44 protein-coding genes, 2 tRNA genes and 2 pseudogenes are annotated in these 57671 nt (G+C 70.0%); 12 read left to right on the plus strand and 36 right to left on the minus strand.

Annotated elements, in window-relative coordinates; all coding sequences use genetic code 11:
* Window positions 1-222: 222 nt before the first annotated feature.
* Both ACZ4UU_RS13435 and ACZ4UU_RS13440 read left to right on the plus strand, forming a co-directional pair.
* Window positions 223-723 carry a hypothetical protein gene (locus tag ACZ4UU_RS13435; RefSeq protein WP_468039466.1) on the plus strand — a complete coding sequence of 167 codons (501 nt, stop codon included), beginning with the start codon at window positions 223-225 and terminating at the stop codon, window positions 721-723.
* 48 nt (window positions 724-771) lie between these two features.
* On the plus strand, window positions 772-2985 hold the full coding sequence (locus ACZ4UU_RS13440) for a trypsin-like serine protease (RefSeq protein ID WP_468039467.1): 2214 nt from the start codon (window positions 772-774) through the stop codon (window positions 2983-2985).
* A gap of 87 nt (window positions 2986-3072) precedes the next feature.
* On the opposite strand, the gene obgE is transcribed toward ACZ4UU_RS13440, so the two are convergent.
* The 9 genes and pseudogenes from obgE to ACZ4UU_RS13485 form a co-directional block, all read right to left on the minus strand.
* Window positions 3073-4509, minus strand: a complete 1437-nt coding sequence (gene obgE / locus ACZ4UU_RS13445) for a GTPase ObgE (RefSeq protein ID WP_468039469.1) — start codon at window positions 4507-4509, stop codon at window positions 3073-3075.
* Window positions 4510-4619: 110 nt separating this feature from the next.
* Window positions 4620-4874, minus strand: a complete 255-nt coding sequence (gene rpmA, locus ACZ4UU_RS13450; protein WP_073938528.1) for a 50S ribosomal protein L27 — start codon at window positions 4872-4874, stop codon at window positions 4620-4622.
* 14 nt (window positions 4875-4888) lie between these two features.
* Window positions 4889-5209: a 50S ribosomal protein L21 gene (gene rplU / locus ACZ4UU_RS13455; protein ID WP_004931419.1), complete on the minus strand. Its 321-nt coding sequence runs from the start codon at window positions 5207-5209 to the stop codon at window positions 4889-4891.
* Between the two features lie 205 nt (window positions 5210-5414).
* Window positions 5415-6485, minus strand: coding sequence for an iron-containing alcohol dehydrogenase family protein (locus tag ACZ4UU_RS13460; RefSeq protein WP_468039471.1), 1071 nt, complete (start codon window positions 6483-6485; stop codon window positions 5415-5417).
* Window positions 6473-7225, minus strand: a complete 753-nt coding sequence (locus ACZ4UU_RS13465) for a phosphocholine cytidylyltransferase family protein (RefSeq protein WP_468039473.1) — start codon at window positions 7223-7225, stop codon at window positions 6473-6475. The genes ACZ4UU_RS13460 and ACZ4UU_RS13465 overlap by 13 nt, the downstream gene beginning before the upstream one ends.
* A gap of 132 nt (window positions 7226-7357) precedes the next feature.
* Window positions 7358-11431 carry an Rne/Rng family ribonuclease gene (locus ACZ4UU_RS13470; RefSeq protein WP_468039475.1) on the minus strand — a complete coding sequence of 1358 codons (4074 nt, stop codon included), beginning with the start codon at window positions 11429-11431 and terminating at the stop codon, window positions 7358-7360.
* Window positions 11432-11693: 262 nt separating this feature from the next.
* Window positions 11694-12476: a TIGR03936 family radical SAM-associated protein gene (locus tag ACZ4UU_RS13475; protein WP_468039476.1), complete on the minus strand. Its 783-nt coding sequence runs from the start codon at window positions 12474-12476 to the stop codon at window positions 11694-11696.
* A gap of 48 nt (window positions 12477-12524) precedes the next feature.
* Entirely contained in the window at window positions 12525-13649 is a 1125-nt protein-coding gene (locus ACZ4UU_RS13480) for a hypothetical protein (RefSeq protein WP_468039478.1), read from the minus strand.
* Window positions 13650-13741: 92 nt separating this feature from the next.
* Window positions 13742-14377 (minus strand): annotated as a pseudogene (locus tag ACZ4UU_RS13485) (AbgT family transporter); the annotation flags it as partial.
* Window positions 14378-14493: 116 nt separating this feature from the next.
* On the opposite strand from ACZ4UU_RS13485, the gene ACZ4UU_RS13490 reads away from it, so the two are divergent.
* On the plus strand, window positions 14494-14823 hold the full coding sequence (locus ACZ4UU_RS13490; protein ID WP_468039479.1) for an Lrp/AsnC family transcriptional regulator: 330 nt from the start codon (window positions 14494-14496) through the stop codon (window positions 14821-14823).
* A 9-nt stretch (window positions 14824-14832) separates the two neighbouring features.
* Here ACZ4UU_RS13490 and ACZ4UU_RS13495 read toward each other — a convergent pair whose 3' ends face one another.
* The 4 genes and pseudogenes from ACZ4UU_RS13495 to ACZ4UU_RS13510 all read right to left on the minus strand — a co-directional run bounded on the left by ACZ4UU_RS13495 (window position 14833) and on the right by ACZ4UU_RS13510 (window position 17833).
* Window positions 14833-15372, minus strand: coding sequence for a gluconokinase (locus tag ACZ4UU_RS13495; RefSeq protein WP_468039481.1), 540 nt, complete (start codon window positions 15370-15372; stop codon window positions 14833-14835).
* Between the two features lie 11 nt (window positions 15373-15383).
* Complete coding sequence (locus tag ACZ4UU_RS13500; RefSeq protein WP_468039482.1) at window positions 15384-16817, minus strand: glucose-6-phosphate dehydrogenase; 1434 nt, start codon at window positions 16815-16817, stop codon at window positions 15384-15386.
* Entirely contained in the window at window positions 16814-16975 is a 162-nt protein-coding gene (locus ACZ4UU_RS13505) for a glycoside hydrolase family 15 protein (RefSeq protein WP_468039484.1), read from the minus strand. The genes ACZ4UU_RS13500 and ACZ4UU_RS13505 overlap by 4 nt, the downstream gene beginning before the upstream one ends.
* Before the next feature lie 353 nt (window positions 16976-17328).
* A pseudogene (locus tag ACZ4UU_RS13510) lies at window positions 17329-17833 on the minus strand (universal stress protein).
* 34 nt (window positions 17834-17867) lie between these two features.
* On the opposite strand from ACZ4UU_RS13510, the gene ACZ4UU_RS13515 reads away from it, so the two are divergent.
* The 4 genes from ACZ4UU_RS13515 (at window position 17868) to ACZ4UU_RS13530 (ending at window position 22005) form a co-directional block, all read left to right on the plus strand.
* Window positions 17868-18020 (plus strand): hypothetical protein, encoded by a 153-nt coding sequence (locus ACZ4UU_RS13515; RefSeq protein WP_468039486.1) that lies wholly within the window; start codon window positions 17868-17870, stop codon window positions 18018-18020.
* A 173-nt stretch (window positions 18021-18193) separates the two neighbouring features.
* Entirely contained in the window at window positions 18194-19294 is a 1101-nt protein-coding gene (locus ACZ4UU_RS13520) for a trypsin-like peptidase domain-containing protein (RefSeq protein WP_468039488.1), read from the plus strand.
* Window positions 19272-19925 (plus strand): DUF2225 domain-containing protein, encoded by a 654-nt coding sequence (locus ACZ4UU_RS13525; protein WP_468039490.1) that lies wholly within the window; start codon window positions 19272-19274, stop codon window positions 19923-19925. The genes ACZ4UU_RS13520 and ACZ4UU_RS13525 overlap by 23 nt, the downstream gene beginning before the upstream one ends.
* 1 nt (window position 19926) lies before the next feature.
* Window positions 19927-22005, plus strand: a complete 2079-nt coding sequence (locus tag ACZ4UU_RS13530; protein WP_468039492.1) for an nSTAND3 domain-containing NTPase — start codon at window positions 19927-19929, stop codon at window positions 22003-22005.
* A 183-nt stretch (window positions 22006-22188) separates the two neighbouring features.
* Here ACZ4UU_RS13530 and ACZ4UU_RS13535 read toward each other — a convergent pair whose 3' ends face one another.
* The 11 genes from ACZ4UU_RS13535 to ACZ4UU_RS13585 all read right to left on the minus strand — a co-directional run bounded on the left by ACZ4UU_RS13535 (window position 22189) and on the right by ACZ4UU_RS13585 (window position 38197).
* The gene (locus tag ACZ4UU_RS13535) at window positions 22189-24162 is read right to left on the minus strand and encodes a TIGR03960 family B12-binding radical SAM protein (RefSeq protein ID WP_468039494.1); all 1974 of its coding nucleotides are present in this window, start codon (window positions 24160-24162) and stop codon (window positions 22189-22191) included.
* An 80-nt stretch (window positions 24163-24242) separates the two neighbouring features.
* On the minus strand, window positions 24243-25754 hold the full coding sequence (locus ACZ4UU_RS13540; RefSeq protein ID WP_468039496.1) for a CYTH and CHAD domain-containing protein: 1512 nt from the start codon (window positions 25752-25754) through the stop codon (window positions 24243-24245).
* Window positions 25755-26204: 450 nt separating this feature from the next.
* Window positions 26205-27404 (minus strand): rod shape-determining protein RodA, encoded by a 1200-nt coding sequence (rodA, locus tag ACZ4UU_RS13545; RefSeq protein WP_468039498.1) that lies wholly within the window; start codon window positions 27402-27404, stop codon window positions 26205-26207.
* Complete coding sequence (mrdA, locus tag ACZ4UU_RS13550; RefSeq protein ID WP_468039500.1) at window positions 27401-29662, minus strand: penicillin-binding protein 2; 2262 nt, start codon at window positions 29660-29662, stop codon at window positions 27401-27403. Before mrdA ends, rodA begins: the two co-directional genes overlap by 4 nt.
* A gap of 152 nt (window positions 29663-29814) precedes the next feature.
* Window positions 29815-30498 carry a rod shape-determining protein MreD gene (gene mreD, locus ACZ4UU_RS13555; protein ID WP_468039501.1) on the minus strand — a complete coding sequence of 228 codons (684 nt, stop codon included), beginning with the start codon at window positions 30496-30498 and terminating at the stop codon, window positions 29815-29817.
* Window positions 30499-30511: 13 nt separating this feature from the next.
* Window positions 30512-31561 (minus strand): rod shape-determining protein MreC, encoded by a 1050-nt coding sequence (gene mreC, locus ACZ4UU_RS13560; protein WP_468039502.1) that lies wholly within the window; start codon window positions 31559-31561, stop codon window positions 30512-30514.
* Window positions 31562-31759: 198 nt separating this feature from the next.
* On the minus strand, window positions 31760-32779 hold the full coding sequence (locus ACZ4UU_RS13565) for a rod shape-determining protein (protein ID WP_004931372.1): 1020 nt from the start codon (window positions 32777-32779) through the stop codon (window positions 31760-31762).
* 267 nt (window positions 32780-33046) lie between these two features.
* Window positions 33047-33460, minus strand: coding sequence for a nucleoside-diphosphate kinase (gene ndk, locus ACZ4UU_RS13570; protein ID WP_062720617.1), 414 nt, complete (start codon window positions 33458-33460; stop codon window positions 33047-33049).
* A 70-nt stretch (window positions 33461-33530) separates the two neighbouring features.
* Window positions 33531-33887 (minus strand): DUF4233 domain-containing protein, encoded by a 357-nt coding sequence (locus ACZ4UU_RS13575; protein ID WP_468039504.1) that lies wholly within the window; start codon window positions 33885-33887, stop codon window positions 33531-33533.
* Window positions 33888-33895: 8 nt separating this feature from the next.
* A complete protein-coding gene (gene folC, locus ACZ4UU_RS13580) occupies window positions 33896-35353 on the minus strand; it encodes a bifunctional tetrahydrofolate synthase/dihydrofolate synthase (RefSeq protein WP_468040189.1) in 1458 nt (485 codons plus the stop codon).
* A gap of 219 nt (window positions 35354-35572) precedes the next feature.
* Window positions 35573-38197 carry a valine--tRNA ligase gene (locus tag ACZ4UU_RS13585; protein WP_468039506.1) on the minus strand — a complete coding sequence of 875 codons (2625 nt, stop codon included), beginning with the start codon at window positions 38195-38197 and terminating at the stop codon, window positions 35573-35575.
* Between the two features lie 136 nt (window positions 38198-38333).
* Between ACZ4UU_RS13585 and ACZ4UU_RS13590 the strand changes: the two genes are divergently transcribed.
* Window positions 38334-39311, plus strand: a complete 978-nt coding sequence (locus ACZ4UU_RS13590; RefSeq protein ID WP_468039508.1) for a hypothetical protein — start codon at window positions 38334-38336, stop codon at window positions 39309-39311.
* Window positions 39312-39382: 71 nt separating this feature from the next.
* Here ACZ4UU_RS13590 and clpX read toward each other — a convergent pair whose 3' ends face one another.
* The 5 genes from clpX to ACZ4UU_RS13615 form a co-directional block, all read right to left on the minus strand.
* Complete coding sequence (clpX, locus tag ACZ4UU_RS13595) at window positions 39383-40669, minus strand: ATP-dependent Clp protease ATP-binding subunit ClpX (RefSeq protein ID WP_030052243.1); 1287 nt, start codon at window positions 40667-40669, stop codon at window positions 39383-39385.
* 180 nt (window positions 40670-40849) lie between these two features.
* Window positions 40850-41530, minus strand: coding sequence for an ATP-dependent Clp protease proteolytic subunit (locus tag ACZ4UU_RS13600; protein WP_308402482.1), 681 nt, complete (start codon window positions 41528-41530; stop codon window positions 40850-40852).
* Between the two features lie 52 nt (window positions 41531-41582).
* A complete protein-coding gene (locus ACZ4UU_RS13605; RefSeq protein ID WP_217206386.1) occupies window positions 41583-42191 on the minus strand; it encodes an ATP-dependent Clp protease proteolytic subunit in 609 nt (202 codons plus the stop codon).
* A gap of 319 nt (window positions 42192-42510) precedes the next feature.
* Window positions 42511-43905: a trigger factor gene (gene tig / locus ACZ4UU_RS13610; RefSeq protein WP_468039511.1), complete on the minus strand. Its 1395-nt coding sequence runs from the start codon at window positions 43903-43905 to the stop codon at window positions 42511-42513.
* A gap of 233 nt (window positions 43906-44138) precedes the next feature.
* Window positions 44139-44215, minus strand: a tRNA-Pro gene (locus ACZ4UU_RS13615).
* A 131-nt stretch (window positions 44216-44346) separates the two neighbouring features.
* On the opposite strand from ACZ4UU_RS13615, the gene ACZ4UU_RS13620 reads away from it, so the two are divergent.
* A tRNA-Gly gene (locus tag ACZ4UU_RS13620) sits at window positions 44347-44417 on the plus strand.
* 69 nt (window positions 44418-44486) lie between these two features.
* Here ACZ4UU_RS13620 and ACZ4UU_RS13625 read toward each other — a convergent pair.
* Window positions 44487-46646 carry a protein kinase domain-containing protein gene (locus tag ACZ4UU_RS13625; protein ID WP_468039513.1) on the minus strand — a complete coding sequence of 720 codons (2160 nt, stop codon included), beginning with the start codon at window positions 46644-46646 and terminating at the stop codon, window positions 44487-44489.
* A 90-nt stretch (window positions 46647-46736) separates the two neighbouring features.
* Window positions 46737-46931 (minus strand): hypothetical protein, encoded by a 195-nt coding sequence (locus ACZ4UU_RS13630; RefSeq protein WP_004001285.1) that lies wholly within the window; start codon window positions 46929-46931, stop codon window positions 46737-46739.
* Between the two features lie 542 nt (window positions 46932-47473).
* On the opposite strand from ACZ4UU_RS13630, the gene ACZ4UU_RS13635 reads away from it, so the two are divergent.
* The gene (locus tag ACZ4UU_RS13635; protein ID WP_468039515.1) at window positions 47474-48685 is read left to right on the plus strand and encodes an acyltransferase family protein; all 1212 of its coding nucleotides are present in this window, start codon (window positions 47474-47476) and stop codon (window positions 48683-48685) included.
* A 39-nt stretch (window positions 48686-48724) separates the two neighbouring features.
* Here the strand turns inward: ACZ4UU_RS13635 and ACZ4UU_RS13640 are convergent, their stop codons facing one another.
* Together ACZ4UU_RS13640 and ACZ4UU_RS13645 are read right to left on the minus strand one after the other, a co-directional pair.
* Entirely contained in the window at window positions 48725-49192 is a 468-nt protein-coding gene (locus tag ACZ4UU_RS13640; RefSeq protein ID WP_468039516.1) for an HD domain-containing protein, read from the minus strand.
* A 48-nt stretch (window positions 49193-49240) separates the two neighbouring features.
* On the minus strand, window positions 49241-50437 hold the full coding sequence (locus tag ACZ4UU_RS13645) for a SpoIIE family protein phosphatase (protein WP_468039518.1): 1197 nt from the start codon (window positions 50435-50437) through the stop codon (window positions 49241-49243).
* 162 nt (window positions 50438-50599) lie between these two features.
* Between ACZ4UU_RS13645 and ACZ4UU_RS13650 the strand changes: the two genes are divergently transcribed.
* A complete protein-coding gene (locus tag ACZ4UU_RS13650; RefSeq protein ID WP_468039520.1) occupies window positions 50600-51874 on the plus strand; it encodes a GNAT family N-acetyltransferase in 1275 nt (424 codons plus the stop codon).
* A gap of 31 nt (window positions 51875-51905) precedes the next feature.
* On the opposite strand, the gene ACZ4UU_RS13655 is transcribed toward ACZ4UU_RS13650, so the two are convergent.
* Window positions 51906-52715, minus strand: a complete 810-nt coding sequence (locus tag ACZ4UU_RS13655; protein WP_468039522.1) for an Fpg/Nei family DNA glycosylase — start codon at window positions 52713-52715, stop codon at window positions 51906-51908.
* A 197-nt stretch (window positions 52716-52912) separates the two neighbouring features.
* Entirely contained in the window at window positions 52913-53398 is a 486-nt protein-coding gene (locus tag ACZ4UU_RS13660) for a ribose-5-phosphate isomerase (protein WP_468039524.1), read from the minus strand.
* A 217-nt stretch (window positions 53399-53615) separates the two neighbouring features.
* Between ACZ4UU_RS13660 and ACZ4UU_RS13665 the strand changes: the two genes are divergently transcribed.
* Window positions 53616-55088 (plus strand): amino acid permease, encoded by a 1473-nt coding sequence (locus ACZ4UU_RS13665; RefSeq protein WP_468039526.1) that lies wholly within the window; start codon window positions 53616-53618, stop codon window positions 55086-55088.
* A gap of 99 nt (window positions 55089-55187) precedes the next feature.
* Here the strand turns inward: ACZ4UU_RS13665 and ACZ4UU_RS13670 are convergent, their stop codons facing one another.
* Complete coding sequence (locus ACZ4UU_RS13670) at window positions 55188-57668, minus strand: serine/threonine-protein kinase (protein WP_468039528.1); 2481 nt, start codon at window positions 57666-57668, stop codon at window positions 55188-55190.
* Window positions 57669-57671 lie beyond the last annotated feature (3 nt).

Here is a 57671-nt window from a genome sequence, read left to right on the forward strand (position 1 = left end):
ATCTCGGATGAGAGCGCTATCCCGCTGCGACACGGGGAAATCGGGGGGTGATTTCGTAACCATGCGCATTTCTGTTCGCGTGCATTGTCTGAGAAAATGGTGGACCTTGGCGCCGCAGCCTTCACGCCCGTTTTGAATCTGTTCCGGACCGTCGATCGGAACCGAACCGCTAGGACTGTGATGAAGGCACGTAGTACAACCGCGTCAAGAACCAAGCGCCTGATGGGGCGCACTCTGGGGGCCGCAGTCGCCGCGGGCGCCCTGGCGTGGCTCGCGATGGCGGCAGGCCCGGCGGGAGCACCCTCGGGGCACGGCGCCACCTCCGTCGAGGCGGTCGCCGACGAGGCCCCGGGCTACGCGGTCGAGGACTTCAACTATCCGCAGGCGGACAAGATCCTCGAGGAGCGGGGCATCGTCCTCAAACGCGGTGACGGTCACATCACCGTCGCCGACTGTGTCAGCGGTACCGGCCAGCTGGAGATCTACTCCCGCACGAACTCGAAGGTGTGCTTCCGAGTCACCGGTGACACCGGCTGGCTCACGCTGGAGATCGACAGGGTCTACGGCGTCCAGACCCCCGCCTACGACACCCAGCTCAACCTGACTGTCGGCACGGAGGAAACATCGGTCGACGTTCCCGCCAACACCTGGGAGGGAGTGGGCGAGATCGACGACCCGCAGGCGCGTCCGCACACGCTCGTGGAGATCAGGACCTCCAAGTAGCGCCCAGCCACGATCCCCTGCCCGACCTGCCACCAAGGAACTGAACCCATGCGACACACCAGACCCGTGCGCCGCGCCGCACTGGCCGCCGCCCTGACCGCGGGATCGGTCGTGCTGACCGCCGTACCCGCCGTCGCCGTCACCGGCCCCGCCTCGCCCTCCTCCGACACCACCCACGCCTACACCGCCCAGCTCGTCATCGGCGACCACGACCGCGGCTGCTCCGGCGTCCTCGTCGACCGAGAGTGGCTGCTGACCGCCGCCAGCTGCTTCGCCGACAACCCCGCCGCCAGCCTTGCCGTGCCCACGGGCAAGCCCCGGCTGAAGACCACCGCGACCATAGGCCGCTCCGACCTCACCAGCAGCGCCGGCGCGGTCCGCGAGGTCGTGGAGCTCGTGCCCCGCACCGACCGTGACGTGGTGCTGGCCCGGCTGAACCGCCCGGTCACCAACGTCACCCCCATCCCCCTGGCCTCCGCCGCTCCTGCCGCCGGCGAAGAGCTGAGGCTCGCCGGATACGGCCGCAGCGCGGACGAGTGGGCGCCGCTGAACCTGCACACCGGCGCGTTCTCCGTCGGCGCCTCCGCGGCCACCACCGCCACGGTCACCGGCAAGGACGGGGCAGCCGCGTGCATGGGCGACACCGGCGGCCCCATGGTCCGCGTCACGGGCGGCACGCACCAGCTTGTCGCCTTGGCCAGCCAGTCGTACCAGGGCGGTTGCTACGGCATCGCCGAGTCCGTGACCAGCACGGACGGCATCGTCGCCCGCGTCGATGACCTGGCCTCCTGGGTGAACACCAAGATCGGCGCGCCCGGCGTCTCCGACTTCAACTGTGACGGCGTCGAGGACATCGCCGTCGCCGACCCCGCGGCGAGTGTCGGCGGCACGTCCGGCGCGGGTCTCATCCGGATCGTGTACGGCGGCGGCAAGGGCACCGCCGAGATCAGCCAGGCCCTCGACTGGGTGCCCGGCGCCCCCGAGACCAACGACTGGTTCGGCGAGACCATCGACACCGTCGACTACGACCAGGACGGCTGCACCGACCTCGTCGTCGGCACCCCGTCGGAGGACCTCGACAGCACGGCGGACGCCGGCGTGGTCGACATCCTGCACGGCGCCGTCGGCGGCCTGGGCACGGGCACGGTGAAGAGGACCCACTTCCAACAGGGTTCCGGCAACGGGTCGATGGCCAACTCGGGAGCCGAGGCCGGCGACCGCACGGGCCAGACCGTCGCCGCCGGCGTCAGTGCGGCCGGAGAGCCGTTCGTCGTCATGGGCGCGCCCGGTGAGGCCATCGGCAGCGTCGCCAAGGCCGGCATGATCTTCTACGCGTACGGCTCCACCAACATCGCCGTCTCCCAGGACAGCACGGGTGTACCGGGCGCCGTGGAGGCCAACGACGCCTTCGGCACCGCGCTGGCCGCCGACGCCAACCACATCGCCGTCGGCGCCCCCGGCGACGCCATCGGCTCCGACGCGAACGCCGGCAACGTGCAGGTGTTCTCCCACACCCTGAACTCCGAAGGCCGTCCTGCCGCGATGTTCGGCCTCGACCAGGACCTGGACACCGTCTCCGGTGGCGCCGAGGCGGGAGACGACTTCGGCAGGTCCCTGGCCATCGTCACGCACCGCCCGTCGGGCGCCGCGACCGCCAACGAGTCGATCCTCGCAGTCGGCTCGCCCGGCGAGGACCTGACTGTCGACGGGGTCGCCAAGGCTGACGTCGGCTCGGTCCTCACCTTCCGCATCACCGCCGCGGGCACGTACAGCCAGCTCTACGGGGTCTCCTCGGGTACCGCCACGGACGACGTCTCCGGTACCTCCGAGGCCGGTGACCGCTTCGGCACGACGGTGACCGCGGTCAACACCGCCCCGCGCGCGGTGAGCACCACCGCCACGATGAAGCTGGCCGTCGGCGTCCCGAACGAGGCCATCGGCTCGGCGGCGAACGCCGGCGCGATCCAGACCTTCTCCCTGCTGGGCACGCCCGGTGCCAACGACAGGTGGCTGGAAGTCGGCGACGGCGACGGTATCCCCGGCACGCCGGGCGCCAACCAGACCCTGGGCCGCAGCATCCACTACACCGGCACCCACCTGTACGTCGGTATGCCCTACGGGCCCAGCACCTACGGCACCCTGTACGCCCTGCCGCTGTCCAACGTGACCGCCGACGGCGCGGTCGCCCCGGTCACCACCTACAAGCCTGGCCAGAGCGGCCTGCCCTCGGCCGGCGCCCGCTTCGGCTACGCGGCACGGTAGAAGGCCCTTACGGTCCCACGAAGACGGGGGCGCCCGGTGAACTCCGGGCGCCCCCGCGCGTGCGAATCCGGACCACCCGCGCTTCGCCTAGAACGGCTCGAAACCGTCGAACTCCTGCTCCGCCTCGTCCCGTTCAGCCTGCCGGTCCCGACGGCGCTGCGCGGCAGGGCGGGTGCCCTCGAACCGGTGGTCCTCGCCACGCCGGCCGAGCATCTCCGCCCCGGCCGTCATCGACGGCTCCCAGTCGAAGACGACCGCGTTCTCCTCGGGGCCGATGGCCACACCGTCGCCGCCGCGGGCACCCGCCTTCAGCAACTCCTCCTCGACACCGAGGCGGTTGAGCCGGTCGGCGAGGTAGCCGACGGCCTCGTCGTTGTTGAAGTCGGTCTGCCGCACCCAGCGTTCGGGCTTCTCACCGCGCACCCGGAACAGTCCCTCGTCCTCGCGCGTGACGGTGAAGCCCGCGTCGTCCACGGCCCTGGGCCGGATGACGATGCGCGTGGCCTCCTCCTTGGGCTTGGCGGCGCGGGCCTTGGCCACCAAATCGGCCAGCGCGTACGACAGCTCCTTCAGCCCGGTGTGGGCCACCGCGGACACCTCGAAGACGCGGTAGCCGCGCGACTCCAGGTCGGGCCGGACCATCTCGGCCAGGTCCTTGCCGTCAGGTACGTCGATCTTGTTGAGAACGACGATGCGCGGACGCTTGTCCAGACCGCCGTACTGCCGCAGCTCCTCCTCGATGACGTCGAGGTCGGAGACCGGGTCGCGGTCGGACTCCAGGGTGGCGGTGTCCAGGACATGCACGAGTACGCTGCACCGCTCGACGTGACGCAGGAACTCCAGGCCGAGACCCCTGCCCTGGCTGGCACCGGGAATGAGGCCGGGCACGTCGGCGATGGTGTAGACGGTCGAACCGGCCGTCACCACGCCCAGGTTGGGAATCAGTGTCGTGAAGGGATAGTCGGCGATCTTCGGCTTGGCGGCCGACAGGACCGAGATCAGCGACGACTTGCCCGCGCTCGGGTAGCCGACCAGCGCCACGTCGGCGACCGTCTTCAGCTCCAGCACGACGTCCTGCAGGTCGCCCGGCTCCCCGAGCAGCGCGAACCCGGGCGCCTTGCGCCGCGCGGAGGCCAACGCCGCATTGCCGAGCCCGCCCCGGCCTCCCTGCGCGGCCACGTACGACGTGCCGTGCCCCACCAGGTCAGCGAGGACGTTGCCCGCCTTGTCGAGGACCACTGTGCCGTCGGGCACGGGCAGGACGAGGTCCTGCCCGTCCTTGCCGGAGCGGTTGCCGCCCTCGCCGGGCTTGCCGTTGGTGGCCTTGCGGTGCGGGGAGTGGTGGTAGTCCAGCAGCGTTGTCACCGACTGGTCGACCGTGAGGATCACGTCGCCGCCCCGGCCGCCGTTGCCGCCGTCCGGGCCGCCCAGCGGCTTGAACTTCTCTCGGTGGACGGAGGCACAGCCGTGGCCTCCGCTACCCGCGGCGACATGCAGCTCGACGCGGTCCACGAAGGTGGTCATGGTGGGTGCCTCCAGAGACGTAAAAGGATGGTTCCTGCTTAACACGCGAAAGGCGGACCCACCTTCCCGGCCGGGAAGTGAGGTCCGCCTCGCGAAACGAAACGTCCGGGTCAGGCGACCGGAACGATGTTCACGACCTTGCGGCCACGGCTGGTGCCGAACTGCACCGCACCGGCCTGCAGCGCGAACAGAGTGTCGTCGCCGCCCCGGCCGACGCCCGCACCGGGGTGGAAGTGGGTGCCACGCTGGCGGACCAGGATCTCACCCGCGTTCACGACCTGACCGCCGAAACGCTTCACGCCGAGCCGCTGAGCGTTGGAGTCGCGACCGTTCCGGGTGGACGATGCGCCCTTCTTGTGTGCCATCTGTTCTCAGTCCCTTACTTCGCAGCCGCGGGGATCTCAGTGACCTTGATCGCCGTGTACTGCTGGCGGTGGCCCTGACGACGGCGGTAGCCGGTCTTGTTCTTGTAGCGCAGAATGTCGATCTTCTGGCCCTTGTGGTGGTCCACGACCTCGGCCTGGACCTTGATGCCGGCCAGCACCCACGGGTCACTGGTCACAGCGTCGCCGTCGACAACGAGCAGGGTCGAGAGCTCGACCGTGTCGCCGACCTTGGCGGTGGAAATCTTGTCAACCTCGACGATGTCGCCGACAGCAACCTTGTGCTGACGACCACCGCTGCGCACGATCGCGTACACGCGGAACTCACTCTCTACGCTCGAAGAAACGGCACCCCCGCAGGCCAGCCGCCCGCACCGCGGACAGCCTCTCCCGGCCAGCTCTGGGCCCGGGAGGAAAAGGTTTACGGGGATGTGGCGGGTCAGTGGACACGCCGACGACCAAGGTTACGGGGGCCCGCCCCGCAGGGTCAAACCGGACCCTCTCGGGCCGACCGGCTCCCACTCAGCCCGTGAGGTACGCCACGGAGGCGACGTACTCGGCGTACGTCTGTCCGATCCGCTCCGGCGACAGACCGAGATGCTCCAGGATCGTGTACCGGCCGGGCCGGGTCTGAGGCGCGAACTCCACGGCGCGGATGAACTCGTCGTCGTCGAACCCGATCTCCCGCGCCACGACCGGCAGCCCGTGCCGGTGCAGGGTCTCGGCCATCATCCGGGAGGCCTCCTCGTCACCGCGCAGGTACATCGCGAAGGCCGCGCCGATGCCCACCTGCTCGCCGTGGCTCGCCCGGCGCCCGGGATAGAGCAGGTCGATCGCGTGACTTATCTCATGACAGGCCCCGGACGAGGGGCGGGTGTGCCCTGCGATCGACATGGCGATGCCCGACAGCACCAAGCCCTCGGAGAGCACGGTCAGGAACCCGTCGTCGCCGCAGCCGCCGGGGTGGCGCATGACCGCCTCACCGGCCTGGCGGGCCATCGCGGCGGCGAGGCCGTCGATCCTCTCTCCGTTGACCCGGTTGGCCAGCTCCCAGTCCGCGACCGCGGAGATGTTGGAGAGCGCGTCGCCGATCCCGGAACGGACGAACCGGATCGGCGCTTCGCGGATCACGGACAGGTCGACGACGATCGCGATGGGCGTCGGCACACCGTACGACCCGCGACCCGCGTCGTTGTCGAGGATCGACACCGGCGAGCAGATGCCGTCGTGGGAGAGGTTGGTGGCCACCGCGACCATGGGCAGGCCGATGCGGGCGGCAGAATACTTGCCGCAGTCGATGACCTTGCCACCGCCGAGCGCCACGACCGCGTCGTAGCTCCCGCCCTTCATCTCGTCGGCGAGCCGCACGGCGTCGTCGATCGTGCCCCCGCCGACCTCGAACCAGGTGGCACCGGGCAGCGCCGGGGCCAGCCGCTCGCGCAACCGAGCCCCCGAGCCGCCGCTGACCGCGACGGCGAGCTGGCCCGACTGGGATATGCGTTGGTCCGCCAGGAGACCGCCCAGGTCGTCAAGGGCGCCCGACCGGATGTCGACGACGACGGGCGAGGGGATGAGCCTCGTCAGTACCGGCACGCGATCTCCCGGCCCTTGGCGAGGTCGTCATGGTTGTCGATCTCCACCCAGCTGACGTCACCGATCGGTGCCACGTCGATCTGGAAGCCACGGTGGACCAGCTCCTGGTAGCCGTCCTCGTAGTACAGCTGCGGATCGCGCTCGAAGGTGGTCTTGAGGGCGTCGGCCAGCTCGGCGGCGGCCTCACCCTCGATAAGGGTCACGCCGATGTACTCGCCGGTCGCTTCGGCCGGGTCCATCAGCTTGGTGATGCGCTGTACGCCCTTCTCGGGGTCGGCGACGACCTTCATCTCCTCGTCGGCGAGCTGCTTGACCGTGTCCAGCGCGAGGATGATCCTCTTGCCGTCACCACGGGCGGCGAGCAGCGTCTTCTCGACGGAGACCGGGTGCACGGTGTCGCCGTTGGCGAGGATCACACCGTCCTTGAGGGCGTCACGGCCGCACCACAGGGAGTAGGCGTTGTTCCACTCCTCGGCCTTGTCGTTGTCGATGAGGGTGAGCTTCAGGCCGTACTTCGCCTCCAGCTCCTCCTTGCGCGCGTACACGGCTTCCTTGCGGTAGCCCACGATGATCGCGACCTCGGTCAGGCCGACCTCGGCGAAGTTCCCCAGAGTGAGGTCCAGGACACTCACCGCGTCCGGCGAACCCTCGTTCGCCACGGGCACCAGGGCCTTGGGAAGCGTGTCGGTGTACGGCCGCAGGCGGCGGCCGGCGCCGGCAGCGAGTACGAGGCCTATCATCGCGGTTCTCTCCTTACGACGGGGGTGCGGGCGCGAAGCATACGACGCCCGGGCGGGACCTGGCGGCCCCCGGGGAAGCGTGTGGTCCTGTCCGCGCGGGACAGGACCACACAACGTGACAACGCGCCTGGCTCAGCCTTCTTCGGTCGTGGCACTGACCGCCGAGGGGCTGGACTGCTGCGCTGCGGCGGTCTTCTTGGCCGCGGCCGTCTTGACGGTCTTCGCCGCCTTCTTGGCCGTCGCCTTCTTCGCCGTCGCCTTCTTCGCGACCGTCTTCTTGGCCGCGGTCTTCTTGGTGGCGGCCTTCTTCGCCGTCGCCTTCTTGGCCGTCTTACGGGCCGTCTTCTTGGCCGGAGCCGTCTCCTCGACGACCTCCTCGGCGGCCGGGGCCTCAGCGGTGGCCTCGGTCTCCGCGGCCGGGACGACCACGACGGCCGTGTCCTCGGCGGCGGTCGGCGCGGTGGCCTTGCGCACGGCACGGCGCCGCGGGCGGGCCGGGGCGGCGCTCTCGGCGGGCGCCTCCGCCTGCTCCGCCGGAGCCTGCGCCACCTGCTCGGACGCCTGCGACGCGGTCTCGGCGACGGTCACCACGGTGGCCTCGGCTCCCGCGGGCGACCCGGCGGGCGCGGACACCTTACGGGTGGCGCGACGCCGCGTACGCCCCTTGGGCGCGGCCTCCTCGACGGCCGGGGCCTCGGTGGCCGGGGTCTCGACGACCGCGTCCTCCACGGCAACCGGCTCGGCCTTCGCCTCGGCGGCCGACTCCGGCTGCACCGGACGCTCGACCTCGTCGGCGACGGTCACGTCCTGGGCCGTGGGAACGGCCTCGGACTTCCTGGGCGCACCCGCGGGGGCCGACGCCCGTCGACCGCCGCGGCGGCGCGAACGACCACCACGGCCGGCCGCGGCCTCCGCCTCGGCGACGCTGCTGTACAGCTCCTCGTCCGGTGCGAAGGCGGGCTCCGGGAGCGCGGCGGGCTGGGCCGCCTCGGCGGCGACCTCGGCCTCGGTCTCCGCCTCCTCCTCGGCCGTCTCGACCGGCTCGACGGCGACGGCGGCCTCGTGGACGTGCTCAGGCCCGGCACCGGCCCGCGCACGCTTCTTGCGCTTGCCGCCACCGCCGGTGGACGTCGGCTGCTCCATGTGCACGATGACACCGCGGCCGTTGCAGTGGACGCAGGTCTCGGAGAAGGACTCCAGCAGGCCCTGGCCGACCCGCTTGCGGGTCATCTGGACCAGGCCCAGCGAGGTCACCTCGGCGACCTGGTGCTTCGTACGGTCCCGGCCCAGGCACTCCAGCAGTCGCCGCAGCACCAGGTCCCGGTTGGACTCCAGCACCATGTCGATGAAGTCGATGACGATGATGCCGCCGAGGTCACGCAGCCGCAGCTGGCGCACGATCTCCTCGGCCGCCTCCAGGTTGTTCCTGGTGACGGTCTCCTCCAGGTTGCCGCCCTGGCCGGTGAACTTGCCGGTGTTGACGTCGACGACGACCATCGCCTCGGTCCGGTCGATCACCAGCGAACCGCCGCTGGGCAGCCAGACCTTGCGGTCCAGCGCCTTGGCGAGCTGCTCGTCGATCCGGTACGTGGCGAAGACGTCGACCTCGCTGGTCCACTTCTGGAGCCGCTCGGCCAGGTCCGGCGCCACGTGCGAGACGTACCCGTGGACGGTCTCCCAGGCGTCGTCTCCGCTGACGACGACCTTGGAGAAGTCCTCGTTGAAGATGTCGCGGACGACCCGGACGGTCATGTCCGGCTCGCCGTACAGCAGCGTCGGGGCGTTGCCGTTCTTGGCCTTCTTCTGGATCTCTTCCCACTGCGCCTGGAGCCGCTCGACGTCACGGCGCAGCTCGTCCTCGCTCGCGCCCTCGGCGGCGGTGCGCACGATGACGCCCGCGTCCTCGGGGACGATCTTCTTGAGGATGGTCTTCAGCCGCGCGCGCTCGGTGTCGGGCAGCTTGCGGCTGATGCCGGTCATCGAGCCCTCGGGGACGTACACGAGGTAGCGGCCCGGGAGGGAGACCTGGCTGGTCAGACGCGCGCCCTTGTGCCCGATCGGGTCCTTGGTGACCTGGACGAGCACGGACTGGCCGGACTTCAGAGCGGACTCGATGCGCCGCGGGCCGTTGGCCATGCCGAGCGCCTCGAAGTTGACCTCACCGGCGTACAGGACGGCGTTGCGGCCCTTGCCGATGTCGATGAACGCGGCCTCCATCGACGGCAGCACGTTCTGGACCTTGCCCAGGTAGACGTTGCCGACGTACGAGGTCGCCTGCTCCTTGTTGACGTAGTGCTCGACGAGCACGTTGTCCTCTAGGACGCCGATCTGCGTACGGTCGCCGTGCTGGCGGACGACCATCACCCGCTCGACGGCCTCACGGCGGGCCAGGAACTCGGCCTCGGTGATGATCGGGACGCGGCGGCGGCCCTGCTCACGGCCCTCGCGGCGGCGCTGCTTCTTGGCCTCCAGACGCGTGGAGCCCTTGATGGACTGCACCTCGTCGGACGGCTCGGCCTTCGGGCGGGGCTCGCGGACCTTGACGACGGTGCGCTCGGGGTCGCCCTCGCCGGGCTCGGTGTCGGTACCGGAATCACCGGCGCGACGCCGGCGGCGACGGCGGCGACGGCTGCTGGAACTGGAGCCACCGCCCTCCTCGCGGGCGTCCTCGGCGTCCTCTTCCTCCTGCTCGGCGGTGTCCTCGGCGTCCTGCTCGGCCTGCTCGGCCGCGGCCTCGTCACCCTCGGTGTCACCGCCCTCGGACTCTGCGTCCGAGGCCTCACCGCGACGACGACGGCGGCCACCGCGACGGCGGCGCCGACGCGAGCCGGTCTCCTCGGTCTCGTCGGAGTCCTCGCCCTCGACGACGTCCTCGGCGACCCCCTCGGCTTCCTCGGTCTCGTCCTCGGCAACGGTCTCGACGGGGGTCTCGACGGCCTGGGCCTCGGTCTCCTCGCCGTACCCGGCGCCCCGGCGCCGACGACGACGCGGTGCGGCCGCGGGCTGCTCCTGAGCCTGCGCCTGCGTCTCCGCCACGTCCTCGGTCTCCGACTCGGCGGCAGCCTCGGCAGCAGCCCGCTGGGGCGTCTGGAACTGCGGCTCGGTGAACACGGGCGCCTGGAACACGGCCACGGCGGGGCGCGCCGGACGCGGAGCCTCGGGGGCCTCGGAGGCGGGGCCCTGAGCGGGCGCGGCGAATCCGGCGGCGGCCCGGCGGACGGCCCGGCGGCGACGGCGGGGGCCGGCCTCCTCGTCGGCCTCGGCCGCGGGCGGCTCGGCGGACGTGCCGACACCGGCGACCGCGGCGGCCTCGGTCTCGATTCCGGGGGCCACGGGCGTCTCGGCCGTCACCGAGGTCTCGGCGGGAGCCTCGTCGCCTGTGGCCTCGGCGGGCGCGGAGACACGGCGGGTGGCACGCCGGCGCGTACGACGCGGGGCGGCCTCCTCGGCCTCGGTGGTCTCCTTCGCCTCCGCGGGGGCTTCGGCACTCACGGGCGTCTCGGCGCTCTCATCGGCCGGAGCGCCCTCGGGTGCGGACACCCGGCGCGTGGCACGGCGACGCGCACGACGGGGGGCGGCCTCCTCGGCGGCCTCGGCGCTCTCCTCCGCCTCGGCAGGGGCGGCGGGCACCTCGGCGGGGGCGGCGCTCTCGGCGGCCTCGGCCGCGGCGGGGGCGCCGGCAGGGGCGGACGCGCGGCGCACCGCACGACGACGCGTACGAGGCGGGGCCGCCTCGTCGCTCGCCTCGGTGCTCTCGGCCGCGGCCGGAGGCTCCTCGGCGACCGGCGCGGCGGCGGCCACGGGCACCACGGTCTCGGCGTCCTCGGCGGCGGCCGGGGCCCCGGCGGGCGCGGACGCGCGGCGCACCGCACGACGACGCGTACGGGCGGGAGGCGCGGCTTGCGCCGCCTCTTGCGGAGCTTCGGTCCTCGCGCTCTCCTCGGCTTCGGCGGCCTCAGGAGTCACCTCGGCCTCGACGGCCTCGACGCTCTCGTCCGGCTTCTCGGCCTCGTCGCTCAGCGCCGCCACATCGGCGGTCTCGGCGACCGGTATGGCCGGCTCGACCACCTCTGCGGGCTGGGTCTCGGCGCCAGCCGTCGGCGGGCCCGCCGGGCGGGACGCGGCACGACGCCGACGACGCGGCGGCAGGGTGTCGCTGGGAGTGTTCAGTTCGGAACCCTCGTTGGGTTCGGTCGGTTCGAGCATGCGGGCGTTTCTCCCGTCAGGCTCCCGGGCGCCGCACCTGGTCCGGCGGTATGCCGGTGACGTCCGCGGCTCGCGCGTCAGCGCGACTGCCGCCGTCCGGGGCGCGGGCGCCGCACGGGAGCTCTCTGTGTCCTGTCTCGCCGGTTCCGTACGCCGAATGCGTACGGCCTGGCGAAAGTCTTCTGGTCGGTGCGCTGCCCGACCCAGGTGGCTCCCGAGTACGAGGGCGGCGCTTCGACGTCCGTCCCTACCGGAACCTTCCTTACGCCGGCGCCGTCGCGGCGGCAGCGTTCTCGGCCTCGGTTGGGGCCGTCGCTGCCTCGCGGTCGGGCGCGAGCGGGTCGGTCACCGTGCCGGTCTCTTCATCGAACAGCCCCTGCGCCAGCCTGGTCACCGCTGCGGGGACCGGCGGCGCCAGGTCGGCCACGGCGCGGAGACCGGACAGGACGTCGTCGGGTCGTACGGCAGGCGTCACGTGCCGAACAACCAGCCGCAGTATCGCACAGGGCTGGTCGGTCGGCCTATCAGCCTCCGAACTGTGTGTTTCTGTTCCGTTGGTGCTTTCCAGGTGGACGACCGCCGGACGGGCGTCGAAGGTGCGTACGCCGTTCTTGGTCATGCGCTGGACCTCGACGGCCTTTGCGGCGTTGAAGACGGCGACCGCGCGGTCGGCCTCGGCCGGGTCCACGCCGTCGAGCCGCAGCTCCCAGACGGACGCCGTGAGCCGGTCGGCGAGCCCGGAGGTGCGGGCCTCGACCGACTCGACGACATCGAGCCCGGCGGGCATCGACTCGTCGAGGAGCAGCCTCAGCTGCTCCGGATCGCGCGCCTCGGTGAGCGCGATCTCCAGGTACTCCGCCTCACTGCCCGTGCCGGTGGGTGCGGCATTGGCGTACGACACCTTCGGATGCGGCGTGAACCCCGCCGAGTACGCCATCGGCACCTCGGCACGGCGCAGCGCACGCTCGAAGGCGCGCTGGAAGTCACGGTGGCTGGTGAACCGGAGGCGGCCGCGCTTGGTGTAACGCAGTCGGATGCGCTGCACCGCGGGTGCGGGCGGCGGGCCTACGGGCTGTCGCTTGCCCAGTGTCGTTCAGTCCTTCGTGAGAGCGGTCGTACTGCTACCAAGAGTACGTGTCTCGCGGCCCCGAGGTTCCCGCCGGGCGACTGCTTCCGGCTGCTTCGGCTCGCCGAAGAGCATCCGGCGGAAGTCGGCCCGCGCCTGCCGTACTGACTCGCGGGCGGCGGTGAGGGCCTGCCGGGTGGCCCGGCCCATGCTGCGCGCGGCCTCCGCGACGGGACGCAGCACCGCGTCCCGGACGACGTGCCCGACCGGTGTGAGCACCGTCCGGTACACCCAGCGCACCGGCTCCACGAAGGTCCACCGCAAGAGGCTCGCGAGGAACCGTCCGACGGCGAGCGAGATCCGTCCGGCGACCCGCCAGGCGTGCCCGAGCGCGTCCCGGATCTCCTTGCCGACGACCGCGAGCACCCGGCCGACGGGCGCGAGGACCCAGCGGTACAGGGCCACCGCGGGCAACACGAACAGCACACGCGCGGTCCAGTACAGGGCGATCCCGATGCCGGTGACGATCGTGCTCAGGAGCCACACCAGGCCCCTCGCGCACCAGGCGACGGCGTGCCCGACCGGTGTGAGGATCCACTCGTACACCCACAAGACGGGGACGACGAGGAGATACCGCGCCAGCCAGGCCACCGCGGTGAAGATGCCGAGCCCGATCGCGGCGAGTACGGCGCCGAGGCCGCGCAGCACCCACATCACCGCGTGCCCGATCGGAGTGAGCACGCGCGCGTACAGCCATCCCAGACCGGCCCCGATCCCCCGCGCCACCCACGCGCACGCGTGCCCGACGGGGGTCAGGACATACCGGTACAGCCACACGAGCGGTACGACGAAGAGGACGTTCCCCAGCCAGGCGAGCCCCTGCGCAACCGGTACCACGACGTACCGCCACAGCGCCACGAACGGCCACACGAACAGTGCCCGCCCGAGCCACAGCAGCGCCCGCCCCACCGGCCGGAGCACCGTGTCGTTCAGGAAGCGTCCGGCGACGACGAGCGCGTCCCACGCCATCCGTACCGGCACGACCAGCACGAGGACGACGATCCGCACCGGGACACGGATCGCGACCACCAGGCACCCCTGGGGTTCCTGGGGTGCCGGGCGCTGTGGCGGGGGTGGCTTTTCGAGATCCATACCGTCGTAGACGCACCTGACCGGCTGGTCGGATGCAGGTCAGGGACACGATCCGGCAACTACTGCGCGGACGCGTGAGCTGCTGCTCCGCGCTACTTCGCGTACGCCGTGAGCAGTCCGGCCAGCAGTGCGGTCCGTGCGGGGACGTGGTCGAGCAGGACGTGCTCGTGGCGGGCGTGGGCGCCGCCGCCGACCGCGCCGAGGCCGTCCAGGACGGGCCGGCCGAGGGCGGCGACGAAATTGCCGTCGCCGGCACCGCCCACGGAGGTCTCCCCCAGGAACTGGGAGATCGCGAAGGAACAGCACCAGGACCGGCGCCATCTCACGCAGCCCCTTCGCCATGTGGTCGGGGATGTCCCGGCCGGTGCGCACGGTGCGACGGCCCGGCCGTACACGGCGCCCGCGATCAGGAATGCCACCGCGAGCACGACCGCGATCCCCGTCAGCACCGGCGGCGACTGCACGATGCTGCCGCCCTCGCCCCGCAGCGGTGAGGCGCCCGGGACCATCGCCGCGACGACCACCGCGACGTACGCCAGCAGCGCCCACCCGGCGTTGCGCAGCCCGCGCCGCTCGCCGGCACCGAGGGTCAGGGGCGTCGGCGCCCTCTCGCCGCCGTCGGTGTCCTGGTCCGCCGGCTCGGGCTCGTCCGGCATGGCCGCCACACGGCGGGCGATGACCTTCTCGGTGACGACGGTGATGACGGCGGCGAGCACCACCGCGCCTGCTCGCCGCGGACGGCCGAACCACCGCCGCCCAGGTCTCCCGCCGGCTGGACATCGGCCGGTCCACGGCCTACCGCCTCACCCAGTCCCTGCTCCAACGCGGCCTGGTCCGCCCCCGGGTGGAGATCGAACCGTCCCTGCTGGGCTACGCCCTGGAGGCCGTCGTGGCCCTCACGGTCTCCCCCGGCGCGATCACGGACGTGGCCACGTCCCTCTCCACCCACCCCTCGGCACGCTACGTCTCCACCACCGCGGGCCACTCCTGCGTGGTCCACCAGGGCGTCTTCCGCGACGAACGCGGCCTCGCCGCCTTCCTCACCCACGACCTCGCCCGGCTGCCCGGCGTGACCTCCTTCGACGTCTCGATCGTCCTGGAGGCCCTGCGCCGCCACTGGCTGGACCGCGAGGACGGCCGCCTGGCGGACGCCACGGACGGCGGGCAGCGCTGAACGCCCTCGTCACCGCGGCAGCAGCGCCAGGGCCGTCTCGGCGATCGCCTCGGGAGCCGGTCCCACGTCGAGCACGGCGCCCCGTTCGTCCGGTTGCAGCGGTTCGAGCGCGGCGAGCTGCGAGTCGAGCAGCGTCTTCGGCATGAAGTGGCCGGTACGGTCGCCGATCCGCTGTTCGAGCACCTTCCGCTCGGCGGTCAGCTGCAGGAAGAAGGCGCCCGGACAGGCCGCGCGCAGGGTGTCCCGGTAGCGTCGCTTCAGCGCCGAGCAGGCGACCACGCAGCCGGTGCCGGCCGCTTCGCCCTCCCGCAGTCTGCGTCCGATGGACTCCAGCCAGGGGCGCCGGTCCGCGTCGTCGAGCGGGATGCCCGCCGACATCTTGGCGATGTTGGCCGGCGGATGCAGGTCGTCGGCCTCCGCGAAGGGAAGGTCCAGCCTCTCCGCGAGAAGGCGCGCCATGGTCGTCTTGCCCGTCCCGGAGACTCCTATGACCACGAGACACAAGGGGCGACGGCCGGAACCGGGGGGCACCCCGGCGTGTTCGCGCATCGACGGAGCCCTCAGACCTCGTCCGGCGGGGCCGCCGGCTCGTGCAGCAGGTCCTCCCGCCGCTGGAGGCCGTCCTCGTACGGCGAGGGTGGCGGTGGCCCGTCCGAGCCTGCCGGGTACTCCTCCAGCGGGACGAGGTCCTTCTCCCAGGCGTCCAGTACGGGTTCGAGGACCCGCCACGCCTCCTCGGCCTCGTCGCCGCGGATGGACAGCGCGGGGTCTCCCCGGAGGACGTCGAGCAGGAGCCGGCCGTAGGCGGGCAGGTCCGGGGGTTCCATGCCCGCGGTCAGCGAGAGCGGGGTGAGTTCGTGCGCCTGGGAGCCGATGCCGGTCAGGTCGAGGGTCAGGCCCTCCGGTTCGAGCTGGAAGCGCAGCACATTGGGCAGGGCCTCGCCGCCGTGGCCGAACGGCAGATGGGGCACGGCGCGGAAGCGCACCGCCACCTCCTTGCGGTCCTCCTTGAGGGCCTTGCCGCTGCGGAGCCGGAAGGTGGTGCCGGCCCAGCGCCAGCTGTCCAGTTCCAGCTCCACCTCGGCGAAGGTCTCGGTACGGCGCTCGCTGCTGACGCCCTCCTCGTCGACGTAGGCCGGAATGTCGTGGTCGCCGATCCTGCCGGCCAGATAGCGGGCGCGGCGGGTGCGGTGCACGACGTCGTACTCGGTGAGCAGCCGCACCGACCGCAGTACGTCGACCTTCCGGTCGCGCAGGTCGCGTTCGCCGAGGGTGATCGGCGGTTCCATGGCCACCAGGCAGAGCAGTTGGAGGAGGTGGTTCTGGATCATGTCCTTGAGCGCGCCTACGTGGTCGTAGTAGCCGGCCCTGCCCTCCAGGGCGAGCGTCTCGTCCCAGGTGATCTCCACCTCGGCGATATGGGTGCTGTTCCAGATGGGCTCCAGTACCCGGTTGGCCAGGCGGCTGCCGAGCACGTTCTGGACGGTCGTCATGGCCAGGAAGTGGTCGACGCGGAACACCGCCTGCTCCGGCACCAGGTCGGCGAGCAGCCCGTTCAACTCCCGCGCGCTCGCCAGGTCTTCGCCGAACGGCTTCTCCAGCACGATCCGGCTGCCCTTCGGCAGGCCCACCTCGTGCAGTGCGGTGACCACACGGGGGAAGAGGGCCGGCGGCAGAGCGAGATAGACGGCGACCGGGCCGCTTCCGGCGACCGCCGCGGCGATGTCGGCGGAGCTGGTGACGTCGGCCCGCACATAACGGGCCCCGTCCACGATCGCCTCCCTCGCCCCGGCCGGATACGTTCCGCCGTGCCGGTCCAGCTGGGCGGCCATCCACTCCCGGAACCGGGCGCTGCTCCAGTCCTCCCTGCTCGCGCCGGTCAGCTGGAGCCGCTCGCCCAGATGTCCCGCCTCCTGGAGGGCGGCCAGCGCCGGCAGCAGGTAGCGGGCCGTGAGGTCCCCTGTCGCGCCGAGGACGGCGAGCCGGTCGATCATGCCGGTGCCCCCGCCCTCGCCCGGGCGAGGTTCACGCCGCCGGCGATGATCCCGATGTGGCTGAACGCCTGGGGGAAGTTGCCCATGAACTCTCCTGTGGACGGGTTGATCTGCTCCGACAGCAGTCCCAGCGGGCTCGCCCGGGCGCGTCCGCGCACCGCCACGGGGCTCCAGGTCCGCTCCCAGCCGACGTGCCCGTCCAGGCCGACCAGCGCAGCGGTCGTGCCGTCCCCGACGAGGCCGAGGTCCGCCAGCGGCAGGTAGCCATCCCGCCGGCGATCGGCCGGAACGGTGGATCGGGATCGTGCATGCCGCCTCGTTTCGGCTGTCGCGGGAGGTCGGTGTCCTGGAGGCGATGGTGAAGGTGCTCTTGGGGGTCACCGCTGCCCCACCACGGTCCCGGGGATCGCGGGGGATCGCGATCCGGGAGCCGGGTCGGTAGTGCGTTCCGGTGACATCGGGGACCCGCTCACCGCGGGGAGAGCGGCACAGCGGGACCACCGCCCCGAACTCACCGTCCACCGCCACCTCCGCCGCCGTCGTCCCCCTCCCCACCGCCGCCGGCCCCCTCCCGGAACACGACGACCGGACAGGCCGCATGCTGCGCACAGTGCTGGGCGACGGATCCCAACAGCAGCCCCGCGAACCCGCCGAGCCCCCCGGCTCCCGACCACCAGCAGGGACGCGTCCCGGGCCATACGCAGGAGCACGCTGGCAGGCGTGCCGTAGTGCACCTCGGTACGCACCTCCACCCCTGGCCGTGCCCCCACGGTCTCCTCGACAGCCCGCTCGAGGTCGTCACGTGCCCGGCCTTCCAGCGCCCCCTCGTCACTGCTCGACGGCGGCAGCCAGCCGAGCGCGCCATGAAACTGCGGCATGTCCCAGGCGGTCACCGCCAGCACCTCACCCCGAGTGAACCCCGCCTGCCGCACCGCCCACCGAAGGGCCTGCTTCGACGAGTCCGAACCGTCCACCCCGACCACGATGCGGTCCGCCCCGTCGCGCCGGTCAGCCATGGTTTCTCCTCGACAGATCCGAAGGGGCCGGGCCTTGTCCCATCGTCGGGTCCGGATACGCCGCTCGCGACCGGGAACTGCCGCCCAGGCGACGAACGGCGGTTCGGGCATCGTCGAGACCACGCGCATCAGCGCCTTCGGCCCCAAGCCGAACTACGCGCAGATCTGGTACGACGACGGCCTCTGACCAGGGATCCGGTCAGGAGCCGTCGTACGTGTGCGGCACGTCGGTGAACCTCCGTCGGTGCGAGGCAGGCCCAAGAGGCGGCGCGTGGCGGCCGGACACGGATACCGTGGAGGCCGAGCCGCTGTGACGATGGTTTGGCCGGTGGTGCGAACGGCCCGAAGGGGGACTGTCGGATGGTCGAACTGTCGCCGGACGACAGGTCGGCGCTCATCGCCGTACTCAAGGAACTACCGGAATTCGCCCGCGAGGTCGATCGGGGCGAGTTCGTGCGGAACGCAGGGCTGGCGCGGTTGGCCCCCCACGTCGACCTGAGCGGATCGCCGTACGTGGCGGCGAGCAGACTGGTGACCCACGCCCTCGCGTACGGGCGGGTCTCCCCGGAACACGAAGCCCTTGGGCGGCTCGTCAACGAGATGACGCTGCTCGTGGGAGTCGAGCAGCGCGCGCTCCTCACCGGGCTCCTCGATCGCTACGGCCTCATGGTTCCGGTGGCCGCCCAGCCCGAGCCGAGCGGGGCTCTGAGCGACCGGGACGTCGCCCAGTTCCAGGAGAAGATCATCGGCGAGAACACGCTGCGGCCCATCTCCTTCCTGGCCGAAGGACTGCGCGCGGCGGCTGCCGTCGCCTACGTCGAGACGACGACAGGGCGCCGCAGGTGGTCGGGCACGGGATTCCTCATCGCCCCCGGAATGTTCCTGACGAACCATCACGTCATCGGCGACGAGGAGCAGTTACGCGGATCGGTCTTCCGTTTCGGCTTTGAGGACGACGCCGGAGGCCGCGCCCGACCGGTCAGCGAGTACCGAGCGGCCGACGCCGGACTCCTGCACACGAGCCCGGCCGACGAACTGGACTACTCGCTCATCGCGATCGACGGGGAACCCGGGCGGCAGTGGGGATGGCTGAGCCCTTCGAAGACGCCCCCGCGGACCGGGGACCGAGTCAACATCGTGCAGCATCCGGCCGGCCAGCCCAAGCAGGTCGCCCTGCAACACAACCGGATCGCTTATCAAGGAGGGGACGTCATCCAGTATCTGACGTCCACGCTCCCCGGCTCCTCGGGCTCCCCGGTTCTGAACGACGATTGGCAGGTGGTGGCGATCCACCACAGCGGGGGCAGGATCCCCGAGCCGACAACCGGCCGGCTCTTCTACCGCAACGAGGGCATTCTGCTCTCCAGCGTGCTCGCCCACCTTCCCGACGGACTGCGTGAACAGACCAGCGTTCCGATCTGCACCTCAGGGGGATCCGATGACAACCATCTTCCCGCGTGACTTCGATTGCCCCAACTGCCGTACGACCTTCCAGTCCTACGTCACCGGCAGCACCAACAATCTGGGCGGCGTCACCACCGACTTCCGCGAAATCGCGAGCGGATCCCAGCCGGACGGGGGATTCATCCACACCTGCGACAACTGCGGTTTCACCGGCAGCACTGACGCCTTCGAGGGCCTCGTGGACGAGAAGGTGTCCCGGCTGATCGCCGAGCGCATCACACCCTTGGTGCGCGACGAACGTTCCTCGACCTCACGCCGGTTCGAATACGCCGCGTGGATCGCCAAGTGGAGAGGCCATGACGCCGAGAAGATCGGAAGCCTCTACCTACGGGCGGCTTGGGCCTGGGGTGACGAACCAGAGGTGGAGAGCACCGAAGGCCAGGAATACCTGCGTCGGCAAGCGATCGAGCACTTCGAGAGGGCAGTCGAGGACAACTGCGTCACCGGCGAACATGCCCAGACCATCAAGTATTTGATCGGCGAGCAGTACCGCAGAGTCGGTGAGTCCGAGGCGGCCGCACGCTGGTACGACCGCGTTGTCGAGGAAGCCGGGAACGACCCGGAGCAGCGCCCGCTCGCCGACCTCGCCCGGCAGCAGAAGTCCGACCCTCAGGAATTCCTGCGCTGAGATGACCGACCCGCACCACCGAGCCTTACCGGGCCGAATACGCCGACAGGCACAGCGTCTGCTGCGCCGCGTCCCGGGAATCGACAGATCCGGTCTGCGCCAGGCGCTGCTCCAGGAAGCCGCGTTCGACGCAGACCTTCTGGACAGCATCCCCGTGGACGGCTCGACGATCGAGTTCTGTGCTGTGGTCGTGGACCGTTGCGCCCGCCACCACCAGGCAACCGGCACGGAACCCCCACTGGTATCGCTCCTGCGCGCCGCAGTAGAACTCGTCGGCTCCCCTCTCGACGCCGAACTACTCGCGCTGGCACAGGAGATCACAGCCATCGCCGCAGCCGACGTGCCCGAGAGCAGGACGCTGGACGACTTCCTCGACGAACTCGGCCTGGACCGCCATGCCGAGGCCAGCCCGTACACACAGCTCACCTCGGTGTTCGTGCCTCCCCAGCGGTACGACGACATGGTCGCCACCCTGGAGCGGCATCACGTCGTGTTCATCGTCGGCGATCCCCACGTCGGAAAGACGTTCACCGCCGTCGAACTGCTGTGGAAGCTCTACTCGCGGTCCGGATTCTCTCCCAGCTGGGTGAACTCCCAGCAACTCAGTCTGACGCTCAGCACATCGCAGGGCAGGTTCGAGGACCGGATCGCGAAGCTCTTCCCGAACGACCAGGCCATCTATCTGGAGGATCCTTTCGGGGCGACGGTGCCTGTGGACATGCCCGAGTTCGTCACGAACCTACGGCGGTTCCTGGACCTGGTGGCCGCCAGGAGATGCCGGGTCGTCGTCACATCACGCTCCGCTGTCTTCGACAAAGTGATCATCGACTCGTTCGCCGAGTACACGATCACGCTGAGCCAGCGGCTGACCGTGGAGACCGCCTACACCAGCGCTCAGCTGAACGAGATCGCGGAGCGGTATGTCGCCTGCTACCGCCCGAGATGGGCTCCCGTGCCGTCGTACGTCATCACACGCATCACCGACGCCCTGCCCGTACCGCACAACGTCGAACTGTTCATCCGCAACACCAGGGACGTACCCGACGCCGAAGAGGCACTGACCCGACTGCCCGGATACCGGGACGTCTCCTCGGAGTTCGGCCGCCAGGTCCGGCTTCTGCCGCTCGTGGAACAGGCGTTCCTGTATCTCGTCGCGACACTGTCTTCGGAGCACGTCGATCGGGACACGGTCCGTCGGCTCTTCGAGAGCGCGGCCCGGGACGGTGACTTCGGACATGTGGGAATCACGTCCTTCCACATGGCCCTGGACTCGTTGCGCGACTACGTCCTGTGGCACGGCACCCTCACCGGCGGCTACCACGCACTGCGACATCCGAGCATTGAGGAGGGGCTGGACCGCTGTGTCCGCGCCGATGCGCAGCTCACCGAGGTGGTACGCCGACTGGCGCGGCGGATGGCGGACAGCAGCGTGGTCGGGGTACGCAGTGCCGCCCTCCAGGGTTTCCTCCGGCACGCCGACATCATGTGGACCGCTCCCTGGGGCCAGCGCGTCTTCCGTGAATTCCTGGACGCCCCCGACGTGGCGATCCGCCAGGCCGCACGCAACCGACTGATCTCCGGCTTCGGCAAGGTGCCCACATCGGCGCAAGTCCCCCTGCTCGACTACGTCGAGGAAACCTGGAACGAACGCTATCTGCTGCGGCTGATACTGATCGCCCCCGTGCCCGCACCATGGCGGGGACGCATTCTCGACCGCCTGCTGGACACCTGGGACGACTGGGTCCGATTCCGGGTCGCCCGCAACCTGGCCCACCTCTTCAAGGACCCGGCGAGCGACCCGGCGGTTCACCGGCTTCTGGCCGACCCGACGCGGCAGATCGCCAGGGCCGCGGCACTGGGACTCCTGGACGAACTAGCCCGGAACTCCGACACCCCGAACTGGCAGGCGATCAGACTGCTGCACGACACCGGCCTGGCCGCAACCTTCCCCGAGATCGCCGACCAACTCGGCACGCTGCTCACCGCCGCCCGCAGCACCTGCTCCGAGATACCCGAGGACCTCCCCTCCACCACGGCCCGCCCTCCGGACCCCGACCGATCCACCTCAGAGGCCCCCTAGGCGCGTGCTCACCAGCGTCCACCATGTGGGGGCCGGTGCGGCTCAGCAGCGCTACTCCACTTCGATTCCGTATCCCCCGACGAGTTGTTCAAGGCCGAACCGCATAACGCTGGGCATCACGACGCCTAGGACAGCTTTGAGCCCCCTCCCGATCGAGAGGGGGCAGGCTCAGCCTCGCCCACCTCAGTGCGAGTGACCGCCAGGCGCCGGCGCCGCGTTCTTGACCGTCAGCGGCAGCAGCTTCTTGCCGGTCGGGCCGATCTGGATGTGGGTGTCCATCTGCGGACACACCCCGCAGTCAAAGCACGGCGTCCACCGGCAGTCCTCGACCTCGGTCTCGTCGAGGGCGTCCTGCCAGTCCTCCCAGAGCCAGTCCTTGTCGAGGCCTGAGTCCAGGTGGTCCCAGGGGAGGACTTCCTCGTAGGTCCGCTCGCGGGTGGTGTACCAGTCGACGTCGACGCCGAAGGGGGCCAGCGCCTTGTCGGCGCAGCTCATCCAGCGGTCGTAGGAGAAGTGCTCGCGCCAGCCGTCGAAGCGGCCGCCGTCCTCGTAGACCGCGCGGATGACGGCGCCGATGCGGCGGTCGCCGCGGGAGAGGAGGCCCTCGACGATGCCCGGCTTGCCGTCGTGGTAGCGGAAGCCGATCGAGCGGCCGTACTTCTTGTCGCCGCGGATCTTGTCGCGGAGCTTCTCCAGGCGGGCGTCCGTCTCCTCGGCGGAGAGCTGCGGGGCCCACTGGAAGGGGGTGTGGGGCTTGGGGACGAAGCCGCCGATGGAGACCGTGCAGCGGATGTCGTTGGAGCGCGAGACCTCGCGGCCCTTGGCGATCACGTTCATCGCCATGTCGGCGATCTGCAGGACGTCGTCGTCGGTCTCGGTCGGCAGGCCGCACATGAAGTACAGCTTCACCTGCCGCCAGCCGTTGCCGTAGGCGGTGGCGACGGTCCTGATCAGGTCCTCTTCGCTGACCATCTTGTTGATGACCTTGCGCATGCGCTCGCTGCCGCCCTCGGGGGCGAAGGTCAGACCGGAGCGGCGGCCGTTGCGGGTCAGCTCGTTCGCCAGGTCGACGTTGAAGGCGTCCACGCGGGTCGACGGGAGGGACAGACCGATCTTGTCCTCCTCGTAGCGGTCCGCGAGGCCCTTGGCGATGTCGCCGATCTCGCTGTGGTCGGCCGAGGAGAGGGACAGGAGGCCGACTTCCTCGAAGCCCGTCGCCTTCAGGCCCTTCTCGACCATCTCGCCGATGCCGGTGATCGAGCGCTCGCGCACCGGGCGGGTGATCATGCCGGCCTGGCAGAAGCGGCAGCCGCGGGTGCAGCCGCGGAAGATCTCGACCGACATCCGCTCGTGGACCGTCTCGGCGAGCGGGACCAGGGGCTGCTTGGGGTACGGCCACTCGTCCAGGTCCATGACGGTGTGCTTGGACACGCGCCACGGGACACCGCTCTTGTTCGGTACGACCCGGGCGATACGGCCGTCCGCGAGGTACTCGACGTCGTAGAACGCGGGGATGTACACCGAGCCCGTCTTCGCGAGGCGGAAGAGGACCTCCTCGCGGCCGCCCGGCCGGCCCTCCGCCTTCCAGTCGCGGATGATCTTCGTCATGTCCAGCACGGCCTGCTCGCCGTCGCCGATGATCGCCGCGTCGATGAAGTCGGCGATCGGCTCGGGGTTGAAGGCCGCGTGGCCGCCGGCCAGGACGATCGGGTCGTCGACGGTGCGGTCCTTGGACTCCAGCGGGATCCCGGCCAGGTCCAGGGCCGTGAGCATGTTGGTGTAGCCGAGCTCGGTGGAGAAGGACAGGCCGAACACGTCGAACGCCTTCACCGGCCGGTGGCTGTCCACCGTGAACTGCGGGACGCGGTGCTCCCGCATCAGGGCCTCCAGGTCCGGCCACACGCTGTACGTGCGCTCGGCGAGGACGCCCTCCTGCTCGTTCAGGACCTCGTAGAGGATCATGACGCCCTGGTTGGGCAGCCCGACCTCGTACGCGTCGGGGTACATGAGCGCCCAGCGGACGTCACAGGACTCCCACGGCTTGACCGTGGAGTTGAGCTCTCCGCCGACGTACTGGATCGGCTTCTGCACATGCGGGAGCAGAGCTTCGAGCTGCGGGAACACAGACTCGGCGGCCGCAGCGACTTCGGCAGACATCTCGCGAACCTTCGTGAGCTGGACTGAACTGACAGGGGTGACCATCTAGCCTAACGCGACCGCGACGGCCCGCCGCACGCTCAGATGCTCGTCCCGCCCTTGATCTCCTTCCACAGCCCGGGCAGGCCGGCCTCGTCCTCGGCCGCCCGGCGCTCCTCACGCCCGTACAGCAGCCCGTACGTGAACGACGGCTCCCCCGCGCCGTGCGCCTGCCGGGCCAGCTCCCGCAGCGCCTCCCGGGTCATCACGCTGTCCTGGTGGTCGCCGAGCAGGTTCTGCAGGCTCTTCATCGACTTCACCAGGGCGGTGGCCGGGTCACCCAGCGCCGGAACCGCCGACTCCGCCGAGTACCGCGTCCGCTTGGCCTTCTTCCGCGCCTCGTGCAGCGCGAGATCCCGCTCCTGCCCGGGCTCCAGCTCGAACGCCCGCTCGACCAGCCGGGACACCTTCGCCAGATCCTTCCGTACGGCCTTCCCGATCACCTTCTCCGGCTTCTTGCCGGCCGCCTTCAGCAGCGGCGGATCGGCCACCAGGGCGTCGAGGGACTCCAGCAGCCGCAGATACCGTGTGCCGTCGAGCACAGTGGTCAGACGCCGCCGCGTTCCCCCGCTGCGGGCTCGCGCCCAGGTACGCAGCCGGGTACGGACGGGCCCGACCATCAGCGCGCGCGGCAGCTCGTCGACGGCCGCCGTCAGCCGCTCGGTCAGCACCTCCTGGTCCCGGTCGACGCCCAGCTCCCCGGCCAGCCACTTCAGCTCCTCGCCGATCTGGTCGGTCACCTCGCGGTCGAGGACCTTGCCGTACGACTTCAGGGCGCTGCGCATTCGCCGGGTGGCGACCCGCATCTTGTGCACGGAGTCGTACACGTCCCGCCGCACGGCCGGATCGAGCTCGACGATCGCGTTCAGCTGTGCGCGGAGGTAGGCGAGGGCATGATCCCCGGCGGTGACCAGCTCCGCCTGGGTCTTGCCTGCCTTCTTGCCCGGCTTCTTCTTCGGCGCCGTCTCCGCCAGGGCCCGCTTCAGCTTCGAGGTCGAGGCGGAGGGCCGTACGCCCGCCTTCCTCAGCTTCTTCTCGACCTTGTCGAGGAACGCCGGGTCGGTGCCGTCGGCCAGTTCCACCTCGATCTCGGTCCACTGAGCGGTACCGCCGCCTCCGGTGAGGCGCTCCGCCTGTACGGCGTCCACGCCGACCTCGGCGAGCAGCCGCCCCTCGGCGTCCACGAGGTCGCGCACATCACGGTCGGAGCGCAGCCGGACCACGGGCACCAGCTCGGCGTCCCGGACCCGGGAGCGGACGAGTCCGGCGAGGGTGCGGGGCAGTATGTCGGACAACGGGGCCTGAATCTCGTCCCGTACGCCCGGCGCCACGGGGAACTTCAGATGCCAGCCGGCGTCCGAGCCGCCCGTTCTGCGGCGCAGCGTGATCGACGAGGCGTCGAGGCGTTGGTCCTCGGTGTCGTAGTAGGTGGCGTCCAGATGCGCGACACCCTTGTCGATGACGGCCGCGACCCCTGCGACGCCGGTCAGGTCGGGCAAGCCACTGTCGTCGGATTCAAACTTCCGCTCGATTTCGCGCTTCGTGTCCGCCATGACCTGAATCTAGTGGCAGTCCCGACCGGAAGACAGGGCTTACCAGCCATGGACCGCAGGCGAACAGGCGGATACCGGGGCGAAAACCGACCGACGCGGCCGGGCCCCGCCGAGGCATCGGCACCGGTGGGTGAAGCGCACGGGAGACGGCTCCGCTGGGCGGCGCAGACCGATCGCCCGCGCCCCCCTCCACCGGGTCCTCTGCGCACCGAAGCCCGGCCGGAACGCCACGTCCCGGCAGACGCCCAGCCCTCGCGGCGCCGCGGCCCCCATCCGGTACGGACACCGACACCGGCGCATCAGCCCGGCACTCCAAGCAGCCCTGACCGGCACCCGGCCCTCGGCCAGCCCCTTCCCAGCCCGGGCCGGTGCCCACCCCAGGCCGACACCGCAACCCCGGCCAGTGGCCCAGCCCCGGCCAGCGCCCCCTGCTCAAGCCCAGCGCAGCGGCTACGCCGACATGGGCCGCTGCACCCGAATCGACTGCAGCAACCCCACCGCCACCCACACCGCGAACATCGACGAGCCTCCGTACGACACGAACGGCAGCGGCAGGCCGGTCACCGGCATGATGCCCAGGGTCATCCCGATGTTCTCGAAGGACTGGAAGGCGAACCACGCCACGATGCCCGCGGCGACGATCGTCCCGTACAGCTCGGTCGTCTCGCGGGCGATGCGGCAGGCACGCCAGAGGATCACGCCGAGGAGCAGGATGATCAGCCCGCCGCCGACGAAGCCCAGTTCCTCCCCCGCCACGGTGAAGACGAAGTCGGTCTGCTGTTCCGGCACGAACTGGCCGGTGGTCTGCGAGCCGTGGAACAGCCCCGAGCCGGTGAGACCGCCCGAGCCGATCGCGATACGCGCCTGGTTGGTGTTGTAGCCGACGCCCGCCGGGTCGAGTCCGGGGTTGGCGAAGGCCGCGAAACGGGCGATCTGATAGTCGTCCAGGACGCCCAGCTGCCAGACCGTGACCGCCCCCATGGTGCCCGCGCCGATCAGCCCGAAGACCCAGCGGTTGGAGGAGCCGGACGCGAGCAGCACGCCCAGCACGATCACCACCATCACCATGACCGAGCCGAGGTCGGGCATGAGCAGCACGATCAGCATCGGAACGGCGGCCAGGCCCAGCGCCTGCACCACCGTGCGGTGGTCCGGGTACTGCTTGTCTCCCGCGTCCACTCTCGTCGCCAACAGCATCGCCATGCCCAGGATGATCGTGACCTTCACGAACTCCGAGGGCTGGAGCGAGAAGCCGCCGGGCAGCTTGATCCAGGAGTGGGCGCCGTTGATGGTGGAACCGAGCGGGGTGAGCACCAGCAGGATCAGGAAGACCGAGACGCCGTACAGGATCGGCACGGCGGTGCGCAGGGTGCGGTGGCCCAGCCAGACGGTTCCGATCATCAGCGCGAACCCGATACCGGTGTTGAGGATGTGCCGGATCAGGAAGTAGTACTGGTCTCCCTGGTTGAGCTCGGTGCGGTTGCGGGTCGCCGAGAAGACGAGGATCGAGCCGATCAGGGACAGCGCGATGGCCGACAGCAGTATCGGCCAGTCCAGCCGACGGGCGAGCGAGTCACGGGCGAACAGGCGGGTCCAGCCCGCTCGTTCCGGCCCGTACCCGGAGACCTGGAAACTGTTGGCGCCGGTCATGTGAGCATCCTCCGGCTTCCCCGCCGGCGGCTCCCGCGCCGCCTGCGCCGGGTGTCCCGGTTCTCGTTCGTCGGCGGCGCCACCGTCCCGGCGGGCTGCTGCTCGTCCGGCCCGGCCTCGCCCTCCTGGCTGACCCGCTGGTCCTTCGCCGGGTCCTTGGAGATCTTGGGCGAGGTGAGGGTGCCGTCCGTGCGGACCTTCGGCAGGCTCTTCGTGGGCGTGGGCAGCAGCGCGTTCTTCTTGTTGATCGTGCCGTCGTCGGAGACGCCGTACAGCGCGTCGTAGATGTTGCGCACGGCCGGACCCGAGGCGCCGGAACCCGTACCACCCTGGGAGATCGTCATGACGATCGAGTAGTCCTTGGTGTAGGTCGCGAACCACGAGGTCGTCTGCTTGCCGTAGACCTCGGCGGTACCGGTCTTGGCGTGCATCGGGATCTTGTCCTGCGGCCAGCCGACCTGCGCGAATCGCCAGGCGGCGGTACCGCGGGTGGCGACGCCGGCGAGGGCGTCGTCCATCGCGGCCAGCGTCTGCCTGCTTATCGGCAGCTTGCCGTGCGACTTGGGCTTGATCTCCTCGACGGTCTTGCCGTCGGCGCTGACGACGGCCTTGCCGACCGTGGGGTCGTAGAGGGTGCCGCCGTTGGAGATGGCCGCGTAGATGGTGGCCATCTGGATGGGGGTGACGAGGGTGTCGCCCTGTCCGATGGAGTAGTTGACGGAGTCACCCGCGCGCAGCCGGTTGCCTTCGAGGCAGTTCTCGTAGGCGATCTTCTCGGCGTAGCTGCCGTCCTTGTCGCCGTACTTGCACCAGGCGTCCTTGTTGGCCTTCCAGTAGTCCTGCTTCCACTGGCGGTCCGGGACACGGCCGGTGACCTCGTTGGGCAGGTCGATGCCGGTCTCCGCGCCGAGGCCGAACTGGTGGGCCGTCTTGTAGAACCAGTCGCCCGCGTTCTTCTTCGGCTTGGTGCCGCCGTCCCGCTTCCACTCCTCGTGGCTGAGCCGGTAGAAGACGGTGTCGCAGGACACCTCCAGGGCGCGGCCGAGGCTGATCGGGCCGTACCCCTTGGACTCGAAGTTCTTGAAGACCTGGCCGCCGATGGAGTACGAGCTGGAGCACTGGTAGGGGCCGTCGAAGGAGTATCCCGCGTTCACCGCGGCGGCCGTGGGGATGACCTTGAAGATGGAGCCCGGGGCCGACTGGCCCTGGATCGCCCGGTTGAGCAGCGGGTAGTTGGAGGACTTGCCGGTCAGCGTCTTGTAGTCCTTGGCGGAGATACCGCCGACCCATGCGTTCGGGTCGTACGTCGGGTTGGACGCCATGGCGACGATGCGGCCGGTCTTGGCCTCCATCACGACGACCGCGCCCGAGTCGGCCTTGTACGGCTCGTTGGTGTTGCGGTCCCACTCCTTGCGGGCCTGCTTCATGGCGTCGTTCAGCTCGTACTCGGCGACCCGCTGTACTCGGGCGTCGATGCTGGTGACGAGGTTGGAGCCGGGCTGGGCGGCGTCCGCCTTGGCCTGGCCGATGACCCGGCCGAGGTTGTCGACCTCGTAGCGGGTGACGCCGGCCTTGCCGCGCAGCTCCTTGTCGTACTGCCGCTCCAGGCCGGAGCGGCCGACCTGGTCGGAGCGCAGGTACGGCGAGTCGGTGTCCTGGGCCTGCTGGAGTTCCTGGTCGGTGACCGGGGAGAGGTAGCCGAGGACCTGGGCGGTGTTGGACTTGCCGGGGCTCGGGTAGCGGCGCAGGGCCTGCGGTTCGGCGGTGATGCCGGGGAAGTCCTCGGCGCGCTCCCGGATCTGGAGGGCCTGCTTGGGGGTGGCCTCGTCGGTGATGGGGATCGGCTGGTACGGCGAGCCGTTCCAGCAGGGCTGCGGGGTCTTGGCGTCACACAGCCGGACCTTCTCCCTGACCTCCTTGGGCGTCATGCCCAGCACGCCGGCCAGCTTGGTCAGGACGGCCTCTCCGTCGTCCTTCATCTTCAGCAGGTCGGTGCGGGACGCGGAGACCACCAGCCGTGTCTCGTTGTCGGCGAGCGGCACACCGCGCGCGTCCAGGATCGAGCCGCGCACGGCGGGCTGCACGACCTGCTGGACGTGGTTGCCGGACGCCTCCTTGGCGTAGGCGTCGCCCTCACGGATCTGGAGGTACCACAGGCGCCCGCCGAGGGTGCCGAGGAGGGAGAGGACGAGGACTTGGATGACGATGAGCCGGATCTGGACGCGTGGCGTCCGGCCGGTCTCGGGGATGTTGGTCACTGTGGCTGCCTCCCCCTCTCAGTGCGAGTGCTGGTCCGTGCACTGGTGCGAGTACCAGTACGGACACGACTGTGTGTGTACGATTGATGAACGGCCGGCCCGTGCGGTCCGGTTCCTCCTGGACTCACCCTCCCGGGTGAACTCCGCTGCCCTCACAGCCGCTTGACCCCCTTGATGCGCCCGGCCCGGGCCGTTCGCACCCGTGCCGCCTTCACCTTCAGACCGCTCTTGAGCCCCCCGCGCTGGCCGCCGATGCGCAGCCCGGTCCCGCCGGAGAGCCAGCCGGTGGAGATGTCGGCCTTCTTCGTCTGGGAGTTGCTGTCGGCGAGCGGGTCGTTCTCCGCGCGCCGGGCCAGCGCCATGATCCCTGGGACCACGAACGGGGCGAGCAGCAGGTCGTACAGCGCGGCGGTGAACAGCAGGCTGCCGAGGCCGACATGGCGGGCGGCGGTGTCCCCGACGAGAGCGCCGACCCCGGCGTACAGCAGGGTCGTGCCGATCGCGGCGACGACCACGACCACCATCGGCCCGGTGGCCGACTTGAGCCGGCCGTTGTCGGGCTTGATGAGCCCGGCGAGATAGCCGATCACGCACAGCACCAGCGCGTAGCGGCCGGCGGCGTGGTCGGCCGGCGGGGCGAGGTCGGCGAGCAGACCGGCGCCGAAGCCGACCAGGGCGCCGCCGACATGGCCGTAGACCATGGCGAGGCCCAGGACGGTGAGGAGCAGCAGGTCGGGGACGGCGCCCGGGAGGTGGAGCCGGGCCAGGACGCTCACCTGGATCACCAGGGCGACGACGATCAGTGCGGAGGAGAGCAGGATTCGGTTGACGCGCATGGGGCTTCAGCTCCTACTGCTCTTGCTCGTACTGGTTCTGACCGTCGCCCGGAGGCTGATACTGCCCGTCGGCCCGCGGCTCGTACTGACCGTCCGCCTGGGGCTGGTTCTGGCCGTCCCCCTGGGGCTGGTCCTGGCCGTCGACCGTGCCGTCGGCGCCCGGCGTGACGGTGACCGTGACGGTGGGCGTGGGAGTCGGCTTCGGCTTGTCGGGGAGGACCGTGTCACGCGGGTCCTTGGTGGGGGCCTGGACGACGACGCCGACGATGTCGAGCTTGGAGAACGCGGCGTACGGCGTGACGTAGAGCGTGCGGGTCAGGCCGCCGCCGGACGGGTCGACGCGGGAGACGACGCCGACGGGGACGCCGGGCACGAAGGGCTTGTCGGCCTGGGAGCCGAAGGTGACGAGCCGGTCCCCCTTCTTCACCTCGGCCTTGCCGTTGAGGAGTTCGACGCGCAGCGGGCGGTCGCCCTGCCCGGAGGCGAAGCCGAGCTCGTCGCTGGCCTCCATACGGGTGCCGACGGTGAAGTCGGGGTCGTTGGCGAGGAGCACGGTCGCGGTGTTCGGGCCGACGGTGGTGACCCGCCCGACCAGCCCATCCCCGTTCAGTACGGTCATGTCGCGCCGGATGCCGTCGTTCTCGCCGACGTCGATGGTGATCGTCCAGGAGAAGCCCTGGGCCGCTCCTATGGCGATGACCTCGGCGCCCTTGATGCCGTACTGGCCCGCGCCCGCGACCTTCAGCATCTTGTCCAACTGCTTCAGCCGGCTGCGGTTGCGGTCGTCGCTGCCGAGCTTGGCCTTGAGGGCCGCGTTCTCCTGCTCCAGCGCGGCGAGCCGGTCGTGGCGCTCTCCGGAGTCACGGATCGCGGCGACCGCGTTGCCGACCGGGTCGACCGCCGCCGACACGCCGTTCTCGATCGGGCCGAAGACCGTGGCCGCGGCGGACCGGGCGCCGTCGACCGGGGAGTCCTCACCGCCGCGGATGTCCACAGTGATCAGCGCGAACGCGATCGCGATCAGCAGCACCAGGAGCAGCCGGCTCTCTCGTGTGTCCCTCACGTGCGGCGGCCGTGCCCTTCCTCATAGGAGTTCGGGAAACCCCTGGGAAACCCGAGGGGTTCATATACGGAATTTGTGCGGAGCTTGTATACGAGCTTGAATCACGCGCTTGGCGGCTCTTGGGAAGCTTATGCCTCTATATCAACGATCCGCCGTACGAGAGGAGATCATCCCGTACGGCGGAATCGAAGAGTTACGTCATCTGCGCGGCTGGGCGTCCAGCACCTGCTGCAACGCCTCGAACTCCTCGACGCACTTGCCGGAGCCGAGCGCCACGCTGTCCAGCGGGTCCTCGGCGATGTGGATCGGCATGCCGGTCTCGCGACGCAGCCGCTCGTCGAGGCCGCGCAGCAGGGCGCCGCCGCCGGTCAGAACGATTCCTCGGTCCATGATGTCGCCGGACAGCTCCGGCGGGCACTTGTCGAGGGTCGTCTTCACCGCGTCCACGATCGCGTTGACCGGTTCCTCGATGGCCTTGCGTACTTCGGCCGCGGAGATGACGACGGTCTTCGGCAGCCCGGAGACGAGGTCCCGGCCGCGGATTTCGGTGTGTTCGTCAGCGTCGAGGTCGTACGCGGAACCGATCGTGATCTTGATCTGCTCGGCCGTCCGCTCACCCAGCAGAAGGGAGTACTCCTTCTTGATGTGCTGGATGATCGCGTTGTCCAGTTCGTCGCCCGCGACGCGGATGGACTGGGCGGTGACGATGCCGCCGAGGGAGATGACCGCGACCTCCGTGGTGCCGCCGCCGATGTCGACCACCATGTTGCCCGTGGCCTCGTGGACCGGCAGGCCGGAGCCGATGGCCGCGGCCATGGGCTCCTCGATGATGTGCACCTGGCGGGCGCCGGCCTGGGACGACGCCTCGATGACGGCGCGGCGCTCGACGCCGGTGATGCCCGAGGGCACACAGACGACGACCCGCGGACGAGCCAGATACCGCCGCTTGTGGATCTTCAGGATGAAGTAGCGGAGCATCCGCTCGGTGATCTCGAAGTCGGCGATGACGCCGTCCTTCAGCGGACGTACGGCAACGATGTTGCCGGGCGTGCGCCCGATCATCTTCTTCGCTTCGGCGCCGACCGCGAGGATGCCACCGGTGTTGGTGTTGATCGCGACGACGGACGGCTCATTGAGTACGATCCCGCGACCCCTGACGTACACCAGCGTGTTGGCGGTCCCGAGGTCGACAGCCATGTCACGGCCGATGAACGACATTGAGTTCCCCATCAGGATTCGTCTGGCCTTCCCTGGGAGCTTTTGATGGCTTTTCAGGTCGGCGAAGTGGGTGCTGTGACGTGAAGGCTTCTATCGTAGACGCGCTTTCGCGAACACTGCGGGAGGGTCTTCGCCATTGTCAGCAGATGGCGAGTCGCCCCGCTTGTGGAGACGGGCCATCGGGGGCACTCGTTCCCTCGATCGCCGCGCATATGCCGCCGGGCGGCCGGGTTTCTTCGGCCGCCCCAGGTCGGGCCGGTTGAGGGCTCAGGCGCGGCCCGGGAAGAAGATCTTCACCTCGCGCTCGGCGGACTCCTCGGAGTCGGAGGCGTGGATGAGGTTCTCCCGGACGATCACACCGAAGTCACCGCGGATGGAGCCCGGCGCGGCGGCGATCGGGTCGGTCGGACCGGCCAGCGCGCGCAGCCCCTCGATGACCCGCTCGCCCTCGACGATCAGGGCGACGACCGGGCCGGAGGCCATGAACTCCACCAGCGGCTCGTAGAAGGGCTTGCCCTTGTGCTCGCCGTAGTGCTGCTCCAGCGTGTCCTGGTCCAGGGTGCGCAGCTCCAGCGCGGTGATCTGCCAGCCGGCCTTGCGCTCGATGCGGCTGATGATCTCGCCGGTCAGGCCGCGACGGACGGCGTCGGGCTTGAGCAGGACGAGGGTGCGCTGGGTCACGGGAGGGCTCCTTCTTACTTCCAGCCGGTGGTGCGGTGGGATGAGGTTACAGGGCGTGTCCGGGCCCTTGTTACGCAGCGTCAGGTGTGGAGGAGTCGCTCTGCGCGGCGAATCTCGCCTTCGCCTCGTCGACCTTCCTCCCGTAGTGCACCGAGGCCCACCACAGCGCCGCGAAGATCACGCCCAGGATGAACATCGTCGACACGATGAAGCCGGAGGCGATGAGGGCGACCTGCAGTGCCCAGCCGAGGGCGACCCCGCCGGGCCGGGTCACCAGGCCGCACAGCAGCACGCACAGGAACATCGCGATACCGCTGACCGTCCACACCGTCGACATGGACAGGTCGGGGTCCTTCATGGCGACCAGACCGGCGAAGCCGATGACGAAGAACTCGCCGATCAGGGTCGAGGAACAGAGCGTACGCATCTTCGGACTCAGCCCTTTCCCAGCAGCAGCCGGGCCTCGCCGACCGTGATGACGGACCCGGTGACCAGCACACCGCCGCCCGCGAACTCGCCCTCCTCCTCGGCCAGCGTGATCGCGGCCTCCAGGGCGTCCGGCAGTCGCGGCTCGACCTGCACCCGCTCGTCGCCGAACACCTCGACGGCGATGGCGGCCAGTTCGTCGGCGTCCATGGCACGGTGCGAGGAGTTCTGCGTGACGACGACCTCGGCGAAGATCGGCTCGAAGGCCTCAAGCAGCCCCCGCACGTTCTTGTCGCCGCTCGCGCCGACGACCCCGATCAGCCGGCTGAAGTCGAAGGCCTCCCCGATCGCCTCGGCGGTGACCCGCGCGCCGGCCGGGTTGTGGGCCGCGTCCAGCACGACCGTCGGCGAACGCCGTACGACCTCCATCCGCCCCGGCGAGGCGACCGCGGCGAACGCCTTGCGGACGGTGTCGATGTCCACCGACTCGGCCCGCGCGGCGCCGACGCCGAAGAACGCCTCCACGGCGGCCAGCGCCACGGCGGCGTTGTGCGCCTGGTGCGCACCGTGCAGCGGCAGATACACCTCGGGGTACTCGCCCCCCAGTCCGCGCAGCGTCACCAACTGTCCGCCGACGGCGACCTGACGTGCCACGACCCCGAACTCCAGGCCCTCACGGGCCACGGTCGCGTCGACCTCCACAGCCTTCTTCAGCAGCACCTGCGCGGCGTCCACCGGCTGCTGGGCCATGATCACGGTGGCGTCCTGCTTGACGATCCCGGCCTTCTCGGAGGCGATCTCACCGGGCGTGCCGCCGAGCCGGTCGGTGTGGTCGAGGTCTATGGGCGTCACGACGGCGACGTCACCGTCGATGACGTTCGTGGCGTCCCAGGAGCCGCCCATCCCCACTTCCACGACGGCGACGTCGACCGGCGCGTCGGCGAAGGCGGCGTACGCCATGCCCGTCAGCACCTCGAAGAAGGACAGCCGGTACTCCTGCTGTCCGTCGATCATCTCGATGTACGGCTTGATGTCCTGGTACGTCTCGATGAAACGCTCTGCGGAGATCGCGGCGCCGTCGAGACTGATCCGTTCGGTGATCGACTGGACGTGCGGTGAGGTGTAGCGACCGGTGCGGAGCTCGAAGGCGCCGAGGAGGGCCTCGATCATGCGGGCGGTCGACGTCTTGCCGTTGGTGCCGGTGATGTGGATCGAGGGGTACGACCGCTGCGGCTCGCCGAGGACGTCCATGAGCGCGGAGATGCGGCTGACGGAGGGCTCCAGCTTGGTCTCGCCCCAGCGGGTCGCGAGCTCCGCCTCGACCTCGCGCAGGGCCTTGTCGACCTCGGGGTCCTCGGGGCGTGCGGGCACGTCGGCCTGCGGCGGGCCGCCCTGGGTGCGCAGGGTTCGGCTGCCGGCCTCGATGACGGCGAGGTCGGGGTCGCGGTCGGTCTCCTCCGCGATCATCTCGTCGAAGGGGTCGAGGGGGTCGGGCTCGTTCTGGTCGCTCACGGGGTCAGTCTACGGACGGGGACTGACAGTGCGCCCAGGGAGTGGGGTGCGTGGTGTTGTCCGGCGTCTGCGGCCGCGCTGTGGCCGATCGCGCAGTTCCCCGCGCCCCCAAGAAGGTCGGCGAAGGCCCCCGGAACCAAGAGGCTCCGGGGGCCTTCATCGACGTACGAACACCTACGCCGGCGGCAGACGGTCCAGCTGGGCGGCGATGCGGGCGATGTCCTCGTCCGCCTTCGCCAGGCGGCCGCGGATCTTCTCCACGACGTTGTCGGGGGCCTTGGCGAGGAACGCCTCGTTGCCGAGCTTGGCCGTGGCCTGGGCCTTTTCCTTCTCGGCGGCGGCGAGGTCCTTCGCCAGGCGCTTGCGCTCCGCCGCGACGTCGATCACGCCCGAGAGGTCCAGCGCGACCTCGGCGCCCGCGACGGGCAGCGTCGCCGTGGCCGCGAAGTTCTCGCCCTCCGGCTGCAGGCGCAGCAGCTGGCGGATGGCCGGCTCGTGCGGGGCGAGGGCCGTGCCGTCCAGGGTCAGCCGGGCCGGGACGCGCTGGCCGGGCTGGAGGCCCTGGTCGGCGCGGAAGCGGCGGACCTCGGTGATGACCGACTGGAGCGACTCGATCTCCTGCTCGGCGCCCCGGTCACGGAAGCCGCTGTCGGCCGGCCACTCGGCGATCACGATCGACTCGCCACCGGTCAGCGTGGTCCACAGGGTCTCCGTGACGAAGGGGACCACCGGGTGCAGCAGCTTCAGCGTGACGTCGAGGACCTCGCCGAGGACGCGCTTGGAGACCTCGGCCGCCTCGCCGCCCGCCTGGAACGTCGTCTTGGACAGCTCGACGTACCAGTCGAAGACCTCGTCCCACGCGAAGTGGAAGAGGGCGTCGGACAGCTTGGCGAACTGGTAGTCCTCGTAGAACGCGTCGACTTCGGCGACGACGGAGTTCAGGCGGGAGAGGATCCAGCGGTCGGTCGAGGACATCGCCGACGGCTCCGGGAGCGGGCCGTCGACCGTGGCGCCGTTCATCAGCGCGAAGCGCGTCGCGTTCCAGATCTTGTTGGCGAAGTTACGGGAGCCCTGGACCCAGTCCTCGCCGATCGGGACGTCGACGCCCGGGTTGGCGCCGCGGGCGAGCGTGAACCGGAGGGCGTCGCTGCCGTACTTGTCCATCCAGTCAAGGGGGTTGACGGCATTCCCGAAGGACTTCGACATCTTCTTGCCGAACTGGTCGCGGACCATGCCGTGCAGGGCGATGGTGTGGAACGGCGGGGTCCCTTCCATCGCGTACAGGCCGAACATCATCATCCGGGCGACCCAGAAGAAGAGGATGTCGTAGCCGGTGACCAGGACGGAGTTCGGGTAGAACTTCGCGAGCGACTCGGTCTGTTCGGGCCAGCCCAGAGTCGAGAAGGGCCACAGGCCCGAGGAGAACCAGGTGTCGAGGACGTCGGTGTCCTGACGCCAGCCCTCGCCGGTGGGGACCTCGTCGTCGGGACCGACGCAGACGACCTCACCGTTCGGCCCGTACCAGACCGGAATCCGGTGCCCCCACCACAACTGCCGCGAGATGCACCAGTCGTGGAGGTTGTCGACCCAGTCGAAGTACCGCTTCTCCATCTCCTGCGGGTGGATCTTGACCCGGCCGTCGCGGACCGCGTCACCGGCGGCCTTGGCGAGCGGGCCGACCTTGACCCACCACTGCATGGACAGGCGCGGCTCGATGGTGGTCTTGCAGCGCGAGCAATGGCCGACGGAGTGGGCGTACGGCCGCTTCTCCGCGACGATCCGGCCCTCGGCGCGCAGCGCGGCGACGATGGCCGAGCGGGCTTCGAGGCGGTCCAGGCCCTGGAAGGGGCCGTGCGCGGTGATGACCGCGTGCTCGTCCATCACGGCGAGGGACGGCAGGTCGTGGCGCTGGCCGATCTCGAAGTCGTTCGGGTCGTGGGCCGGGGTGACCTTGACGGCACCCGTGCCGAACTCGGGGTCGACGTGCTCGTCGGCGACGACGGGGATACGGCGGCCGGTGAGCGGCAGCTCGATCTCACGGCCGACGAGATGGCGGTAGCGCTCGTCCTCGGGATGAACGGCGACCGCGGTGTCACCGAGCATCGTCTCGGCGCGCGTCGTCGCCACGACAATGGCGTCGTCGCCCTCGCCGTACCGGATGGAGACCAGCTCGCCGTCGTCGTCCTGGTACTCGACCTCGATGTCCGAGATGGCCGTCAGACAGCGCGGGCACCAGTTGATGATGCGCTCGGCGCGGTAGATCAGCTCGTCGTCGTAGAGGCGCTTGAAGATGGTCTGGACGGCCTGGGACAGGCCCTCGTCCATGGTGAAGCGCTCACGGGACCAGGCGACGCCGTCACCGAGGCGCCGCATCTGCCCGCTGATCTGCCCGCCGGACTCGCCCTTCCACTGCCAGACGCGCTCGACGAACGCCTCGCGGCCCAGGTCGTGCCGGGACTTGCCCTCCTTGCCGAGCTCGCGCTCGACGACGTTCTGCGTGGCGATACCGGCGTGGTCCATGCCGGGCTGCCACAGCGTCTCGTAACCCTGCATGCGCTTACGGCGCGTGAGGGCGTCGATGAGGGTGTGCTCGAAGGCGTGCCCGAGGTGCAGGCTGCCCGTGACGTTCGGCGGCGGGATGACGATCGTGTACGGCGGCTTGTCGCTCTTCTCGTCCGCCTCGAAGTAACCGCGCTCTACCCAGCGCTCGTACAGCGGCCCCTCTACATCGGCCGGCGCGTACTGGGTCGGCAGTTCGGTGTCGGGCGCTGGTGGCTGCTGCTGAGCGTTCTCGGTCACCCGCCCAGTTTAGGGGTGTCCCGGGCGTGTCCCGAAACGCGTTTGTTTTGTAATGGTGGGCACCCCGATGCCGCGCGTCCCCTGTGTTTGCGCCAGGATGTCGTGAACGCATAAGCATCTGGAGGGGAACCCAGAAATGAGCTACAACCAGCCGGGCCCGTACGGCGGGCAGCCCCAGCAGCCCGGTCCGTACGGCCAACCGGGTCCGTACGGCCAGCCGCCGCAGGCGCCCCAGCCCGGCTACGGCTACCCCCAGCAGGCTCCTCCGCCCCAGCCCCAGCCCGGTTACGGCTACCCGCAGCAGGCCCCGGGTGTCCCGCCCCAGCAGCCGGGCCCGTACGGCCAGCAGCAGCCGCCGTACGGCCAGGCCCCGTACGGCATGCCGCAGCCGCCGGCGCCGGGTGGCGGCGGCAAGAAGACCGGCCTGATCATCGGCGCGGTGGCGGTCGTGGCCGCGATCGGCGTCGGGGCGTACTTCGTGATCGGCGGCGGCGGTGGGGCGGGCGGCAGCCTGGAGGACGACGGCGCGCACAAGCTGGCGACTCCGCAGAAGCTGCTCAGCGAGTACAGCCAGCTCACCAAGGGGGGCCAGGCATCCAGCGACGACTTGGCGTCGGAGCTGGAGAAGACCGGGCTCAAGAACGGCACCGAAGTGACCGGTGTCTATTCGACCGCGGACCTTTCGGGTTACGACCCCAACGACCCGAACAGCTCCATGCCCGATCTGGGCAAGTTGGCGAAGGCCAAGAGCATCTCGTACAGGGGCGTTTACGGCGAGATCGCCGACCCGGAGAAGGCCCTGGACGCGTTGTTCGCAGGTGTCAAGAAGACCGCGGCGGAGGATTCCTCCTCCTCCAGCAGCAGCAGCGCCGGCAAGGCCGAGTTTGTCGGCGAACCCGAGTCCGCCGACCTCGACGGCGCGGTCATGAAGTGCCAGTCGGCCAAGAGCCAGGACCTGATGACCAAGCAGGAGCGGACCAACTGGTTCTGCGCCTGGGCTGACTACAGCACCATCGCCGTGGTGGCGCCTGGTGACGCCACGACGGACGTCACCAAGGACGTGGCGATCGACATCACCACGAAGGTGCGCGCGGAGGTCCGTGTCAAGGCCTGACACCCCTGGTCCGCATGCAGAAGGGGCCCCGGTCGGTCGACCGGGGCCCCTTCTGTACGTCCGTGCTGCGGCTACGCCGTCTTCTGCTCGCCCGGTCCCCGACCCCGCGCGTCCCTCGGAATAAGCGTCGGGTTCACGTTCGAGTGGACGACGTCCGCCGTGATGACGACGCGGGCCACGTCCTTGCGGGAGGGGATCTCGTACATCACGCCCTGGAGGACTTCCTCCATGATGGCGCGCAGGCCGCGGGCGCCGGTCTGGCGGAGGATGGCCTGGTCGGCGATGGCCTCCAGGGCCTCGCGTTCGAAGTCCAGCTCCACGCCGTCGAGTTCGAAGAGGCGCTGGTACTGCTTCACCAGCGCGTTGCGGGGCTCCACCAGGATCTGGAGCAGGGCCTCGCGGTCGAGGTTGTGCACGCTCGTGATGACGGGGAGGCGGCCGATGAACTCGGGGATCATGCCGAACTTGACCAGGTCCTCGGGCATGACGTCCTCGAACTGGTCCTTAGCCTCCAGCTCGCGCTTGGAGCGGATCGTCGCGCCGAAGCCGATGCCCTTGGCGCCGGCCCGGGACTCGATGATCTTCTCCAGCCCGGCGAACGCGCCGCCCACGATGAACAGGACGTTCGTCGTGTCGATCTGGATGAACTCCTGGTGGGGGTGCTTGCGGCCGCCCTGCGGGGGCACCGAGGCCGTGGTGCCCTCCAGGATCTTCAGCAGGGCCTGCTGTACGCCCTCGCCGCTGACATCTCGGGTGATCGACGGATTTTCACTCTTCCGCGCGACCTTGTCGATCTCGTCGATGTAGATGATGCCTGTTTCGGCTTTCTTGACGTCGTAGTCCGCCGCCTGGATCAGCTTCAGCAGGATGTTCTCGACGTCCTCGCCGACATACCCGGCCTCCGTCAGCGCCGTCGCGTCGGCGATGGCGAACGGGACGTTCAGCATGCGGGCGAGGGTCTGGGCGAGCAGCGTCTTGCCGGAGCCCGTGGGGCCCAGCAGCAGGATGTTGGACTTCGCCAACTCGATGGCGTCGTCGCGGCCTTGGGCGCCGCCGTTCTCGCCGGCCTGGACGCGCTTGTAGTGGTTGTAGACGGCGACGGAGAGCGCCTTCTTGGCCGCTTCCTGGCCGACCACGTAGCCCTCGAGGAACTCGTAGATCTCGCGCGGCTTGGGCAGTTCCTCCCAGCGGACCTCACTGGTCTCCGCGAGCTCTTCCTCGATGATCTCGTTGCAGAGATCGATGCACTCGTCGCAGATGTACACACCAGGGCCTGCGATGAGCTTCTTGACCTGCTTCTGGCTCTTGCCGCAGAACGAGCACTTGAGCAGATCGCCGCCGTCACCGATGCGTGCCACGGTGTGCTTCCCCTTCGCCGTGGAGACGACTGGACGTTTTCGAATCCAGCGGCTCCTGGTGCTGCCTTATGTCGACGGTACCTTGCCTGGCCCCCCGTTCGGGCCCCCCTTGGCGCGGTTCACTTTGACGTGCACCGTCCCAAACCGTGCCAAGGGGCAGCAGACAATACCGGGTCCGCGTCAGCGAACGTCGGCGTTGTTCATCTTCCGCGTGGAGATGATCTGGTCGATCAGCCCGTACGACAGCGCGTCCTCGGCGGTGAGGATCTTGTCGCGCTCGATGTCCTCGCGGATCTTCTCGATCGGCGTGGTGGAGTGCTTGGCCAGCATCTCCTCCAGCTGCGAGCGCATCCGGAGGATTTCGTTGGCGGCGATCTCCAGGTCGGAGACCTGGCCGCGGCCGGTCTCGCTGTACGGCTGGTGGATCAGCACGCGCGCGTTGGGCAGCGCCATGCGCTTGCCGGGCGTGCCGGCGGCCAGCAGCACGGCCGCGGCGGAGGCGGCCTGGCCCATGCAGACCGTCTGGATGTCCGGCTTCACGAACTGCATCGTGTCGTAGATGGCCGTGAGCGCGGTGAAGGAGCCGCCCGGGCTGTTGATGTAGACCGAGATGTCCCTGTCGGGGTCCATCGACTCCAGGCACAGCAGCTGCGCCATGACGTCGTTCGCGGAGGCGTCGTCGATCTGCACGCCGAGGAAGATCACGCGCTCCTCGAAGAGCTTCGCGTACGGGTCGTACTCGCGGATGCCCTGCGAGGTGCGCTCGACGAAGCGCGGGATCACGTACCGGGACTCGGCGCGCGGGCCGGTGTACTCGGCCTCGGTGCGGGCGTACAGGCCGCTGCCGGGGAAGTCGTTCACTGTCTGTCTCCTAGGGGCTGAGGCGGTCGGCTGGGGGCTGTGCAGGGGGCCGTCAGGCCGCCCCGGTGCCGCCGCCGCCCGGCATCCCGGCGGCCGTCGGGATGACGTCGTCGATGAGGCCGTACTCCTTGGCCTCGAAGGCGTCGAACCAGCGGTCACGGTCCGAGTCACGGGTGATCTGCTCGATCGTCTGACCGGTGTGCTGCGAGGTGAGCTCGGCCATGCGCTTCTTGGTGTGCAGCAGCCGCTCGGCGTGGATCTTGATGTCGGAGGCCGAGCCGGCCAGGCCCGCGGAGGGCTGGTGGATCAGGATCTCGGCGTTCGGCAGCGCGAAGCGCTTGCCGGGGGTGCCCGCGCTGAGCAGGAACTGGCCCATGGAGGCCGCGAGGCCCATGGCGATGGTCACCACGTCGTTCTTGATGTACTGCATGGTGTCGTAGATCGCCATGCCGGCCGTGATCGAACCGCCCGGGCTGTTGATGTACATGTAGATGTCCTTGTCGGGATCCGCGGCAAGGAGCAGCAACTGTGCGGTGATCTTGTTGGCGATGTCGTCGTCGACCGGCTGGCCGAGGAAGATGATCCGCTCGCCGAGCAGCCGGTTGTAGACATGGTCGCCGAGGCCACCGCCGATGGAGGGCTCGCCGGCGGCGGAGGGCATCAGATTCGTCACGTATCCACCTGCTCGTCTTACGACGGCGCCGGGCCGTCTGCACGTCTTCTGCGTGGGCAACGGGGACTCCCCTGCCCTCATACTCATGGACCCTAACGCGGTGGCCCTGTGCTGCAATCCCGGTTCCGCGGGTGTTCGCCGGGGGCGTAGCGCCGTGGTGACTTCGGCATTCGGGCGACCGCGGGTCGTGGGGGTTGATCGCGCAGTTCCCCGCGCCCCTTGGCGGCACTGCCCAGCCGTACGACAGAAGGGCCCCGGGGATGTGCTTCCCCGGGGCCCTTCCTGCGAGCTACAAGGCGCCGTGGGCTCAGCCCTCGGACTTCTCCTCGTCGGAGGCGTCGGCGGTGCCCTCGGCGGCCTCGACGGTCTCCGTGGCCTGCTCGACCTCGTCCTCGTCGTCGAGGTCGACGATCTCGCCGTTGGTGTCCTTGACCGTGGCCTTCTCGACCACGACGGCCAGGGCCTTGCCGCGGGCGACCTCGCCGACCAGGAGCGGAACCTGGCCGCCCTCGACGACGGCCTGGGCGAACTGGTCGGGGGACATGCCGGAGGAGGCGGCGCGGCGCATGAGGTGCTCGGTGAGCTCCTCCTGGTTGACGTTCAGCTTCTCCTGCTTGACGAGCTCGTCGAGGACGAACTGCGTCTTGATGCCCTTGACCGCGGCTTCCTTGGTCTCGGCGTCGAACTCCTCGACCGTCTTGCCCTGGATCTCGAGGTACTTCTCGAGGTCGAGACCCATCTGGCCGAGCTGGTGGTGCTCCAGGTTGTGCTTGCGGGTGTTGATCTCGTCCTCGAGCAGCTTCTCGGGGACGGGCACCTCGACGAGCTCCAGCAGCTTCTCCAGGACGCGCTCCTGGGCCTGCGTGGCCTGGTCGTACTGCTTCATGTTCTCGAGGCGCTTGCGGCTGTCGGCCTTGAGCTCGTCGAGGGTGTCGAACTCGGAGGCGAGCTGCGCGAAGTCGTCGTCCAGCTCGGGCAGTTCGCGCGCGGCGACCTGGGTGACCTTGACGGTGACCTCGGCCGCCTTGCCGGCCGCCGAGCCGCCCTTGAGCTCGGAGGTGAAGGTGGCCTCGCCACCGGCCTCCAGACCCTTCACGGCGTCGTCGATGCCGTCCAGCAGCTCGCCGGAGCCGATGGTGTAGGAGACGCCCTCGGCGACGCCGTCCTCCAGGACCTCGCCGTCGACCTTGGCCTGCAGGTCGATCGTGACGACGTCGCCGTCCTCGGCGGCACGCTCGACCGGGGAGGTGGAGGCGAAGCGCTCGCGGAGCTGCTCGACCGACTTCTCGATGTCCTCGTCGGTGACCTCGACGGCGTCGACCTCGACCTCGATGCCGGAGTAGTCCGGGATCTCGATGGTCGGGCGGACGTCGACCTCGGCGGTGAAGTTCAGCGTCTCGCCGTCCTTCAGCTCGGTGATGTCGACCTCGGGCTGGCCCAGGACGTCGATCTCCGCCTCGTTGACCGCCTCGGTGTAGAACTTCGGCAGCGCGTCGTTGACGGCCTCCTCCAGCACGGCGCCACGGCCGAACCGCTGGTCGATGACGCGGGCCGGGATCTTGCCCTTGCGGAAGCCCTTCACCGTGACCTGCTGGTTGATCTTCTTGTACGCCGCGTCGAGGCTGTCCTTGAGCTCCTCGAAGGGCACCTCGATGCTGAGCCGAACCCGAGTCGGGTTCAGGGTCTCCACGGCGCTCTTCACGGTTCGGTCTCCTTGGGGGCTGACTTCTTGGTTTCTGCCGGGGCCAGACTGGTCCGGCGGATTTCGTCGCCCGAAGGACGTCCAGAGGATCTCCTGTGGATGTCCGGGGATGTCCAGAGGTTCCTGTGGATGAGACACACGGGCGCGCAGCTTGCATAGTAACCGCAGCCGCTCAACGCCCCAAAGGCGATCAAGCGAGGTGACCGCGCGGATGACCGGTGCGGACCGGTCAGTGGTCGGGGTGGCGGGATTTGAACCCACGGCCTTCCGCTCCCAAAGCGGACGCGCTACCAAGCTGCGCCACACCCCGTGCTGGTGCGACACGTAGGGTACATGCCCGCGGACAGTGCGGCCGCCGCATTTACGGGGTGTGCGGTGAGGGGTGCCGACCCGCTACGATGCCTTCTGTGCCGCGGTCACCTGACCTGCGGCGCGTCCTGTGCGGGCGTAGCTCAATGGTAGAGCCCTAGTCTTCCAAACTAGCTACGCGGGTTCGATTCCCGTCGCCCGCTCTGTACGGCTCAGGGCCAGGTCAGAGGGTTCATCCCCCGACCTGGCCCTGATCGTTTCCGGGGGTACGGTCAGTCGCCGCGCAGGGTGCGGATGTCCACCGTGTAGACGGAGCGGATGCCGTACGGGACGTAGAGGGCGTCGCCGACGAGGGTCGGGGGAGCTCCGACGCCGGCGAAGTCGGCGGTTCCGCCGTCGTCGCGTCCCTGGAGGGTGGCCTCCACGGCGCCGGTACGCAGGTTCAGGGCCGCCAGGCGGCCGCTCGGGGACGCCAGGTAGAGGTGGGACGCGGTGGCGATCGGGGCGCCCGGGGACTCCACGGTGGAGTTGCTCTCCCAGAGCTGGCGTCCGCTGTCCGGGGCGATCGCGCGGACGCTGCCGCTGGGCGACGTGACGTAGAGCCGGTCGCCCAGGAGGGTGGGCGTGGTGCCCTCGGGCTGGGGCTGCGACAGCCGTACGGTCGTCATGATGTGCGAGGTGGCATGGATCAGGGTGAGCGTGCGGCGCACGCCGGTCGTGTCGAGCACCACCAGGCGGCCGTCGGCCTGTCCGACGACGTCCTTCTCTCCCTCGACGTGCACGGTCCAGCGGGGCCGGCCGGTGGCCGGGTCGAGTCGCGCGACGCTCGTGCTGGTGGCGTTGTCCTCCTCGCCCCACTTCTGGCACACCAGGTACGCGTTCCGGGCGGCGCTGCGCAGCAGGCATGTCTGTGTGGCGGGGCTGGGCATCGGACGCTTCCAGCGGACCTTGCCGTCGGTGACGTCGAGCAGGGCGTACTGCTGGCCCTTCGCGCCGTGGACGGTGATGACGCCCTGCGGGACGGCGGTGGAGAAGCCCTGTTCCGCGTTGGGCTCCGTGGCCTCGTCGCCTTCACCGGTGACCGTCTTCCAGATCACCTCGCCGGTCTCGGCGTCGAGCGCCTGGACGGTGTAGCGGTACGAGGTGAACGCGTCCCCGCCGACGGGCCGGTCGTCGGCGCCGTAGACGTACACGCGGCCGCCGCGCGCGGCGATGACCGTGCCGGAGCTGCTGCTGCCGTTGTCGTCGGCGGTCTCGTCGACCGGCCGGGCCCAGGTGTTGCGGCCGTCGGCGAGGGCGAAGCGGGTCGCCATGACGTCGTCGCCGGCGCAGACGAGGGAGCGGCCGGTGGCGGCACAGCGGGCGAAGGGGGCGTCGGCGCCGATCGGGTCCTTGTCGACGCTCGGGTCCTTCGACTTGTTGTGCCAGGCCTGCCAGCCGAGGGGCAGATCGCCCGGGTCGGTGTCGTCGCCGGTGAGGGCGACCGTCGTGGTGGCGAGGGCGGCGAGGACCACGGCGCCGGCCGCGGAGGCCAGCCAGAGGCGTCCGCGACGGAAGCGGCGGCGGGGGCGACCGGGGTCCGCCTCGGTCGTGGGTTCGTCGTGGGGGCTCGGGTCGGGCAGGGCGCCGTCGCGGAGCAGGGTCAGCAAGGCGTCCGGAGAGGCACGGGACTTGGGGTGTTTTTCCAGGCAGAGCCGGATGAAGGGGAGCAACTCCGGCGGGGTGCCGTCGAGTTCGGGGGTGCCCTCGACGACCCGGATGGCCGTCTCGTAGGGGCTCGGGCTGTCGAACGGGCCGCGTCCGGTGGCGGCGTACGCGAGGACCGAGCCGAGGGAGAAGACGTCGGCGGCCGGGCCCACGTCCTGTGGGGAGGAGAACTGCTCCGGGGACATGTAGGGCGGGGTGCCCATGACGCGGCCGGTCTGGGTGAGGACGTCGGAGGGCGCGAACTCGGCGGCGCGGGAGATGCCGAAGTCGATGACGCGGGGGCCGTCGTCGGCGAGCATCACATTGGCCGGTTTCAGGTCGCGGTGGACCATGCCGGCGCGGTGGATGTCCCGCAAGGCCTCGGCGAGGCCGGCGGCGAGCTCACGCAGTTGCGGCAGGGGCAGAGGGCCGTGGCGGCGGACGTGGGTGCCGAGGTCCTCGCCGGGGATGTAGAGCGTGGCCATCCAGGGGCGCGGCGCGTCGGCGTCCGCGTCCACGACGGGGGCGGTGAAGGCGCCGCTGACCTGGCGGGCGGCGGCCACCTCGCGGCGGAACCGGGTGCGGAACTCGTCGTCGTCGGCGTACTGCGCGTGCACGACCTTGAGGGCCAGGCGGCGGCCGGAGGCCGAGCGGGCGAGGTAGACCACACCCATGCCACCGGAGCCCAGGCGGTCCTCGATCCGGTAGCCGCCCACCTCCGCCGGGTCCGTCTCGCGCAGCGCCATCCGTACGTTCCCCCGTTCCGGACCGTTCGACGATCTCGAACGAGGGTATCCGTACCGTTCCGGGCCGCCCCACGGCCCCCGGAACGGGCCCTAGAACTGGATGGAGTTGATGGTCTCGGCTATCGAGTTGAGGAATCTCTGGATGTCGTCGGCCATGCCGGTCGAGGCCAGGAAGAAGCCGAACAGCACGGCGACGACGGCGGGGCCGGCCTTCAGGGATCCGCCACGGATCAACACCACCAAGACGATCGCCAACAGCAACACCACTGACAGCGAAATGGCCACAACAGATCACACCCTCGGTCGGTCCGCTCTCCCGGCCCGGGGACGCGACCCCGCGCACCCCCGCCAGAACCATCGTGCCACCAACCGGGCCCCGCTATGCGGCACGTGACGTTTCGTTCGCCACACCTGTGCCGGATCTGTGCGGGCCCACGGGGCGCAACAACCTCTCGCGTCGCACCCGCACAGAATTTCGGACGGACACCCGCGAAGGTAATTCGGCGGGTTCGTTTCCATCGGCACACAACATGTTCGCGGGTATTTCGAATTACGGGTGAGTTGATCATTTCACCAGGATCACCTCCTGGCCATATGCACCCGTTAGTCCGGATGAATCCGGACAATACGGGTGGCCAACAGGTGTCTTTCCGATGCATGTTCGCTGTACACACATGAGGTCGCGCGCAATAACCGGGAATGACCTCGCGGGTTTTACGAGATCCCACAGGCAACGCTAGGGTGCCTCAGATGTTCCATGCTGCCTCGTCCCCCGCATGCGCAGCGAGGGCCTCGATCGACTTCCCCTGCTTTCGGCGGGAGGGTCTGTGAACAACTCGCTGCGACCGCACGGCCACAACAGAGCGCCACTCCCCCCGGCAGAGTCGTCGGCGGACGGAGTGCCCAGTCCGCGCTCGCCGCAGAACCGGCACAACCAGCAGGCTCAGGCGGACGAGAGATCCGCGTCCGGCGGCGCCCAGCAGCGCGACGCGTTTTTCGACAACGCCAAGTACCTGGCGATCGTGCTCGTCGCCCTGGGCCATTCCTGGGAACCGATCAAGGGTGACAGCCGGATCCTGGAGGCCGTGTACACCGTCGTGTACACCTTCCACATGCCGGCGTTCATCATCATCTCCGGCTTCTTCTCGCGCAGTTTCGACGCGAGCCCCAGCCGGCTGAAGCGCCTGGTCACCGGTGTCGTGGTGCCGTACATCGTCTTCGAGTCCGCCTATCCGCTCTTCAAGCGCTGGATCGACGACGACCCGAGCCAGGAGATCAGCCTCCTGGACCCGTGGTATCTGACCTGGTTCCTGTGCGCGCTGTTCATCTGGCGGATGACCACCCCCATCTGGAGGATGGTGCGCTGGCCGCTGCCGCTCGCGCTCGGCATCGCCATGGCGGCGACGGTCGCCCCGGAGATCGGCAACGACCTGGACCTGCAGCGGGTCCTGCAGTTCCTGCCGTTCTTCGTGCTGGGCCTGTGCATGAAGGCCGAGCACTTCGACATGGTGCGCACGCGCACGGCGCGGATCCTGTCCGTACCGGTGGTCGCGGGGGCGTTGGCCTTCGGCTGGTGGGCGGTTCCGCGTATGAACACCGCGTGGTTCTACCGCCGCGACGCCGCGCAGGAGTTGCACGCGCCGTGGTGGAGTGGTCCGGTGATGGTGTTGGCGATGTTCGGCTGCGCGCTGCTGCTGACGGCCTGCTTCTTCGCGTGGGTGCCGCGGCGGCACATGTGGTTCACGGCGCTCGGGGCGGGGACGCTGTACGGCTATCTGCTGCACGGGTTCTTCGTGAAGGCCGGCGACTACCAGGGGTGGTTCGAGCACGGCTGGCTGCATCGGCCGCTGGGTGAGATCTTCGTCTCCGTCGTCGCGGCTGTCGGTGTGACGCTGCTGTGCACGTCTCCTGTGCGGCGGGTGTTCCGGTTCGCCACGGAGCCCAAGATGGAGTGGGCGTTCAAGCGGGACGCGGCCGAGTTGGCTCGTGAGCGTGAGAAGCAGGAGAGTGCGGGCGCCCGGGAGAAGGTCAGCGCCTGATCCCTGCGCCTTTCCCGCACATCTGAACAGCGCGGAGAGTCAGTCTCCGGTCAGGCCGAGAAGTGCGCGCATCCGTGCGTACTTCTCGGTCAGTCGTCTGCGGGTCGGTTCGTCGAGGGCCGCCAGGCGGGACGGGTCCGCGTTGTGTGCCAGGTCCGCCTCCTTCACGAGGAGGGCGCCCGGGGTGGTGAGGATGCGGGTGGCGTAGGTCTCGGGGGGTTCTCCCGGGTGCTTGGTGACGGCGCGCACGATCGCCTTGGTGCGGGGGCTCAGCGGGGCCTCTTGCAGCCACTGTTCGGAGAGGGCGTCGTCCTCCACCGCGTCGTGGAGCCAGGCTGCGGCGATCTGGGCGTCGTCGCCTCCGCGGGTGCGGACGCCTTCTGCTACGGCTCTGAGGTGATCGGCGTAGGGGCGGCCGGCCTTGTCGGTCTGGTGGGCGTGGGCGGCGAGGGCGATCGTCTCTACGTCGGCCAGGGTCAGCGGGGTTGGGTGGTCGGTGTCGGTCACCGGTCCAGTGTGCCCTCGCCCCCGCCGCCTCCACCCGTCCCGTCCCTTTTAAGGGGCTCCGCCCGTTCCAGGGGCTGTCTGGGCTGTTGGGCCCTCTCGGCAGATGAGCAGGAGGGCTCTGTCGTCGTTGACGTCCTTGGCCACCGCTTCGATGAGGTGCCAGGCGGCTCCGTGGAAGCCGCCGGCCACGTAGCGGTCGGCTTCGCCGGTGAGGCGGTCTATGCCCTCGACGATGTCGCGGTCGGAGGTCTCGACGAGGCCGTCGGTGAACAGCATCAGGACGTCTCCGGGGCGCAGTGAGCCCTTGACGGGGTCGAACTGGGCGCCGTCGTAGACGCCGAGCAGGGGGCCCTCGGCGGCCTTTTCCTCCCAGCGGCCGCTGCCCGCGCTCAGCTGCAGGCCCGGGGGGTGGCCCGCGGAGTAGAGCTCGTAGTCGCCCGAGTCCAGGTCCAGGACGAGGTGGATCGAGGTGGCGAAGCCCTCGTCCCAGTCCTGGCGGAGCAGGTAGCCGTTGGCCGCCGGGAGGAAGGCGTGCGGGGGCAGGCTGCCCAGGAGGCCGCCGAAGGCTCCGGAGAGGAGCAGGGCGCGTGAGCCAGCGTCCATGCCCTTGCCGGAGACGTCCGTGAGGACGACCTCCAGGGTGCGGCCGCCGTTGGTGCGGGCCGCCACGACGAAGTCGCCCGAGAAGGACTGGCCGCCCGCCGGGCGCAGCGCCATCTCACGATGCCAGCCGTGCGGCAGGCTGGGCAGCTTGCTCTGGACGCGGATGCGTTCGCGCAGGTCGAAGAGCATCGTGCCGCCACGCCGCCAGGGCACGCCCACACGGCTGCGGAACTGCGCGATCAGCAGGCCGAAGAAGCCACAGGCCGCCACCACCAGGACCACGCCCGGGGTTACCCGGGAGGGGCCCTCCGTGTACGGCCCCAGCTGCACCGACTCCACGATCAGTGCCGTCGCCGCCGCCGCGTACAGGCCCAGCAGGCTCGCCGGGCGCAGCAGCAGGCCGCCCGCGACGATGGGGAGCACCAGGGCGGCCGGGGAGAACCAGACCGGGTTGGCCATCGTCATGGCGCAGATCAAGGGGACGGTGAGCAGCAGGCCGGCCAGGGCGATCCAGTCCGAGCCGTCGCCGCGGAAGTAGTCCACCGCGCTTCTGCGCACGCCGACGCGGGCCCGGTGCCACTGCATCTTCAACCGGGCCGTGAACGTCTCGGCCACCGTGCGCCGCTCTCGTCCTGCTGCCATTAGTTCGGGACCCTATCCATCGGACCAGCTGCTTGGCACGGGAGGTCCCACTTGTCCCCCGTCCGAGGTTCAACTTCACAGTGAACTTCACAGAAAGCCACCTCGTAGCCGCCAACGAGAAATTCCCTCGCTCGTCCCGCAATGCCCTGGTAGGCATGGTTCATGGCGAATGACAGTGCGAGCCACCCCGGGTACACCGGGCACTCCGGCCGTCCCGAGCTTCGGGTGCTGCGGCGGGATGATTGGGACATCTGGTACGACACACTGATCCGCGGCTTCGGCGGCGTCCCGGAGGCGGCCGAGGAGCGGGAGTTGTGGAACTCCCTGACCGAGCTCGACCGTTCCCTCGGTGCCTGGGACGGGGACGCGTGTGTGGGCACGGCCGGCGCCTTCAGCTTCCGGCTGACCGTGCCCGGCGGGGCCGCCGTGCCCGCCGCCGGGGTCACCATGGTCAGCGTCGCCGCGACGCACCGCCGGCGTGGCGTCCTGACGTCGATGATGCGCCGGCAGCTCGACGACATACGAGCGTGGGGCTGGCCGCTGGCCGTGCTGACCGCCTCCGAGCCGGAGATCTACGGCCGGTTCGGGTACGGCATCGGCACCTTCCATGTGAACTCCGAGATCGACACGACCCGCGTCCGGCTGTCCGTGCCGCCAGGCACCGACGACGTACGTCTGCGGTACGCCGTCGCGGCCGACGTCCTCGACGTGTGCGAGGCGGTGTACGCGCGCAAGGTCCCCGGACGGCCGGGGATGGTCGCACGGACGCCCGGCTGGGAGCGGCTCGGACTGCTCGACCCGGAGAGCGACCGGGACGGCGCGTCGCCGTTGATGTGCGTGCTGGCGGAGCGGGACGGCGAGGTCGTGGGGTACGCGCGTTTCCGGGTCAAGCCGGATTGGGACGCCGCCGGGCCGAAGGGCGTCGTCCATCTGCGGGACACGGAGGCCCTGGACCCTGCGGCGCAGGCCGCGCTGTGGCGGTTCCTGTTCGACATCGACCTGACGTCCACGGTGAGGATGTACGGGCGTCCGGTGGACGAGGCCTGGCAGTACCAGGTGTCCGACATCCGGCGGTGTGCGGTGCGGGTGCGGGATTCCCTGCATGTACGGCTGGTGGACCTCGGGGCCGCGCTTCAGGCGCGGACCTATCAGGCGCCGGTGGACGTGGTGCTGGAGGTGGAGGACGCCTTCTGCCCCTGGAACACCGGGCGTTGGCGGCTGTCCGGGGATCCCAAGGGCGCGTCCTGCGAGCGTACGACCGACGCGGCCGATCTCTCCCTGTCCGTACGGGAGTTGGGGGCGGCGTATCTCGGTGGCGTGAGCCTGGAGGCGCTGGGGGCGGCCGGGCGGGTGCGGCAGTTGCGGCAGGGGGCGCTGGCGGAGGCCTCGGTGGGGTTCGGCTCGGCTGTGGCGCCGTGGTTGCCGCACGGGTTCTGAGGCCGAGCCCAGGGCGGCTTCGGCAACGTCCCTACGGGGTCTGGCAGTTCGGGCACCAGAAGAGGTTGCGGGCGGCGAGGTCGGCGGTGCGGATCTCGCCGCCGCAGATGTGGCAGGGCAGGGTGGCCCTTCGGTAGACGTAGACCTCGCCGCCGTGGTCGTCCACGCGCGGTGGGCGGCCCATCGCCTCCGGGGTGTGTTCGGGGCGGACGGTGTCGATGCGGTTGTTGCGGACGCCCTCGTGCATGAGGTCGACCAGGTCCGTCCAGATGGCTTCCCACTGGGCTGGGGTGATGTCCTTGCCGGCGCGGTACGGGTCGATGCGGTGGCGGAAGAGGACTTCGGCGCGGTAGACGTTGCCGACGCCCGCGATGACCTTCTGGTCCATGAGCAGGGCGGCGATCGTCGTACGGCTGCGGGAGATCCGTCGGTAGGCCTGGTGGGGGTCGGCGTCGTCGCGGAGGGGGTCGGGGCCGAGGCGGTCGTGTATCGCCTGCTTCTCGGGGTGGGTGATCAGGGCGCAGGTGGTGGGACCGCGGAGGTCCACGTATGCGGTGCTGTTCGCGAGGCGGAGGCGGACGGTGTCCGTGGGTGGGGGTGCGGGGGTGGGGCCGAAGTTGACCTTGCCGAAGAGGCCGAGGTGGATGTGGATCCAGTCGGTGTCGCGGAAGCCGAGGAAGAGGTGTTTGCCGTGGGCCTCGGTGAGGGTGAGTTCGGCTTGGTCGAGCAGGGCGGCGGCGTCGGAGAACTTGCCCTGGGGGCTGGTGACGTGGGGGGTTGTGCCGCGGAACGCCGTGGCGTAGTCGAGGGCCAGACGGTGGATGGTGTGGCCCTCGGGCACGGTGGCTCCTTGTGTGCGTGGGAAGTGGGGGCGCCAGGGTTTCTCGCCCCCGCCGCCCCTACCCGTCCCATCCCTTGAAGGGGCTCCGCCCCTTCGACCCCGCTGGGGGCTGCGCCCCCAGACCCCTGCTATCGGCCCTTCGGGCCTCGTCCTCAAACGCCGGACGGGCTGAGAGTGCGTGGTCCGACCCGTGGGTGTTACTGCTGGGGGTGGTGCGGGGGGATCGGGGGGAGGTCGCCGGTCGTTTCGTACGTGGCCAGCATGGTGATGCGGCGGGTGTGACGCTCGTCACCGGAGTACGGGGTGCTGAGGAACGTCTCGACGAACTTGGTGGCCTCGTCCTGCGTGTGCATGCGGGCGCCGACCGCCACGACGTTCGCGTTGTTGTGCTGGCGGCCGAGGGAGGCCGTCTCCTCGCTCCAGGCGAGGGCCGCGCGGACGCCCTTCACCTTGTTGGCGGCGATCTGCTCGCCGTTGCCCGAGCCGCCGATCACGATGCCGAGGGAGTCGGGGTCCGCGGCCGTCTTCTCCGCCGCGCGGAGGCAGAAGGGCGGGTAGTCGTCCTGGGCGTCGTAGATGTGAGGGCCGCAGTCGACCGGGTCGTGGCCCGCCGCCTTCAGCCAGTCGACGAGGTGGTTCTTGAGTTCGAAGCCCGCATGGTCGGAGCCGAGATACACGCGCATGGAACGAGTGTGACACGGCTGTTTCGGTGCAGCAGCGCCGGGTGTCGATCCTGTTTATTGTGACACAGGCCATGGAAGCTCAAGGGAACCTCAAGTAACAATCACGAATCAAAGGTTCCCGAATCTATTCTCCTCCGATTCACTGGTTCGACTCGTACGTCGCTCCACTACGACTCGTACGAGAACCGCTCCCCACGGCTCAAAGGAAATCCGTTCCATGACTTCGCAGCCGAACCAGAAGACGGCCGAGCCGGCCGTCGGCGGCCATGGCCTCCAGGCCGGACTCAAGAACCGTCATCTCTCCATGATCGCCATCGGTGGCGTCATCGGTGCCGGACTCTTCGTCGGGTCCAGCTCCGGTATCGCCACCGCAGGACCCGGCATCCTTCTGTCGTACGCCCTCGTCGGCACGCTCGTGGTGCTGGTGATGCGGATGCTCGGCGAGATGTCCGCGGCCAATCCGACGTCCGGGTCGTTCTCCGCCCACGCCGACCGGGCGCTCGGGCCCTGGGCGGGCTTCTCCATCGGCTGGCTCTACTGGTTCTTCTGGGTGGTGGTGCTGGCAGTCGAGGCGACCGCCGGCGCGGCGATCCTGGAGGGGTGGATACCGGCCGTTCCGCAGTGGGGCTGGGCGCTGATCGTGATGGTGGTGCTCACCGCCACCAACCTGGTCTCCGTCGGCTCCTACGGTGAGTTCGAGTTCTGGTTCGCCGGGATCAAGGTCGTGGCCATCGCCGCGTTCATCGTCGTCGGCGGGCTCGCCGTGTTCGGGCTGCTGCCGGGCGTCGACAGCTCGCAGGCCGGACTGAGCAACCTCACCGACCACGGCGGCTTCCTGCCCCACGGTGCCGGCGCGATCCTCACCGGTGTGCTGCTCGTCGTCTTCTCCTTCATGGGCAGCGAGATCGCCACGCTGGCCGCCGGTGAGTCCGAGAACCCGCAGCGGGCCGTCACCAAGGCCACCAACAGCATCATCTGGCGTGTCGCGGTCTTCTACCTGGGTTCGATCCTCGTCGTGGTGGCCCTGCTGCCCTGGGACAGCAAGTCGATCGCCGACGACGGTTCGTACGTCGCCGCTCTCGACTCCCTCGGCATCCCGCACGCCGGCCAGATCATGAACTTCATCGTGCTGACCTCGGTGCTGTCCTGTCTCAACTCCGGCCTCTACACCGCCTCCCGTATGGCCTTCTCGCTCGGCGAGCGCGGGGACGCGCCGAAATCGTTCGCGCGGACGACCGGCCGGGGTGTGCCGCGGACCGCGATCCTCGTGTCCGTGGTGTTCGGCTTCGTCGCCGTCTTCTTCAACTACAAGTTCCCGGACTCCGTCTTCCTCTTCCTCGTCAACTCCTCCGGTGCGGTCGCGCTGTTCGTGTGGCTGGTGATCTGCTTCTCGCAGCTGCGCATGCGGAAGATCATCCAGGCCGAGGCCCCGGAGAAGCTGGTCGTGAGGATGTGGCTGTACCCGTATCTGACCTGGGCGACGGCCGCGCTGATCGTGTTCGTGCTGGGCTACATGCTGACCGACACCGAGCATGACGGCCGGAAGACCGTGCTGCTGTCGCTGCTGGTGGCGGCGGTTGTCCTGGTCGTGGCCTTCGTGAAGGAGAAGGTCGGCCGGGGGCGCGCGGTGGAGGGCGAGGCGGCGGCTGCCGTTTCGGATCTGCCGCGTGATGAGGTCAAGACCGGCTGAGCATCGCTTGGAGTTCGAGGGGCCTTCGGGAACGCGTGCGCGTTCCCGAAGGCCCCTCGGCTTGTTCCGGCTGGTTCCGGCTGGTTCCGGCTTGCGTGCCTACAGCACCGTGAAGCTGTCTCTCACCTTCTCGTACGTCTTCAACGCCTCCGCCTCTCCGTCCGGCCGGTACCACGTGTTGATCTGGTACGACTTGCCGTCGACGGTGAAGCCCAGCAGCCGGGCGTGCCAGGGGTCGCCCTGGAGCGTGAAGGTGTACTCCCAGACGACCGCCGGGTGCCCGCGGAACGTCGTCCGTTCCAGACGGATCTTGCGGTACTGCTGCCCTTGCCGGGCGTTCTCCTCCGACTTCTGCCAGGAGTCCATCAGGTCGTCGCGGGCCAGGGACGACTTGGCGGCGAGTTCCTGTTCGGCGTCCTGGGAGGTGTAGTGCACCTCCGACCCGGTCTTGACGTCCCGCCGCCAGCCCTCGGGCGGCACCCACGCGAACCCGCCCGCCTCCCTGCGGGATCCCGGCGGGAGGCTTTGCGGCCTCGTTGTGCCTTCGACCGTCGAGGACGCGGACGCGGAGGAGGACGGTGACGGTGATGGCGAGGAGCCGGCGTGATCGTCCTCGGGCCCGCCCGGATTGATCGCCAGGACGACCGCCACGGTGGCGCCTGCGGCGACGATTGCGACGGCGGCGACCTTCCCTGTACGGCGGCGCGCGCGGCGGGGGTGTTCAGCCGGGACGGCGGGGCCGGGGAGCTCGCCGGGTGGCATGACGCCGTGCGGAGGGGGACCTGCGGGCAGGGGGCGCTGCTCGGTCACCGCTGCGGAGCGGGCCAGGGAGACTCCGGGGCGGTGGGGTGCGACTGTGCCGGAGTTGCCGGGCGACGCGGGAGTACGGACCTCCGAGCGGGCCTCCGACGTGGCCTGGGAGGCGAGTTCGGTGGAGGTGCGAGCGGCGGTGCGGGTGGGAGTGCTGTCGGGGGTGGGAGTCGGCGTGGGGTGTGGGCGGGCCTTGGTGGTGGCAGGTGGGCCGTCGTTGGCGTCGGGGTGTGCGGGCTCGCTGCGTGCGGGTGCGGTTCGTGCGGGTGCGGTTCGTGCGGGTGCGGGTGGCGCAGGCGCGGGTGGCGCGGGTGGTGCGGTTTTTTGTGTGTCGTCGGTCGCCGGCGAGGCCTGTGGCGGTATGGCGTCGCGTACGTCGTCGGGCTGACGGGGGTCGGGGGGCGTAGGCGACACCGTCGCGGCGTTGGGCTTCGGCTGAGGTTTGGGCTTGGGGGTCGGGGGGTGGTTGGGGACGGGTGAAGCCGGTGAGGGGTGGGCGCGGGTGGCGGGCGGTGGGGCTGATCCGGGCTCGGGGGCCTGTGTGGAAGGGGAGCCGCGCACGGAACCCTGCTCGGGAGTGGGTTCGAGCTCGGGCCCATGTGCCGGCTGAAGTCCGGGCACCTGGCCGTGCGGTGGCTGGAGCCCGCGTTCCGAGACGGCCTCGACGTCCCGCCTCGTGAGCCATGGGGTTGACGCGCCCGCGGTGCCTCGCCCCCCGTGGCCGTCGTCGGCCTCCGCTCCCCCACCCGATGACGGACCCCCGGGACAGGCGCCGCCCCCCGCTCCGCCACGCCCGAGACCGGCCTCGAACTCCTCGGCTGGTTCCCCGGGGCCGGTCTCAGCATGTGTTCCCTCAAGCCCTGGGGCCGCCTCGGCCTTCCGGCCCTCAGGAGCGACCTCAGCCCCCGCTCCCTCCAACCCACAGCCGCCTTCGACCTCGTTGTCGGGTCGCCCACCCCCAGGCCCCCCTCCCCCCACCACCGGCATCGTCGGCGTGGGAACCGGGAACGCCACCGGCTCCAGGGCCCTCTCCAGGGCGTCGAGGCCGGGGCGGTGGGTGGGGTCCTTCTGCAGGAGAGTGGTGAGGACGGCGTGCAAGGGGCCTGCTGTGGGCGGGAGTTCGGGGTCCTCGTAGAGGACCGCGTGCAGGGTTGCCAGGGTGGTGTCGCGGGAGAAGGGGGAGCGGCCGGCGAGGGCCGCGCTCAGGGTGGCGCCCAGGGACCAGATGTCGGACGGTGGGCCCTGGGGGCGGCCGGAGATCCGTTCGGGGGCCATGTAGTCGGGGGAGCCGACCAGCATGCCGACCATGGTGAGGGCCTTCGCGTCCTGGATCGCCGCGATGCCGAAGTCCGTCAGGACCACCCGCCCGCGCCCGCGCGCTCGCGTCACCTCCGTCTCGACCAGCACGTTGCCCGGCTTGATGTCCCGGTGGAGGACACCCCGGGCGTGTACCTGGCGCAGTGCCGCGACCAGGCCGATGCCGATCCGGGCCGTCTCGCACGGGCCCAGCGGCCCCTCCTCCGCCATGATGCGTTCCAGGGAGCGGCCCGCCACCAACTCCATGACGATCCAGAGGCGTTCGCCTTCGTCCACCACGTCGTAGACCCGGACGACGTTGGGGTGGTCGATCCGCGCCGTCGCCCGCGCCTCGCGCAGGGTGCGCTCCCGGCGGGTGCGCGTGTCCTCGGGGTCGAGGCCATCGATGCGCATTTCCTTGACGGCGACCAGTCGGTCGAGAATTTCGTCGACCGCCCGCCACACGCGCCCCATTCC

Source organism: Streptomyces sp. NPDC028907 (genome assembly GCF_055564995.1).

Excerpts from the sequence above, each read along its gene's own strand:
- ACZ4UU_RS13435 (WP_468039466.1), top strand. The coding sequence starts at position 223 with ATGGGGCGCACTCTGGGGGCCGCAGTCGCCGCGGGCGCCCTGGCGTGG.
- ACZ4UU_RS13440 (WP_468039467.1), top strand. The coding sequence starts at position 772 with ATGCGACACACCAGACCCGTGCGCCGCGCCGCACTGGCCGCCGCCCTG.
- obgE (WP_468039469.1), bottom strand. The coding sequence starts at position 4,509 with ATGACCACCTTCGTGGACCGCGTCGAGCTGCATGTCGCCGCGGGTAGC.
- rpmA (WP_073938528.1), bottom strand. The coding sequence starts at position 4,874 with ATGGCACACAAGAAGGGCGCATCGTCCACCCGGAACGGTCGCGACTCC.
- ACZ4UU_RS13465 (WP_468039473.1), bottom strand. The coding sequence starts at position 7,225 with ATGATAGGCCTCGTACTCGCTGCCGGCGCCGGCCGCCGCCTGCGGCCG.
- ACZ4UU_RS13470 (WP_468039475.1), bottom strand. The coding sequence starts at position 11,431 with ATGCTCGAACCGACCGAACCCAACGAGGGTTCCGAACTGAACACTCCC.
- ACZ4UU_RS13480 (WP_468039478.1), bottom strand. The coding sequence starts at position 13,649 with ATGGATCTCGAAAAGCCACCCCCGCCACAGCGCCCGGCACCCCAGGAA.
- ACZ4UU_RS13495 (WP_468039481.1), bottom strand. The coding sequence starts at position 15,372 with ATGCGCGAACACGCCGGGGTGCCCCCCGGTTCCGGCCGTCGCCCCTTG.
- ACZ4UU_RS13500 (WP_468039482.1), bottom strand. The coding sequence starts at position 16,817 with ATGATCGACCGGCTCGCCGTCCTCGGCGCGACAGGGGACCTCACGGCC.
- ACZ4UU_RS13520 (WP_468039488.1), top strand. The coding sequence starts at position 18,194 with ATGGTCGAACTGTCGCCGGACGACAGGTCGGCGCTCATCGCCGTACTC.
- ACZ4UU_RS13525 (WP_468039490.1), top strand. The coding sequence starts at position 19,272 with ATGACAACCATCTTCCCGCGTGACTTCGATTGCCCCAACTGCCGTACG.
- ACZ4UU_RS13530 (WP_468039492.1), top strand. The coding sequence starts at position 19,927 with ATGACCGACCCGCACCACCGAGCCTTACCGGGCCGAATACGCCGACAG.
- ACZ4UU_RS13535 (WP_468039494.1), bottom strand. The coding sequence starts at position 24,162 with ATGTCTGCCGAAGTCGCTGCGGCCGCCGAGTCTGTGTTCCCGCAGCTC.
- ACZ4UU_RS13540 (WP_468039496.1), bottom strand. The coding sequence starts at position 25,754 with ATGGCGGACACGAAGCGCGAAATCGAGCGGAAGTTTGAATCCGACGAC.
- rodA (WP_468039498.1), bottom strand. The coding sequence starts at position 27,404 with ATGACCGGCGCCAACAGTTTCCAGGTCTCCGGGTACGGGCCGGAACGA.
- mreD (WP_468039501.1), bottom strand. The coding sequence starts at position 30,498 with ATGCGCGTCAACCGAATCCTGCTCTCCTCCGCACTGATCGTCGTCGCC.
- ACZ4UU_RS13565 (WP_004931372.1), bottom strand. The coding sequence starts at position 32,779 with ATGTCGTTCATCGGCCGTGACATGGCTGTCGACCTCGGGACCGCCAAC.
- ACZ4UU_RS13575 (WP_468039504.1), bottom strand. The coding sequence starts at position 33,887 with ATGCGTACGCTCTGTTCCTCGACCCTGATCGGCGAGTTCTTCGTCATC.
- folC (WP_468040189.1), bottom strand. The coding sequence starts at position 35,353 with ATGATCGCGGAGGAGACCGACCGCGACCCCGACCTCGCCGTCATCGAG.
- ACZ4UU_RS13590 (WP_468039508.1), top strand. The coding sequence starts at position 38,334 with ATGAGCTACAACCAGCCGGGCCCGTACGGCGGGCAGCCCCAGCAGCCC.
- ACZ4UU_RS13605 (WP_217206386.1), bottom strand. The coding sequence starts at position 42,191 with ATGCCCTCCGCCGCCGGCGAGCCCTCCATCGGCGGTGGCCTCGGCGAC.
- ACZ4UU_RS13625 (WP_468039513.1), bottom strand. The coding sequence starts at position 46,646 with ATGGCGCTGCGCGAGACGGACCCGGCGGAGGTGGGCGGCTACCGGATC.
- ACZ4UU_RS13645 (WP_468039518.1), bottom strand. The coding sequence starts at position 50,437 with ATGGCAGCAGGACGAGAGCGGCGCACGGTGGCCGAGACGTTCACGGCC.
- ACZ4UU_RS13650 (WP_468039520.1), top strand. The coding sequence starts at position 50,600 with ATGGCGAATGACAGTGCGAGCCACCCCGGGTACACCGGGCACTCCGGC.
- ACZ4UU_RS13660 (WP_468039524.1), bottom strand. The coding sequence starts at position 53,398 with ATGCGCGTGTATCTCGGCTCCGACCATGCGGGCTTCGAACTCAAGAAC.
- ACZ4UU_RS13665 (WP_468039526.1), top strand. The coding sequence starts at position 53,616 with ATGACTTCGCAGCCGAACCAGAAGACGGCCGAGCCGGCCGTCGGCGGC.
- ACZ4UU_RS13670 (WP_468039528.1), bottom strand. The coding sequence starts at position 57,668 with ATGGGGCGCGTGTGGCGGGCGGTCGACGAAATTCTCGACCGACTGGTC.